This window comes from Pirellulales bacterium (genome assembly GCA_019636335.1).
Classification (GTDB): Bacteria; Planctomycetota; Planctomycetia; order Pirellulales; family JAEUIK01; genus JAHBXR01.
In genome coordinates, this window is sequence record JAHBXR010000007.1 from 173,015 (window position 1) to 230,685 (window position 57,671).

Consider the following 57,671-nt stretch of genomic DNA (forward strand, 5'->3'; position numbering starts at 1 on the left):
ACGTTCGTGAAGTCGGTCAGCGCGAAGAAGGAGCTGTACGAGTAGTCGTTGAGTTGCAGATTCGTGTTGGCGAAGGGATTCGGCGGCAGCGAGTTCAAGTACCACAAAGTCTGCGCCGCGGTGTCCGGATTCGTCGATTGCGAGAACAGGTTCACGCCGACGCCGTAATTCAGGCCGTTCGATACGTTGGGAGTCGTGCCGTCCGGTTTCCGCAGCGCGATCGACATATCGATCAGCGGTTGGAAATTCGGATATAGATCGACGCCCGAGGCCTGCTCGTACGCGCGGGTGAAGAGCGACACGTGTCGCATGATGTAGTTGAGGTAGTGCCCCTGGCCGTCGGTATACCAGCCGTCATCGGTCGTGCTGTAATTGAAATGCACTTGCAGATCGCCGAGCCCCTGATTGAGGAGCGTCTGGCTGCGCAGCAAGACCCCCGCCAAGGCTCGTGTCGCGCCGATCTTGCCTTTCGCGTTGCTGTTGGTGAATCCACTTGCAAGGCTTTGCGTGGTGAGCGCCAACTTGGTGCGAATGGCGTCGCGCGTTGCCTGAGGTAAATCCGCGAGCGGCGCGAGACGGATAAAATCGTAAGCCGATAGATAACTGGTAACGACCTCGGGGCGGGTGATCGTCGTGCCGCCGGGGACGTCCATGAGCAACAGTGCGCCGACGGCCTTGTTCAGATCCGCCACATTGCCCGTCATGGCATAGCGCAGGCCAGCCGATTGAGCGATCGACGAGTCCGTGGCGGCCTGGCTGTAGGTGGTGGGCACCACTCCGCTGGGAGTCTGATTCGCGCGGCCATTGACCGTGTCGCGCCAGAACTGCTGCGTCGCGTTGAGGGGCGAGAGCCAGACAGCCCGAAAATCGTCGAGATCGTTGCCCAGAATGACCGAGACGGTGTCTTTCGTTTCGGGGGGTAGGACCCCCGTCAGCGAGCCAATCGACATTTGCGCTAGTGCCGGCCGCGCATCGTCGAGTGAAAGAAAAAATACCAGGCCGGCCACGCTGGCGGCGAGCGCCGCGCGCCAGAGTAGCGACGCGAATCGAATCACAAGCGGGCTCCTCTTCCCTGCTCCGGCGTGGCTTCCCAGGCACGCCGAACCGAGCCGCGGCGCCACCCTTGTGGGCCGGGCAAAGCAGCCACGATTATAGCCGGCCCCCCCATCTCGTGCAGCGAATTTGCCAGATGTCTCGCGCCGGGACGGTCCGATTTGGCCAGCTTTTGCTACCTTGAATCCGCTCCTCTAAACTTCCAACCGAGGGGTGACGACAACACGGCCCTTGGCGGCCCCAGGGAAGAAGAAGCACTCTTGCTCGACGATCACCCCCCCCAGACCAAGACCGATCCGTCGCAGCATCGGCCGATCGAGGCGCCGCGATTCACGCTGCGCTCCATGCTCTTGGTCGTCGCCTTGTTGAGCGGGTTGTTTGCTCTCTTCAGCGTACTAGGCACGACCTATTCCGTCATTCTGATCTGGTCGATGTTGCTCATCGCCGCGCATGTGGCTGCCAATGCCTGGGGGACGCGCCAGCGACGACTCAACGCCCCCGCAGGCAGCCGAGATGGCGAATCGGAGATCGACCCCCCCTCGGTTGGCCTGGCCACGATCCAGGCGGCATTGGCTCCCGCCACGAGACTGCGCGAACGAATGGGGATCGATCGTTACATGATCGCCGTCACGTGCCTGGGAGCGTTCGCCGGAGGGATCGCCGGCGGAATGATTCTCGAACGCCAGTATTGGCAAACGGCCGGCTTCGAAGCGATCCTTTTTGGCGCCCTCTCTTCCGCGGTGCTCGGAGGCTTCCTGGGCTTCCTGGTGAGCAGCTTTCTACGCGTGGCATTGAAGGCGCTGCACGAGGCCGCCAACGAACCTCGCCATGAGTAAAAGGCCATCGGCTTGCTGGTTAGGATGCTCGTTCCGGTCAAGTCTCGTGCCTCACGCCTGTGGTGAGCCGCCCGTTTAGGAGACTTTGGCGTGCAGGGTGTAAAGCTACCGCTCTGACGGCAAGCGAAACGGGCGCTGTTGTTGGTAGAGCGCCAAACGCGGCTCGATTTCACGGGCAAGTTCGTGATGTCCCCCCTCTTGCGCGGCTTCGAGCGCGCGTTTTGCGAGAGCGGTTGCCCGCTGGAAGTCACCCGACTCGGCGTACGCCGCGGCCAGCACATCGACGCCGCGTGGATCGGCATAGCGCGTCGTCTCGCAGTACGACGTAGCGAGTCGTAAAGCTTCGGCTCCGTCGCGCCACTCCGCGTCGGGTTGGGTGGCCAGTGACCAGGCGAGATCGAGCGCCGCCGGAGAACCTGGTTGCCGGGCGTCGATCCAACGGAATTGCTCATAGGCTTCGGTAAAGTTTTTCTGGCGTAGCAGCACGTGAGCACGATGCCGGCGTGGTGTGAGGTCGAGCGGTGCGAGCTCAATCGCGCGATCGGCTTGCTCGAGTGCTGCCTCGAGCCGCCCCAATTCCATGAGCGCGACCGCGTAGCGATCGTGTACGGTCGCATCGTTGGGTGTTCTACTCAATTCGCGTTCGAACTCGGCGATGACCTCGTCGTCGCGACCGGCGAGGATGAGGAGACGTATGAGTTCGATTTGTGCGGCACGAAGTTGCGGCTCGTAGACGAGCGCCCGGCGCAGCATCTCGATGGCCTTGGCTTGTTCGCCGGTGTCGTGCAGCGCGAGGGCATAGTTGTACCAGCCCACGCCGAACTCTGGTTCGAGTTCGATCGTGCGCTGATAGGCGGTCAGGGCCTCATGATGACGGCCGAGCGTGGCCAGTGCTAGCCCGATGCCGAGATGAGCCTCGGCCAAGTTGGGGTCGAGCTGCGCGGCGTGCTCGTACTGCGCGAGGGCCTCGGCGTGATGTCCCAGCTTGCGCTCGAGATAGCCCAGATCACAGTAGGCCCGGGGACGTTCGGGCGCGATCTCGACCGCGGCAAGATAATTGGCCCGGGCGCCGTTCAGATCGGGAACCGCTTGCCATAGCAGCGTGCGCCCCAGCAGCGTGTGCGAGATGTAGCTTGTGGGGTTCACCCGGATCGAATGGGCAAACAGCGTTTGATCGTCGCGCCAGCGTGAAGCCTGCCAGGCACTGCGTCCCGCGGCCAACAACAGCAGCACAGCGAACGCCCCATACCAGGCGGCCTGCCGGTGCGCTACCAGGAACCAGCTTATCGCGAGCGCCGGGCCCAGCATTGCCAGGTACGCGTAGCGATCGGCCACCGTCGAAATGTCTTGAAAGGAAAAAGGCACCAGTCCCGACACGGGCAACAGTCCCAAAACGAAGATCGCCAACGCTCCCCACCAGGCGCGACGCTCGCGCGTGGCGTAGATGGCCGCCGCCAGTACGACGGGCACGAGCCACGCGAAATAACCCGCGCCACTGGCAAAGATCGCGCTCGGCGAACGTCCGTGATCGATGCCGAGATTCAACGGCCAGATCGTCTTCCAGAGATAAAATGCCAGCGAATCTCCCGCGATGAAGGGACGCTGCCAAAGCGGTGGCGGAACGAAGTGCAGTTCGTCCCCCGACTGCTGCCACCACGTGGCTGCCACGCTTAACAGTGCCAGTCCGAACCAGGGCGCCAACGTCAGCAGGCTCTTCCGCAGAGTCGAACGCAGAAACACGACATCCAGCACCACGGCCATCGCCGGCAGCGACACGGCCGATGGTTTGGCCAGCAGCGCCAGTCCAAACGCCAGGGCGGCGATCGTGTGGCGCAGGATCCTGACGCCGTCGCGACGAGGGACGAACGCCGTGTTGCCGGTTTCCGACCCTGCGTCGATGGCGACGAGATGTTGCCACACGGCAAACCACCCCAGGGCACCGGCGAGCAACCCCTTTGTTTCGGTGACCCAGGCGACCGATTCGGCTAGCAGCGGATGCAGCGCATAGAACAAGGCGCCGAAGAAGGCCGGTAGCTCCGTGCGCACCAGCAGCCGCAAGATCTGCCACATGCTTAAGACACTCAGCACATGGAGCAGCAGATTGCCTGCGTGAAACACACCGGCCGCCAGGTAACGTGGTGTTTGCGGGGTGGCGGGCGTTTCGGCCAGCCAGGCTTCGGCCGACCAGAAGGTATACGTCACCGGTACATAGAGCAAAGCATACGGTTCGCGCCAGAATCGTTGCACCGATTCCCAGGTCACTGGATTCAGGTAGGGATTCTCGGCCACATTGATCGGATCGTCCCAGGTCGAGAAACGATGGCCGAGCGTCTGGCCGTACACCAGCATGATGGCGATGACGAGAAGGGCCAGGCTCCACAGCGGACGCCAACCGGCGTCGAACGGCGCCGATGTCGACTGCGACGCGCGTGCGGGCGGTTGGAGGGCACGCTTCGAACTACGGCCTTTGCGATTCATGGAGCCGACGAATCTATGATGTTTTAGCGCTGATGTGCCGCCGATGCCGCCTCGGCAACGGTGGCGAGCGACTTTCCGGCGAGTTGACCGGCCTTGATCGTGCCCCCTTGCATCACCGCCAGAAAACGTTTGCGCTGTTGCAACAGCGAGATATCGGCCACGACGTCCCCCTCGACGACGAGCAGATCGGCGAGCTTTGCCGGCTCGATGGTTCCCAACTCGTGGCCCCGGCCCAATATCTCGGCGCCGGTCTTCGTGGCACAGGTAATCACTTCCAAGGGCGTGAAACCGACGTAGTCCACAAAGAATTGTAGCTCGCGGGCATAGTCGCCGTGCGGGTTCCAGGCGAAACCGTAGTCGCCCCCCAGGCCGAGCCGACCCCCGGCACGCAGGATGCGCCGGGCACTTTCAGCGCCCCCTTCCAGCGTCTCGCGGTGGCCGTCGACCACGCGCTGCGACATGCCCAAGGCCGGTCCATTTTCGATGCTGGCCAGTTCGAAGTAGAGCGCGGGTACCACCGGTGTATTCCGCTCGAGTAGCAAATCGAGCGCCTCGTCATCCATGAACGTGCCGTGCTCGAGCGTGTCGTAGCCGGCGCGGATCGCGTTCTTGATGCCTTCGGTAGCACGGCAATGTCCCGTCACTTTCAGCCCGTGGTTGTGCGCGGTGGCCACCACGGCATGCATCTCTTCGAAGGTCATGCACAGCGTGTGATGATCGTTCGCGTCGGGCGCGGCAGCGTCGCCGGTGGGGTAGGTCTTCACCCATTCGACGCCATCTTTGACCAGCTTGCGCACGGCGGCGCGTGCTTCATCCGCGCCGTTGATCAGCAGGACGAGTCCTTCCATGCCGATCTTGCGGAAATCGGGGTTCCAGTCCATCAGGCCACCAACTCCGCAGATCTCGCGTCCGCTGGCCGCCAGTCGAGGTCCGATGACGAGATCCTCTTCGAGCGCCTTCTTCAACCAGACGTCGATGTTGAACAGGCTGCCACCGCTACGGGCGGCGGTGTAGCCACATTCGAGCGCTAGCCGCGCGTTTGCCGCGGCTAGCAACGTCACGTATTCCACGGGATACTTGATGTCGAGGTCCTCGAGCGCCGCGACGTTGAAGTACGTGGGATGAAAATGCGCCTCGATCAGCCCGGGCATGATCGTGCCCCCCCGCGCGTCGAGCAGCGTGGCATCGGGAGAAAAGTCGGTAGCCCCTTGAGCGGGACCCGCGTAGATGATGACGCCGTCGCGCACCACCACGGCCGCGTCGGCAACGGGAGCCCGGCCGGTGCCATCGACCAGCGTGCCGTGACGCACGAGCAGCGTTCCCTGGGCAGACTTCATCCTTCGCTCCACTAGCTCATCAATCGAGTACGGCGAGAAACGTGAGCAGATGGTTCGTCACATCCATCGTGCGAGCGGTATGCAGCGAGTGTCCGGCCCCGCCGAAGCGGATGATCGTGCCGTCGGCCAGCAGCCTGCTGGTCTGCGCCGTGTCGGCATCGATAAGCATTCCACCGACCGCTTCGTCGGCCTGGAGCACGAGCGCCGGCGATTTCACCCCGCGGAGCACCTGCTGCCAATCGTACCCAGAGAGCCAGCGTCCGGCGACTATCGGATCGAGCACGGCCGGATCAACCGCAGCCAGACAGGACGCTTGATAACGCAATTGCACGAAGTCGCGAACCTCGCCCAAACGCCACGTGCGGCCCGAGACGGGATCCGAGAGGACGAGCTCCGCCAAGGCACGGGCAAGATCAGCGACACTCTGCCGCCAAGGGAGCAACGTGCGCAACGAGGCAAAGTACCCGAGCAACGAGGACTCGCCAATGCGAGCCCCCATCGTTTCAAAAGGAGGATCTTCGAGCACGATGGCACGTACCAGGTCGGGGCGGGCAGCCGCGGCGCCAGCGGCCACCATTGCTCCGAGCGAGTGCCCGTAGATCACCACCGGCGCCGGCGCATGCCGCTCGAGCAGCTCGACGAGGTCGAGCACATAGTCGGCCACGAAGTAGTCGCCGTCGGCGGTCCTGGCCGAATGGCCATGCCCGCGCTGGTCGATCGCCACGAGCTGCCAGCGCGACGCGAGCGCAGGAAAGAGTGGCAAGAAGGTGGTCCAGCGACGCAAGACGCCGTGGACAAAGACAATCGCCGGCGCACGGCCCCCTGTCCTGTTCGCGACGTTGAGTTCCAACCCACGGACCGTGACGCGTCGTTCGTCAAACATGGAGGCCTTGCTTGCGTAAGGCAACTCGCGTGCCCTGTCGAAGAGTGATGCGGTGCTCGACATCACAACCGACTCGACGAGCAATATCGAGCCGTGCTAGGTGTTCGACGCTTCAACGGCCGGCGCATGCGAGGGCACGTGAGCTGCATGCGGTTGCGCCTTGGGAGCAAAGAAGAGCACCATGAACGCGCCGATGGCCACGAGGATCAGCCCCGAGAGAAACCAGGGACTGACCGATTTCCAAGTACCCGCCCAATAGATCGTCAGGAAGGCATTCACCACCGGCGCGCAGCCGAAGACGAGTGGCATGACGTAGGTCGGTTTGCCCCCGAAGAAGAAGGCGAGAATGATCCCCAACGCACCGAGCGCCCCCGCCGTCCCGGCCAACAGGCTCCAGAACGTGCCGGTGAAGGTCCAGTAGCCTTCGCCACTCTCCCCCATCTGCTCGCCGAAGAACTGCAGCATGGCGATCGGCGCGACCACGGCGATGACGAAGTAGGCCACGCCGACGCAAATCAACGGACGGAGCCGGCTCCCTTTGACGGTCACGTCCGGCCGCATCCCCTCCTGCCCACGGTGCAGCACCGGCCCGTAGACTCCCCAGCAGACAACCGTCAGTCCAATGAACGCGATGACGAGCGCTAAGTCCTTCATGCGAGCAAATCTCCGGCAGGTCGCTAGGCGGATGGGTTGGAGTGAAGTGCCGACAGTGTAGCAAATCGGCCGCCGGGCGGCAGTCCAAGTCGCTGCACTCGGGGGCCTTGCGAGTTTTTCAGTCACCGCGCAAGGCGGGCACCAGTGGCGCCCGCAGCACCGTTCGCACCGCGGCAAATCCGGCCAGCAATCCGGCTATCAGCACGAGCCCCAAGGTCGCGGCCAGTGTGGCGAAGGGGAGGCCTGCCGAACCACCGAGCAGATGAGGGCTGATGGCGACCAGTGCCGCGAAGACGCCGATGGCCAGCCCGAGTACGAGCAAGGTGGCGTTTTCTAGCAGGACCAGCCCGGCCAGACGCCGGCGTCGGAAGCCCGTCGCCCGCAGCAGCGCCAGTTCGCTGCGTCGCTCGAGCACGTTGCGCAGCTCGACCGTGGCCAGTCCGAACGTGCCGAGTAGCAGCCCGAGACCGCCGAGGCTCTGGAACGTCGCCAGGTAGGTGTTCTGCACGGCGAAGAAGCTGGCCAATCGCGCCGCGGGGCGTGTCGCGTCGAAGCCATAATCGCCCAATTCGCCTTCGAGTTGCTTTGCGATCTGCTCCGTTTGCGCCTGGGTGGCGTCGATCAGGAAGAACCGATACCCGCTCACGTTCGGAAAGAGTCGGCGGAAATTCGCTTCGGCCATGAGCACGTCCCCTTGCAGGATGCTGTTCTTGAGCAGCCCCACGACTTCGAGCGTCACGGGACGTCCGGCGTCGTCTTCGATCTCGTAGGTCGAGCCAGGACCACCGTAGAGGTGCAGGCTGTACATGGCCGTGTTTTGATCGAGCACGACGGGCACGATGGGATTTCCCCTTGCGTCCTTGCCCGGCTCGCGCTCGAGTAGCAGCCAAGGGTTGGCCTGCTCTTCCCGCGTGTTCGCGGCCGAGGCTGCCCAGGCAAAGCCGCCGCGCTCGATGAGCGATCGCGGCACGCCGAGCACCTCGGGTTGGCTCGGCTGAAACAGGTTCAAGCAACTGGCATCGTCCCCCACCCGGCGGCGCAGTGCGAACACGTGAGGCGTTGAGCTGTTCGTGGATGTCGACGTTGCGGCAGCCGGCGCTGCACTATTCCACGCAGCGTTCAGATCCTCGTAGATCGGTTGATCGCTCTCGGCTAGCAGGGCAAAGCCGCCGGTTCCCGTGTCGCGCTGGGCCGAGTCGCCCGGGGGATCGAGGCGGAAGGCGCCGATCGCCACGATGAGAAAGCTGGCCGTCGCGACGAGCCCCACGGTGAGTGTGGTACGTCCTGGGTGGCGTCCTCCATTGCGCAGCGCGAGTCGGACTAGCGGTGCCCTGCCGGTTGCGATGAGCGATCGCGCCGAGTCGGTCGCGAGCCAGCTTCGCAGCAAGAGCAACAAGGCGATCAACACCAACATGCCCGAGCCAAAGAAGGCGCCGGCCTGCGCTTCGTTGACCAGGCGGCTGGCCACGGCGGTGAGCAGCGCGGCCAACGCGAGGGCGGAGTATGCGATTCGCCGCGGCCAGCGCGAGGGAGCCTTTCCCGCAATCGGCGTCTCGGCTACCTGCCCCGAAAGCAACTGTCGGGCCGATTGTTTGCCCAGGCGAGCCACAGCCCAGTGCATGCCCGTGGCCGCCAGGAAGACGCCCGCCACGTATCCGGCGATGAGACTCGTCGGCGTGGCGTAAAGTTCGAGGAATGGCGTGCTAACCGCCGCGAGCCACCAGGTGCGCAGCCCGACGAGCATGAGCCACGCATAACCGACCCCCACTAGCACGCCGACCACGGCGGCCAGCGCGGCGACCGATAATCCTTCGCCAGCCAGGAGCAAACGGGCCCGCCGCCAGCGCGTGCCGACCGCGGCCAACACGCCCAACTCGCTGGCCCGCGACTCGACCCCCAGGCGGAACAGCAAGGCGATCAGCATGCCGGCCGAGGCGATGATGAACATGCTGAAGCCGAGAAAGAGGAGGCCAAACGGCGTCGTGCCGGAGGCCGCCATTAGCCCCATCCGTTTCACGGGAATGAAGCGCAGTCCCATCTCGGCAGGGTCGGGACGAATCGCCGCGGCGAGAGCCGCCACCTGCTCTGCCGCGCTCTTGGCACTGTCGTCGGGTACAAAGCGGATGGTCGTCGTATCGCCGAAACGACTGCCCCACAGTCGACGTCCCGTGGCGAGCGAGACAAAGGCCTTAGGCGTCGTGCGGTAGTCGTCCCAATATTGTTCGTCGTCGCTGCGAATGCGGGCCGCATCGAAGGGGAACGGCGGATCCCAATCGCCCATCGAATCGACGTCGGTTACGCCCTCGAGCTTGGGGGTGAAGTCGGGATCGCGCGCTGCGCCTTCCAATTCGACAATGGCCTTGAGTCGCAGCGTCGTCGTTTTCTCGACCACTTCGCCGTGCGTGCTTTCCGGCTCGAAGTAGGTAAGCGAGATCTCGTCCCCCGGTTTCGCCTCGAGATCGTCGGCGGCCCAACGATTCAAGACGATCTCGTCGTCGCCGATGCGGTCGAGCGGCTGACCCTCGCTGGTGAGAAAAGGTCCCAGCGGTGGCATCGTGCGCGGATCGATGGCCGCGATCGTCGAGTAGGGAATCGAGAAATCGCCCCGGCGAATGTCGTTCGCCAGATAGGTGAACGACGATTGCCGACGCTCGGACGGCACTGCTTTCTCGGCGGCGCGGACGAGCGCCGGCTCGAGCATCATGCGATCGCTGGTCAGGTTGAGGTAACCCTGCGGGGTGCGCTCGAGCGTGACGCCGTAGTCGGCCAGCGTCGGCTGCAGCCACGTGCTCAGCGCGGACTCCAACTGGGCGCCGGCCGCGCGGGTCGGATCGTTGCCTGCGACGAAAATGGCATTGATGCGCGTCGGTTCACCAAGGCTGGACGCTAGCGTGTCGAGATCGACGAAAGCGTTGAGGGGCCATTGCTGGTCGGGGCGAATGCCGAAACGCCCCAGGCCTGCGGCCGGCAGAATGGCTGAGACCTTGAGGCGACGATTGCGGATCGTTTCGGTCTTGCGTCCCAGGGGGCTGTCGGCCGGCACGGCGTCGAGGCGCGGCAATCGCACGATCACCTCGTCGCCCACCTGGGCGCCGAGTTCTTTTGCCAACGGTTCGTTCAGGGCGACTTCGCCTGACTTGAGCGTGGGCTGCGGTCCGTTCGGATCGAGCTTCCAGAAACGGGACTCGGTACCAAAAACGTCGACCCCGCTGGCGCGTCGTTTGTCCCCCGGCAACTCGAGCGTGCCCTGCAGCACGATGGCCGGGATCGCCTCGGTGAATGATTGGCCGAATTCAGGCCGAGCGGCCAACTCGGCGGCCAGTTCGCGGCGGAAGAACTGCGGAGCAACGAGAATCGAATCGGTGGCTCCCAGCCGATCGACCACGATATGCCGCAGGCTGCCGCGCATCGAGTCGCCGACGAGCAAGGCACCCGTCAGTACCGCTGTGCCGGCAACCACCCCCAGCGCCACCGCCAGATGCATCCGCCAATGATGCCGCAGGCCGAGCAGGATGAGGTGAATGAGAGACATGAGCGGAGTAGGTGACCAGTGACGAACGGCGGCACGAAGTCCGCACGCTTTCCCAGCGTGGCCTTGCCCTCGCACAGGCTAACAGCCAGTGCTACTTTGCGAAAGGCGTTGGTCTTACGTTGAATTCAGGGTTATCCCGCAGTCGCGGCCGCGGTTTGTTACATTGAGATTCTACGGACAGGGCGATGCTCAAACTCGAGCAGTGGAGTGCGGAAATGCGAGTCTTGGTCACGGGGGCGACGGGATTCATCGGGCAGGAACTCGTCAAACGACTCGATCGGCCCGTCGTGCTCTCGCGTTCGCCCGAATCGGCACGGGCAAAGCTGGGGGATGTGACGGCCATCCGCTGGGACGCCGAAAAAGAGCTCCCCACCGCGGCCGCCTTGGAAGGCGTGGATGCCATCGTGCATCTGGCGGGCGAGCCGGTCGCCGAAGGTCGCTGGAATGCCGAGAAGAAACGACGCATCCGCGAGAGCCGTATTCTCGGCACGCGAAATCTTGTACGTGGGCTAGAGCAACTGACCACGCGGCCCCGGGTACTCGTCTCTGCGTCGGCCGTCGGCTACTACGGTTCGCGTGGCGACGAAGTGCTCGACGAAAATTCGCCGCCGGCCAGCGATTTTCTGGCCGACGTCTGTCGCGATTGGGAGGCCGAATCGCATCGTGCCCGCGACTTGGGAATGCGGGTCGTCAATCCGCGCATCGGCATCGTGCTCGGCAAAGGAGGCGGCGCGATGGCAAAAATGCTGTTCCCCTTCAAGCTCGGGTTGGGCGGGCGCCTGGGAAGCGGAAATCAGTGGATGCCCTGGGTTCACGTCGACGACATCGTCGGCCTGATCCTGTTTGCGATCGAGCACGAGAGTCTGCAAGGGGCCGCCAATGCGACCGGGCCCCATCCGGTTACGAATCGCGAGTTCACGCGCACCCTGGCGCGAGTGCTGCACCGTCCGGCGATCTTTCCCGTGCCGGCGTTTGGCTTGAAGTTGGCCATCGGCGGGTTCGGTGAAATCCTGCTCACCTCGCAGCGAGCCGTGCCGCAAGCGTTGCTCGAGGCGGGTTACGCGTTCAAGTATCCCACGCTAGAAGCGGCCCTGCGCACAAGCGTTTAACGGTTGGTGTACCCTGCCCTGTGTAACGGTTTTCTTCTACGAACCATGTCGAAAACGTATCATCTCCAGCGAGTGCAATTGATTCGCCGGCCGCGCGACGAAGTGTTTGCCTTTTTCTCGGATGCGGCCAATCTGGAGGCGATCACGCCCGAGTTTCTGCGGTTTCAAATCCTCACGCCGCGGCCGATCGAAATGCGTCCCGGTACGTTGATCGACTACCGGCTCAAGCTGGGCGGAATACCTTTCTACTGGCAGACCCGCATCGAGACGTTCGACCCCCCCTACGCCTTCAGCGACTTGCAGGCCAAGGGGCCTTACCGGCGCTGGCACCACTGGCACGAGTTCTACGAGGTGCCACAGGGGACGATTTCGGTCGATCGTGTCGAGTATGAATTGCCATTGGGCTCGCTCGGCCGCATGGCACGCCTGCTGTTCGTCGAGCGCAATCTCGACCAGATCTTCGAGCACCGCCGGCGACGATTGAACGAATTGCTGCCCGGCGTGATCTCGAGCGAGACGCCTGCCGTGGCTTAGTAGCGGCTGGGCGGGTAGGCATTGCCCGCACCGGGAACTTGCGGCTCGGTCGGGGCAGTCGCCGCCGGAGGCATGACTGCCGGCATCGGAGAAGTCATCGGCCCCGCGGCGGTCGGCGGATTGACCGTCGGAGACGTGGTGTAGGGCTCGGGACGACGAGCCACCTCGAATTGAGGCTGTACCTGTGCCTGTCCCTGTTGTTGGCGAACCAGGTAGTGCTCGCCGACCGGCCCGGGGAGCCGCGCCAAGAGGAGGCCGCGTTGCTGGCGTGCTTCCTTCATGTTGGGATCGAGCTGCAGCGCCTGGTCGATCTCCTCGATCCCCCCCCGGATATCCCCCGACTGCCCTAGCAGAAAGCCCACGTTGTAGTGCGCCACGGCCGGGGAATGCACGGCCAGCATGTGCTTGAGCGCCTCGTTCTTGCGCCCCTGGGCGACGAGAACCGAAGCAAGGTTATTGCGATACAGTTCCTTGTCGGGCTGAATCTTCACGGCGATTTCGAGCTGCCTGGCGGCTTCCTCGAAACGGCGATGGCGACCGTAGCACAAACCGAGATCGTTGTGAGCCGACGCCTCCTTGGGGTGTACGTTGACGGCAAAGCGATAGAGCTCGATCGCCTCGTCGGTCTTACCGTAGTGATCCATCAGGCGAGCCAGACCCAGGAGTGCTCCGAGATGCTCGGGATCGTCCTCGAGCACTTGCCGGTAGATCGTTTCGGCCTCGGCCGAGCGGCCGTTCGTGGCCTTGAGACGCGCCGTGGCGACGTTGAGGTCGTTGCTGGCCTTGGCCGGCGTGTTCGACAGCGAGGTCTCGTCGATCGGGCCGGTTTCTTTGATGAAAGCTCCCTTCACGGCGCCCGTGCCGCGAGTCCACGTCGAGGAAACTCCGTCGGTGAAACGCTTCCAGGGGCTCTTCCGTTTCAGGCCGTAGCTCGACGAGCCGGAGGTCGCTCCCGACTTGTTGCCCCCGAACCAGCTTGATTCTCCCGATGTGGTTTGGGCATGGAGCGGCGAGCTCACGGTGCCCAGTAGCACGGCACTCACGAGCGCGATGATCCAAGGCAAGGGCTTGTACACCAGACACCTCCCTGTTCCCGTACGGGCGAATCCCAGTCGCAAACGCACCACGAGAGTAGCGCGCTTCGTTACTAGCATCGGTTGCCCGACCGTAGCGACTGTAGCGGAAAGGAGAGGCTGCGCACTTACGACAGACTTTGCGGCGTCTGTAGGTGACGGCCTGCTGGCGAAATGGCGCTAGCACATCGAACGTGCCAGGCCGTGCCGCGCGGACCGTGCGGCGGCTAATTCGCCTGATCGTCCGACGATTCCTTGGGAATGCGCGGATCGGGCGTGGTGTCGCGGAACTTACGCTCGACCTGGTCGATGTACTCGGCCGACGAGCCGAGGTTCGGCACGCGCGTCGTGGTGATCATCGGTTCCTCGCCCGCCGCCAGGTAGTGCGCCATGGCCGTCTGCACGGCCTCGATGCGGGCGGCGGTGACCGTCGGATCGTCCGATTCGAGCACGAAGACCGTGCGACGCTGGGTCGGCGTGAGTCGCGCGATGTAGCGCAGCTTCAGCTTGCCCGCATCGTTCAGCTCGGAACCCTCGTCGACAAAATACTGATCGCCGAGCGTGTTCTGCGTGCGCCAGCCATTGGCGACGATGATCGACATCGTGCCGCGCACCTGCTCGCGATCGGGATAGACGTAAGGGTAAGGCCACTCGCGGTTCTGCTTATAGCCGTGCCAGACTCGGCTCAAGACGTCCCCCTGGACGGCAGTTGCCGGTCCAAGCGTGGCGCCACAGATCGCTCCGACAAAGGCCAACGTGCAGAGACGCCGCATGATCCGGTCTCCCAAACGTCCGTGTTCGCGTGTGCGGCCATTTCGTGACGAGCTACCATGCTCGCTATCCGAAGTGCCCAGGGCGCTGCCCTCGGCGTGGCTACTCATCTATATCGGCAGCGGGAGCGTTCGGCTACGGTTTCCCTTGCGCACTTTAACCCGCAGTTCCCAAAGGCCCTAGCTTCCCGACATAACCGGGAACATCTCCCGGGTCATCGTGATCGCTGCCGGTCCGACGAGCACCACGAAAATGCCGGGGAAAATGAAGATCACCAGCGGGAAGATGAGCTTCACGGCGGTCTTGGCGGCTCGTTCCTCGGCCAACTGCCGGCGACGGGTCCGCATCGAGTCGCTCTGCACGCGCAGGGCCTGGGCGATGCTCGAGCCGAATTTGTCGGCCTGAATGAGGATCGCCGCCAGGGCGCGGAGGTCGTCGACCCCGGTGCGTACCCCCAGTTCGTGGAGGGCCTCGGCGCGCGAGCGTCCCATCTGCAACTGGAAGTTGCACAGGGCGAACTCTTCGGAGATGACCCGCGCCGTGCTCTTCATCTCTTCACTCACCTTGCGCATCGCCTGGTCGAGTCCCAGGCCCGACTCGACGCACACCACGAGCAAGTCGAGCGCGTCGGGCAACGTGAAAAAGATGCTGTCTTTGCGTTGCTTGGTGATGAACCACAGGACCAGGTCGGGCAGGTAGAAGCAGATGCCGGCAATGATCGTGGAGCCGTAGAGCGAGTCTTGCCCGAACCCGGTCGCGGCCACCATGATGCCGCCACCGAAGAAGAACCCGCCAAGCAGCCCGGCGAACTTGAGTCCCAGGAAGATGCTGGCCGCCGTTTCACTGCGAAAGCCGCCGTTGGCGAGGCGGATTTTGAGCTTGCTCTGTTCCATCTCGTTCTTGGGAACGAGCGGCGCGGCGAAGGCGGGGGCGTTCTTCGCCAGTACCTTGGCCATTTTGTCCGACTTCTTGACGGGCAGATTCTCCTCGCGCTTGCGCAGCGCGGGGTTCTTGTACTCGTCGAGCCGGTCGGACGCGCGCGAGCCCCCGGCCGCCACGATATCGAGAAACCACCAGACGCCCACGGCAAATAGACCGAAGACCGCCAGCGGCACGAGACTTTCGAAGTTGATGAGGTCGGCGAACAGCACGGTTGGCCTCACACCTTGATGTTGACGATCTTGCGAATCACGAGCGCCCCGAGCAATTGCATCACCGCGGCGCCGGCGAGCATCTTCTTGCCCATCGGATCGGTGAAGAGCACCATCACGTATTCGGGGTTCAACTTGTACACGACCGCGAACAGCGCCGGGGGCAGGGCCAGGAGCACGATACCCGACAGGCGGCCTTCGCCGGTGAGCGCCTGCACCTGACCCCAGATCTTGAATCGTTCGCGAACGAGGTAGCCGATCTTGTCGAGGATTTCGGCCAGGTCGCCCCCCGTCTGACGTTGCAGGATGACGGCCGTCGCGAAGAACTTCAGGTCGAGGTTCGGCATGCGGTCGCACATCTGACGCATAGCGTCTTCGAGCGGCACGCCGAACGCATGTTCGTCGGCGCAGCGGCCAAATTCGGTGCCGATCGGCGGGGTCATTTCTTCCTGCACGAGCGCCATGCCGGCCGCGAGACTATGGCCCGCACGCAACGCGCGGGCGATCAATTCCAACGCGTCGGGAAGCTGCGTGGCGAACATCTTCATCCGCTTGCGGCGGCGGAAGAGCAACCACAGCAAAGGGAGCGTCGCGGAAAACATGGCCGCCAGCGGCGTGAAGGCGACCGGGATGCCGACATAGAGCGAGACGCCCCAGCCGGCCAGCGCCATGACGCCCGAGGCAAGACAGAACTGTTTTGGTGTGAGCTTGGTATCGGCCTGCTCGAAGAGCAACTCGACGTTGCCGAAACGGGCCAGCAACTCGTGGAAGAATCCCTTCGTATCGGTCAACGGCTCGTAGAGCAGCGTCGGTTCTTTGTCGCGTTTGCCCTTCTTCGTGCCGGGCGATCCGCTCGACGTGAAGTTCGCCAGCCGGTCTTCAACCTTCTCGTCGGTCGTGTCGCGAAACATGATCGCCACGCCGCCGACGAGGGCCGCCACGCCGATAAAGGCCGCAATGCTGATGAGTAGTACAGGTGTCATGCGATTCTGTCTTGGGACGAAGGCTTGCGAAACGCGGACCACCGCGCGGCGGCGCTAGTCCTCCAGCATCACGCGCTGACGGAACGCGCTGGCCGGCAAACGCACGCCAGCCTGCTCGAGGCGGTCCATGAACGCCGGTCGAATGCCGGTCGAGATGAAGCGGCCATGGGCGCGGCCGTTCTCGTCGATGCCGGTCTGCTCGAACAAGTAGATATCCTGCATCACGATCGTGTCTTGCTCCATGCCGACCACTTCCGAGATGTGCGTGATCTTGCGCGGACCACCCTGCAGGCGGTTGGCCTGAATGATGACGTCCACGGCGCTGGCGATCTGCTGACGCATCGCCTTGAGCGGCAGCTCGAAGCCGGTCATCGTGATCAACGTCTCGAGACGGGCCAACGCGTCGCGCGGCGTATTGGCGTGGACCGTGGTCAGCGAGCCTTCGTGACCCGTGTTCATGGCCTGGAGCATGTCGAGGGTTTCGGCGCCGCGGCATTCGCCGATGATGATGCGTTCGGGACGCATACGCAGGGCGTTGCGCACGAGGTCGGTCGCCGTGATGGCTCCCTTGCCTTCGATGTTCGCCGGGCGCGTTTCGAGCCGCACGACGTGGTCCTGCTGCAATTGCAACTCGGCCGCGTCCTCGATCGTCACGATGCGCTCGTGGTTCGGGATGAAGCTCGACAGCGTGTTCAACAGCGTCGTCTTACCCGAGCCGGTACCCCCCGAGATGATCATGTTCAAGCGGGCCTTGATGCAGCCTTCGAGCAGCATCACCATTTCGGGCGTGAAGGCCTTGTAGTTCAGCAGGTCTTCGAGCTTGAGCGGATTCGAGCCGAAACGGCGAATCGACAGCGCCGCCCCGTCGAGGGCCAGCGGCGGAATAATCGCGTTCACACGGGAGCCGTCGGGCAGACGCGCGTCGACCATCGGGCAGACTTCGTCCACGCGGCGACCCACCCGCGACACGATGCGGTCGATGATCTGCAGCAAGTGGTTGTTATCGCGGAAGACCACGTTGGTCTTCTCCAGCTTGCCCCGACGTTCGACGTACACGCTGCGAGGGCCGTTGACCAGGATATCGCTGATCGTCGAGTCCTTGAGCAGGAACTCGAGCGGGCCGAGACCGAACGTCTCGTCGAGCACTTCTTCGATCAGCCGCTCGCGCTCGTTGCGATTGAGCAGGGTGTCTTCGGTATCGCACAGGTGCTCGATCACCAGGCGGATTTCGCGGCGCAGCGTATCGCCCGCCATCTCACCCACGCGCGTAAGGTCGAGCTTGTCGACCAGCTTCGAGTGGATGCGGCGCTTCAGTTCTTCGAACTCCGCGTTCTGCGCGCGGTCGTTCGTGCGATTCGACGTAACGGTGGGGGCAGGCATGGTGGGAATTCTCTCGCCGTGGCTGGGGGGAGCCGCGCCGTCGGCGCCGCCACCCATCCCGGGCGCGTGCGACGACGAACTCGAACGGAAACGTCCAAAACGCGGAGCGAGGAGTCGCCATCTCCAGATCGCAACGTTCCCCGCGGATATCCGCTCGAAGAAAACATAGCTCACCTATTTACGGCGTTGCGGGCTGGCAAAACTGCACCGATCCTGAGGCGGCAGACGGAGTTTCGTGCGGTAACACAGGTTCCCGCGGGGTAGGGGGCATCGGCTGGCGCGGGTCGAGTGGATCGTGCCGGAGAGTCCAATGGTGACGAGCCTGAAAAGTGTCACGCCCCCCCTGCCCTTGCCGGTACGCATGGCTCGAGATTAGGCTGCAACGCGCGGAGGGTGGGCTGGAAGTACACCCCCCGAGAGCTGCTGAAAAGTGCCCGCTGCCAGGTGGAAAGAATGCGAAGCTGGATGTTGATCGTCGTGACGCTGCTGGTCTGGGGGGGCGGAATCGGGCTCGCGCTGGCGGCCCCGCACGAAGATGCGCACCAGGCGATCGAGCATGCGGCGAAGCCGAACTCCCTCTCGCTGGTCGACCACCGGTTGAGCTGGCCGGACTCCGCCGATGTGTGGCGGGTGGTCAGCCTGCGCGACTACAACACCCGGATCGTGTTGGCCGGCACCATGTTGCTGGGCGTCGTCGGTGGCGTCGTGGGCACGTTTATGCTGCTGCGCAAGCGAGCCCTGGCCGGGGATGTCGTGGGACATGCCTCGCTGCCCGGGATTGCCACGGCTTTCATCGTGATGGAGAGCATCTCGCCCGGCAGCGGCAAGTCGCTTCCCGGGCTGCTGACCGGCGCGCTGATCGCCGGGGCGTGCGGTCTGGCGAGCGTCCTGGCGATTCGACGTCTGACGCGGATCAAGGAAGACGCGGCGCTGGCGATCGTGTTATCGGTCTTCTTCGGCTTTGGCATCGTGCTCTTTACCGTCGTACAGAGCATTCCCTCCGGGGGCGCGGCGGGGCTGCAGGGATTCATCTTTGGCAAAGCCGCTTCGCTCGTGGCGGCGGATGTGAATCTGATCTCGGCGGCCTCGCTGGTGGTGCTCGTGATCTGCACGCTGCTTTTTAAAGAGTTGTCGCTCGTCTGCTTCGACGAGAACTATGCGGCCGCCGAAGGTTGGCCCGTCACGTGGCTCGATCTCGTACTGATGTCGCTCGTGGCGGCGGTCTCGGTCATTGGTTTGCAAAGCGTGGGCCTGCTGCTCGTGGTGGCCATGCTGATCATTCCCCCCTCGGCGGCGAGGTTCTGGACCGACGATTTGCGCCGCATGACCCTCGTCGCGGCGCTCTTGGGGGGAGCTAGTGCGGCGGTGGGCGCTCTGGGCAGTGCTTTGTTTCCCCGGTTGGCCGCGGGGGCGGTCATCGTCCTGGCCGGCGCGTTGGCGTTTGGGATCAGCCTGCTGTTTGGCACGAAGCGAGGATTTCTGCACCGCCTGCTGGCCGACCGCCGCTTGCGTCAAGAAGTCGCCGAGCAACACCTGTTGCGCGGCTGCTACGAGTTGCTCGAGGCGATTCAGCCTGTGGCCACGGCCGCGGATCTGGCGGATAGGCCGATCTCGATGATGCAATTGCTCGACTTGCGCTCGTGGAACTTCCGGCGGCTTCAGCAGGTGATCGCCCGGGCCGAACGCGAAGGATTGGTCGAGCTTCGTAGTCGAGACGTCGTGACACTGACCCGTGCCGGCGCGGTCGAGGCGCAACGCGTGGTGCGCAATCACCGACTGTGGGAACTGTACCTGATTAACTACGCCGATGTCGCACCGAGCCGGGTCGATCGTAGCGCTGATCGAATCGAACACGTGCTCGAGCCCGAGGTGATGCGCAAGCTCGAAGAGACGTTGCGCACGAAATATCCGCGGCTGAGCGATGTTCCCCCCAGTCCGCATGCGATGGGCTGAAATACAACTGGCGATGGCACGCCCTGCCGCGCGAGTCTAAAGTGGGGGCAGAATATCGGGGCGGATCTGATAGGCATCGGCCAGCGCATTGGTCGAATTGAAGAGTGCCACGACCGAGAGCAGCTCGCCCAATGCCTCGTCGTCGAGACCGAGCTTCTTGACCGCCGCCGTGTGCGAATTGATGCAGTAGGCGCAGCCGTTCGTGGCGGAGACCGCCAGGGCGATCATCTCCTTGGTCAAGGGGTCGAGCCGCCCGGGACCCATGATCCGCTTCAATCGCTGCCAGGTCTCTTCGAGCAAAGGAGGATAGTTGGCCAGCGTCTTCCACATGTTCGGGATAAAGTCGATCTTCTTGGTGGCCATGATGTCGTCGAAGATCTCCCGCACGCGTCCGGTGGACTCGGCGTATTCGACAGGGCGAACCGTGGCGACACGATCGGTGGGGTTCTGTTGCGACATGTTGAGTTTGGCTCCGTCGTGACTTCCTGAGAATTAGTTGCCACCGCCAGCGTTGGACGAGCTTGGGGCATCGACCGCGGGCAATTCGACGCACACGAGTTCGCTGTCGTCGCGCGCGAATACAGCCCGCTCGGTGTAGGCCGGATGCGCCCAGGTCGGGCCGATGATGTTCGTCCGCGATTCCTCCACGTAGCCAGCGGGCCGGAGGCGGAATAATACGAGCTCGCCATTGGCATTCAGTGCGATGGCGCGGTCTTCATCCCCCAACCAGACGAGGCTCGCCTGAGGATTGCGGTCGCGCGGCGTGAGCTGATTGCCGTCATCCCACAACTTGCGCCCACTGGCGAGTTCAAAGCAAGTCAGCCCCAGTGTCTTGTCGAGCGAATAGACGTATCCCTGTCGATAAAGGGGCTGCGACATCAGTCCGCGCAGCTCGCGCTCGTTCTCCCAAGCCAACTCAACGTTGCCCGGCTCTTGGCCCAAGCGGATAGCCTTCGAGCCCTCCCAGTAACCGCTGACGAAGACGAGGTCTTCGGCAAAGATAGGCGTGGCGATCGACACTCCGTAAGTCACCTTGTAGGGAATGCTCCACAACATCTTGCCATCGCGCGGTTGCACGCCGATGACGTGCTCGGGCGTCCAGCAGATCAATTGTGGCTGGCCGGCGCGTTCGATGAGAATCGGTGTCGCGTAACCGGCGGGATCGGTCGAGGCACGCCACACCTCCTGCCCCGTGGCACGATCGAGAGCGACAAGGCAACCATCGGGTCGTACCCCTGGTTGCAGGATCACCAGGTTCTCGAATACCACGGGGGAAGCGGCCAGTCCCCATTCGGGCAGTTGCGCCGCGTAATCGCGGACGAAATCCTTGCTCCAGATGACTTCGCCCGTCCGCACGTCGAGGCAATAGGCGTGCCCCACCGCGCCGAGCGTGTAGACCCGATCTTCGAAGATGGTGGGGGCAGCACGTGGGCCGTTGCCGTAGTCGAGATCGCCGTAGGCGACCGGGTACGCGTGTTGCCACACGGGCTCGCCATTGTCGGCACGGTAGGCAAGCACGCGCTCGGCCTCGCCCGGCTTCCGCTGACGATCCATCGTGTAGACGAGTCCGTCGCTGGCCACCACGCCGGCGTAGCCGCCTCCGATCGGTTGGCGCCAGCGCCGCTTCAGGCCATCCGCAGGCCACTGGGCGGGTAGTTTTGGCGCCTGCCAGGTGCCGTCGCCGCGCGGCCCTCGCCACCGCGGCCAATCTTCGGCGGGCGCCAGTTTAGTCATGCTCACCAGTAGCAGGGCCCCAGCGAGCGAAGCCAGGAATCGGTACATGCGAATGCCAAGCATGGATGTTGAATATGGAAGGTGGGACAGAGTCGCGCCAGTGTACCCCGGGAACTTCGAGCACGAAATGTAGCAAGTCACATGATCGATAGCGCACGCATGTTCGTGGACTGGTAAGTGTCCAGCGTCTTGGGGGCCCTCACGACTCGAAAGATACAGCGCCGTGGATGGGTTGATTCGATCCGGCGTGCTGACGGCACTGAAGGCATTGCGCGCTTTGGAGAAACGCCGATCGCTGCCAGCACGTCATTCGATATCGGCGAGGTGTTTTCAGGCAGGATCGCCCTCTCTTGGAATGGCTCCGCAGCTCAGCGATTGGCGCAAAGTGTAAAATTCTTGTGACACGCGTCGCCGAGTCGGATGTACCCGCGCGGATTTACGAAAGGCCGCGACGCAACATCGAATCTGCCAGTCTTGTCGCGCGACGAATGCCGGTGGCGCTGCCACGGGAACTCGGACGGCAAGGCTCGTAGAGCGCGGATCGTGGCGCCACGCGGTCCGCGCCCGTTTTCTGAACAGGCGAGCCTCACCGCCACGGGTGCGCGAGCACCGATGATCGCCGACAACGCACGATCGTCGGGGAGAAAGTTCCACCGGTTTGCTGACCGCGCGCCGAAGCGGTAGCGGTCGGCGCAGCGATCGAGGGAGGTAGCCATGTTTTCCGCATCGATAGTTCGACTTCTGTTGGGTGTAGGGCTTCTCGGAGTTTTAATTCTACCCTGCGCCGTTTCAGCAAACGATGCTCCTGCCCAGACTCCGCAAGTGCAGGCAGCTTCTTCCTTCCGTGCCAGTAATGCGATCGGCATGCCGGTGCGCAGTCCGCTCGGCGAGAATCTCGGCAAGGTCGAGGATCTGATGTTCGACGTGCGGAGCGGACGCATCACCTATGCGATCTTGTCGCACGGTGGGTTCCTGGGCTTTGGAAGCAAGCTGTTTCCGGTGCCTTGGCGTGAGATGAATCTGCGCTTCGACGAGACGACGAACTACTTCGTCCTCGATGCGACGCCGCAGTTCCTCGAACGGGTGCCCAGCTTCGATCGAGAACATTGGCCCGATCGAGAAGCGGGCTGGCAAGAGCTCGTCGAGGGGTTGTTCCCGGTTCATCAGGGCATCGTCAAATCCGCCGGCGATAAAAAACTGGTGATGACGTTCGCCGGGGGCGAGGCCGAGCACACGCATACCGTGGCGAACGATGCGCAGATCATGCGCGACGGCAAGCCCGCGACGCTCGACGATTTGCGAGCGGGCGATCGCATCAAGGTAACCAGCGAAGAGCAGGCCGGCATCCGCGTGGTGACCAAGATCGAGGCCCAGTCCGAGTTTTTCCATGGATATCCGCTCGAGGAGAAGCAGATTCCCTAGACCGCGCAACCGAAGCACCCACGCCGGGCGCACGACAGGGGAGTTGTCGGGCTGAAGCGACCCGACCGACTTCCCTGCCGGCGTGGGAGTTGTTCATGCCTGTGCTGCGAAGGAGCCCCGGCGCAGCGCCCGACAATCGACGGCCCGACGTCTCCGCGGGCCTTCTTTGAGCCAGGGGCGCGTAGGGATCGAAGTTTTCTGACAGGAAGGGGGGCCGTCCTGTCTACGACGAACAGCAGATTCTCTTAACAAGGAGTGTGTATGCCTCTCCCCCTCGCGACCTGCGATGAACGCGTCGTGCGCCGCTACCCGCGCCATATCGCCACGCTCGACGGAGTGGAACTAACCGTCACGCCCATGGTGCCTTCGGACTGGAAAAGCCTGGAACAGTTCGTCCACGCCGCGCCCGATTCGGAGCGGCAATTCTTCCGTCGTGACCTGCCCGACAGCGAACGTGTCGAGCGCTGGTGCGCCGAGCTCGACTACCATCACGTGATGCCCATTCTCGCTTGGGACGCCGATCGCATCGTGGCCGACGCTACGTTGTTGCTCGATCCCGATCTGTGGACGGGGCACGTGGGCAAGCTGCGCTTGAGCGTGCATCCCGACTATCGGGGACGCGGCGTGGCGAGCGCCATGTTGAACGAGGTGACCGCCCTCGCCCGCGAGTTGGGGCTGCACAAGCTGGTCCACGAATGTGGCAGCCCGCAAACGCCGCTGATCGAGTTCCTGCGCCGCGCCGGGTTCGAAGAAGTGGTGCGTCTAACGGGCTTCGTCCGCAACCGCGACGGCGAATTGCACGATATGGTGATGCTGGTGTGCGATGTGTAGGGCGACAATCCTGAAGGGCGTTTCACCCGATCGGAGCCTGCCAGCGTGACACAGCACTTGGCCCCAGATTAGACTTAAGGTGCCTCTGGTTGTTGCTACTTGGTCCGCTGTTAACGCTATGCGGCGCGTCACCGATGGCGGTGTTCCATCGCTGAGGTCTGTGGCAGCTTGTTCGCTGCTGGGCGGACTTCGATTCTAGTGATTCCGAGACGAACCGGCATTACGTTTTGGTCAGCGCAAGTCTGTTCGAACGAGTTCAAGGTTTGCTAGGCGACAGCACCGGCGATTCGAACGACCTGTATCAACTTCTAGCCGATCTCGCTCCAGAAGACTGGGAAGATGCCTCCAACTACGAGCAGACTTGACCATGAAGGTGCGGCGGGGCGACATGGTCTTGCTTGGTCATCTCTACTCGAGTGGCGTTGGTGCTAAGGTGAGACCTGCGCTCATCGTACACGGGGATCACGACAATAACCGATCGCAGAAGGACTATCAATGCGGTGGGAGTGTCCTTCTATTGCCGATATCAGAACTTGTATCATTTCGAGCCGGCCGGATCGGTCGAGCGATCGACTATTGGCCCCCGGTCTCTCGGTCTGCCTTGTCGTTTTCAGGATCCGCCCCATCTTCATCCAGGCTCGGCTTTTCCCCCACCGGCACGGCCATGTCGAACCAGCCGATCATCATCTCTTCCCACGTCTGATCGCCCCAACGGACGGCCTTCGTAGGGTCGGGGTTCGCCGGATTGTTTTCCGAGTTGTCGTAGTGTGCCGTGCAGAAAAGCTTCGACTTCGGCGGTAACTGCAGTGGCTCGGCCAGGATGAAGTGGTTCTGCCAGTTGAAGTCGTAACGTGGGACATCGAGCACGATTTCGCTCGAGCCGTCGGGCTGAACGACTTCATAGCGGAACGATTTGCCGCGCACGTGCATGTGCGGGAAGAACGAGAGGATCGTCGCCCCGTCGCGGAATTTCTTCGACGAGTTGATCTTGTGGTTGTCCGCGCCGGGTGGGATCTGGAACAGGTTGTTCGCACACGCCACCGTGGCCACCTGATATTGCACCTTGGTCGGATCGTCGACGAACACCAGGCCGATGCTGCTGCGGTCGTCGAGTTGTTCTCCGCAGGGCGTGTAGTGCATCTGGAAGACGAGCTTCGAGCCAGCCGGGATGCGCTTGGCCATGTTGTCGGGATAGACGAAGGGACGCGTTCCCGGAGCAAAGCCCGCCAGGAAATGGAAGCCACGCGGATCGCCTGATCCACTCGCGCCGGCCGGCGGACGCACGAAGACGATAATGTGATGCACCACGCGGCGATTGCCCGGCATGCACTCGGCCACGCGGATCCATTTGTCCTCGGCGAACCCCGGATCGACCGTGAAATACTGATAGTCGACCACCCCCTCGGCCGGCACGGTGTACGCGTCGTCGCTCATGTAGACGATCTGGTCGGGCTCCTTCGGCAACAGCCAGCCGTCGACATACTGCTGCGGCTCGGGCAGGTCGGCGCGATCTCCTTCGGGAGCGCCGGCGGCCGCCCACTCGTAGATCATCTGTTGTTCGTCGTCGGTCAGACGAATATCGTTCGAGAAGTGCCCATACTTCGGATCGGCGTGCCAGGGAGGCATGCGCTGCTCGCGCACTACTTCGGCGATCATGTCGGCCCAACCGACGGCGTCGCTGTAGTCGGTCAGCGAGAAGGGAGCCACTTGTCCCGGTCGATGGCACTCGACGCAGTGTTGCTGGAAGATGCGGGCAATTTGATTCGAGTAGGTTACTGTCGCGCCAGGTTTCACATCACGCACGCGCCCGATCAGGCAGCCGGCCGCTTCGACGTGCGGCACGCTGATCGCTTTACCGGCCAGTGCCTCGTCGAGGGCCACGGCCAGATCGCGCCGCGTAGGTTCGTTCTTCTGATATCCCACGCCGAACTGATCGTCGATCCGCCCCGCGTAACGCACCTGGCGATCGGCATCGAGCAGAAAGACCTCGGGCGTGCGCTCGGCCTGGAACTGATCGGCGACGACGTTGCCCGTGTCTTTGAGCAGTGGGAAGTTGAGCTTGGCGTCTCGAGCATAGTGGTTCATTTCGGTGACGGCATCCTGGCGATTCGAGTCGATGCCGAGGAAGGCGACCCCCTGCGGTCCATATTCCTCGGCCAGGGCCGCCAGGCGCGGGGCATAGAGCTTGGCCAACGGACATTCCGTGCCCAGGAAGGCGACGACCACCAGCTTCTTGTCGGCCAGGGCGTCGAGCGAATGTTCCGTGCCGCGGAAATCGCTCAGGGTGAAATTCTCGATCGGACGTCCCAGCCGGCTTTCGGCCTCGGCCGCGAAGGACGTACCGCCGAAGGTCGAGGCCAGGGCAAATACCACCACGAGCGCGCGCGGGGTTCGCATCGTTCGAGCCCTTTTCCTAGTCGGCTGCTCAAGGGGCGACGCCGGAGAACCCGGCGGAATGGACACCCCTGCTTACCGCCTACCTATACTACCGAAACCGCGTCCTGGTTTCACGCTCCATCGGCGCGGCCTCACGCGGGTGGGTCGAACCATCCCGTTCAGCTACTTGGGCAACTCTTTCAGGGCGGCGATGACCTGCTCGTCGTGGCCGTCGACCTGGACCCGTTTCCAGACCTTGGCGACCACCCCCTCGGCATCGATCAGATAGGTCGAGCGCTGGACACCCATCGATTTCTTGCCATACATGTTCTTTTCGCGCCACGCGCCGTACTTCTCGGCCACTTTGTGATCGGTGTCGGCCAGCAGCGAAAAGTTCAGCTTGTACTTGCTGCGGAACTTGCCGTGGCTCTCCAGGTCGTCGGTGCTGACGCCCAGCACGGTGGCCCCCAGCTTGGCGAGCTCGGTCTTGCGGTCGCGGAACGCGCACGCCTCTTTCGTGCAGCCCGGCGTGTCGTCGCGGGGATAGAAGTAGAGCACCACCGGCTTGCCCTTAAGGGCCGAGAGCTTGATCTTGCCGCCATCGTCGCTGGGCAGGGTGAAATCGGGAGCTTTCTTGCCGGCTTCGATCCAATCGCTCATGGGAGAAATGTCCAGGTTGGCTTTGAGGATAGGGCAGTTTCTACGGTGCAACCGGCCAAAGGCCGATCGGTCCGGCATTATAGCGGCGGCGTTTTGTGGGGCGAGCGGCCTGGGCGAACCTGATTGCTGCCGGACGGGTCGGTTCTGTATACAATAGAGGTGGATTCCTGCCCTGCTTCGAGCGGTCGTCAAGCCGAAGCCGCCGATCGGGAAGTCCCCCCACGCGTCACTGCCCCTCCCGTTCGCAGGGGAAGAAGCCATGCGGACAGCAATCAGACCCGTTTTGAAAGGATGCCTGTGGCCACATCCGAAGTCGGCCGTACGCAAAACTCCGCCGCCAGTTCTTCGCCCGCCAGTCTCGAATTAGCGTTGGCTGCCGCACGCGCGGCCCAGGATAGTCGAGGCCGCGAGGTCGTGGTGCTCGATATGCGTGAGTTGACGCCGATCTTCGATTACTTTGTCGTGGCCACCGGTACCAGTCAGCGGCAGCTTCGCGCGATGAGCGACGACATCGACCACGCGTTGGCCGCGCAGTTCAACGAACACCAGATGCGGACCGAAGGGTACACGAATACCCGCTGGATCCTGCTCGACTACGGCGATGTGGTCGTCCATCTCTTCGACGCCGACACGCGCAAGTATTACGCCCTGGAAGAGCTCTGGGGCGGGGCCAAGCGCGTGCCGTTCGACGGCGGCGATCCTGCCACCGTGCAGTTGAAGCCGCGCTAGGCTGCTCAATCTCTCCCTCTCCGCCGGCCAACGCCCCGCCCGTTGTTACACCCGCCTGGCCGGCGTCTTGCTCCGCCAGATCGCGGCCGTCGCCGGGGCTGGTTTGCGCTGGACGGGTCTTTCGCTACGATAGCCCCCTGGGCGTGACACGAGGGCATGCCCGCCGCATGGCAGTCAAGGACAGGATCTCTTTCCCCATGACGACCGAAACCACGCCCGTGTTGAACGAACGCAAAGCCGAGATTCGCGCCCAGGCCCACGCCAACCGCCGCGATCAAGAAAACAAGGACGAGCTGAGCCGCACGATCTGCCAGCGGTTCGTCGCGCTGCCCGAGTACGCTCGGGCCAAGACCGTGATGTACTACGTCGACGTGCGTACCGAAGTCCGCACGCGACATTTTCTGCCCGAGGCACTCGCCGGCGACAAACGCATCATCGTGCCCTACTGTGTCGAAGACATCCTGCAGCTTTTCCTGCTCGAGAGCATGGATGAGCTCGAGACCGGCATGTACAAGATTCTCGAGCCCCGCCCGGAACTGCGCGGGCTGCCCGAGAAGCAGGTCTCGGTCGAGGAGCTCGATCTGGTCATGGTGCCGGGCGTGGCGTTCGATCGCGAAGGTGGTCGCACGGGACACGGCAAGGGCTACTACGACAAGCTGCTCGAGACGGCTCGTCCCGATACGCCGCTCGTGGGCATCGCCTTCGAGTGCCAGTTGTTCCCGCAGATTCCCATGCAGTCGCACGACATCTTCATGGACAAGGTAATCACCGAGTTGGCGGTGTACGAAGGCCGCGGTCGAGGACGCTGATTCGATCCGCGCGGTCCAAAACCGAGCGCGACCGGCGAACGCCCGCTTTCCATCAGCACCGACGACGGCCGTCCCAGGACGTGGCAGGTAGCAAGACAACATGGATGATTCTCGCCGCGCGATTGTTGACGATACCTATGCCGAAGCCTTTCGCAGTCTGTACGCGGAATTTCTCATCACGGCCCGCGACCGGACGTGGCTCGACCATTCGATCGCGGCGGTGACGGGCCACGCGTCGAGCACGATCATGTGCGATTGCGAGGCGGGGCTCGATCGTTATGTCGGGCCCGGCGGCGATGGATCGCTCGAGACTCCCGACGGTCGCCCCGGCGCCGTCGTGCAACTGCACGTGCCGCGGTTTCGCAAAGACCGGGTCGAGGCGCTCGAGCGATCGCTCCTCACGCGCATCTGTCAGAACGTGCTCACCTGCCCTACCACTGCCTGCTTCAACCTGCTCGATTCGGATCCCTACTACAAGCTCGGCCGCAAGCTCGCCTTTTTTGGCGATGGCTATCAGTTCCGCGATGTGCGCTTCGGCCGTCGCGTGTGGGTCGTGCCGATCCTCAGTGGCGAATTCACGATCGATCGGCGCTTCGGCTTTGCCGATGGTCTGATGGGGGGCAACCTGTGGTACCTGGGGCGCGACGTCGACGCGGCCCTGCTGGCTGCCGAACGAGGACGCGACGCCGCGGCCAAGGTAGCGGGAGTAGTCATGCCCTTTCCGGGCGGGATCGCCAGCAGCGGATCAAAGGCTGGCAGCAGCTATTCGTTCTCCGTCGCCAGCACCTACGAAAAGTTCTGTCCCACGCTGCGCGAGAAGCTGGGAGCGGAATCGGGCGTGCCCGCGGGGGTACACTCGATCATGGAGATCATCCTCAACGGCCGCGATCTGGCGACGATCGTGCGGGCCACCCAGGCCGCCATCGAGGCGAGCGTCGATACTCCCGGCCTGGTGCGCATTTCGGCCGGCAATTACGGCGGCCGGTTGGGCAAGAGCTTTATCTATCTTGACCCGGCCAGGCAGCCCGCCTGAGTCTCTCCCACTTCGCTGACATGACAGCATTGAAGCGGGCCTCGCTCAGCCGATGATCGACCTTGCCGCATCGCGGCGATTTCCTTATCGTTCGCCCCCGATCCATTCCCCGGGGCAAGCACGTCGCCGATTGCCGCGTTCGCGGTCGCTTTCGTGCAATGTTCGTGATGAAATTCGAGGTCGGCATGCACTTTCGCAAGCGAGCCGTCTGGCTGACTGCGCTGGCACTGGTCAGTTGGTCGGGCTGCGCCATGCCGCACCACGTGCCACGCGTCGAAGACGGCACGCGCCAATCGAAGAGCGGCCGAGCCCCGACCACCGACGCCGAGGTGCTCGCCGCGGGTGGTTCCGTTGCCGACACCGCCGCTATCGAGAAGCAACGCCGCGCGGGCAGCAATATCGCCCCCCCTGCCGAATCGATCAGCGCGCAAAACCTGCCGCCCCAAGACATGGCGGCAATCATGGCCGAATTGCAAACGCTCGGCGCCATCGATCCGGCCATGCAGAATCAGCTCATGGAGGATCTCAAGAACACCGATCCGGCGCTCTGGCCTGGGCTGGTGCAATCGTTCCGAGCGACGCTCGCCTACCAGCGCCGCGCCGCAGGCGTCGCCACGCCGACCGCGCAGGGGGCCGTGCCGGCCGAAGCCCTCGCGACGATGCCGCGCGACGTACCGCCGCCGCGTATCCTGCCGGCGCAAGGCGTGGCCGCAGCGCATCCACTCGATCCTGCCAGCCAGCAAACCGTGAATGCCTTGGCGCAGACGACGCCGGGAGTCGATCGACTTCCACCCACCAATACCACCCTGCTGCCCACGAGCGAAGTGGTTCAGGCCTCTGCCACGGCGCCGGCCGGTGAAGCGACGAATGCCGTCGTGCCGGCGGTGGCCACCATGCCTGTGAACGAGCCAGAGCAGGTGCAGCCTGCGACCCTGGTGACTCCAGTGGCGGCCTCGACCGCGGCCGCTGCAACTCCTGCCGCCGCGATTCCCGTCGACTGGCAGTCGCAACTGACGACCGCGATTCAAGCGGCCGAGAGCGCACCGTCGGTTTCACCCGAGGACGACGTGCGCCGCGATGCCTACCTGCGGCTGATGTACCTGGTGGCCGGCCGGCGCGACGACGCCATGAAGCCCATCGCCGGCGCCACACCCGCCGAACAGAACTTCTGGTCGCAGGAATTGTTTGGCCTGGCGACGTATCTCGATCGCGCGAGCACGCCCGACGCGACGGCCCGCGCTGCCGCGGCGCTGCTGGCCTTGAACGAGGCCTCGGGGCATTTGGCCGAATCGAGTCCCATTGCGGTGCGTAATCTCTGCTTCTGCATCGACGTGAAGAGCTACGGCGTGTACGAGAAGTTCGCCAGCGAGGAGTTCCAGCCAGGCCAGACGGTGGTGCTGTACGCCGAGGTAGAGAACTTCAAGAGCGAGCCCTCGGCCGAGGGCTTTCACACGGCCCTGAAAAGCCGCTATCTGATCCTCGATCCGCAAGGTCAGCGCGTCGACGAGCACGAGTTCCCCCTCACCGAGGAACATTGCCGCAATCGTCGCCGCGACTTCTTCATGACCTACTACCTGAAGATGCCCGAGCGCATCTACGATGGCCAGTACACGCTGCAACTGACGATCGAGGATACGCTGGGGAAGAAGGTCGGCCAGTCCTCGACCACCTTCAAGGTGAAGGCGAACTAGTTCGGCGGGCGATTTTGTGACGTGGGCCGAGCGGCATCTGTACTCGTCGCATGCGGCGGCCTATCCTTAATGGGAGGGAGGCCAGCCGGGCGAACGTCCCTTTTCGGCAGTCCACTCTCATTCAACAAGGGAGGCGACCATGCCCCCGCGCGTCGGCGAGCAATCCGTGAACACGGCCGAGCAGGCGATGGAGTTATTGAAGCGGCTCTCGCTCGATGAGCGAAAGAAACTACTCAACCAGCTTGCACAACAGTTCGCCACGACGGACGAAGAGCTTGCGATCTGCGACGCACAAGGAGAAGTCGTCGGTTACCTGGTTCCCGCCGACCTGCGTCTCAGGCTGACTACGGTGGAATTCAGAAGAGAACTTCAGAAAAGCAGCGACAATCCCGGGACTGTCCGTCCGCTGCGCGAGGTGATCGAAGAATTGGAAGCGAGATTCAGCGAGCACTAGCGTGGCCAAACCGGGGCAGCGGTTCCAAGTCATCACCGTCCAAGACGCCGAGGCCATGCTGGCCGCGATTTGGACGGAAGCTGCTGCGCAAAGTGCAGGCACCGAGATCTCACGCGCCGCCAATCGGATTGACGCGGAGCTTGCTCGAGATCCCTACCAGGGATACTTCATTGGCGATCCGAATCAGTGGGCGGTATGCGAAGGTCCGCTCGTTGCCTGCTATGAGATTCTGGCGGACGACTTGACCGTGCTCATTCATCGCTTCGAGCGATCCCGAAAGCTGCAGCAATAGACTCATCGGATTCTCATGCCCACCTACGATGCCATCGTGCTCGGAACTGGCGGAGTCGGCAGTGCGGCGCTCTTCGAACTGGCCCGGCGCGGCCAGCGCGTGCTGGGGCTCGATCGCTTTCCAACCGCTCACGACCGGGGGAGCTCGCACGGTTCGACCCGCTTGATCCGGCAGGCGTACTTCGAGCATTCCGACTACGTGCCGCTGGTCTTGCGAGCTTATGAACGCTGGGCCGAGCTCGCGGCCCGGCGCGGACAAACGCTCTTGCATGAGACGGGGCTGCTGCAGATCGGCCCGGCCCGGGGCGTCGTCCTCTCGGGCGTGCGTGCGAGTGCCCGCCGGCATGGTCTCTTCATCGATGAGCTTTCACCCGCCGAGCTACGCGCGCGATTCCCTCAATTTAACGCTCCCACGCCGCTCTCCGGCATCTTCGAGCGTCGCGCCGGATGTCTGCTGGTCGAGGAATGCGTGCGAGCCCATCTGGAGGAGGCGATCCGTCTCGGGGCCGAGCATCGTACCGGGGTGTCCGCGCGCGCCTGGCGCCGGCAAGGTTCGGGCGTCGTCGTCGACACGGACGCCGGCCCGTTCGAGGCGGCTCGGCTGGTGATTGCCGCCGGACCCTGGACCTCGCAGGTACTCGCGGACTTGGGCCTGCCGCTAGTCGTGCGGCGCAAGAGCGTCTTCTGGTACGAGGCGCCCCCCGAGCATTTCACGCGCGCGGCAGGATTCCCGGCCTTCCTGGTCGAGGACGAGGCAGGGATCTTCTACGGCTTTCCGAGCTTCGATGCCGACGGGCTGAAGGTGGCCGAGCATACCGGCGGGCATCGCGTCGTCGATCCACTGATGGTAAATCGAGAGATCGACGCGGACGAAGAACAGCGCGTGCGCATGTTCCTCCAACGTTACCTGCCGGCGGTAAGCGACACACGCACCCGGCACTCGGTCTGCATGTATACGCTCTCGCCCGACGAGCACTTTATCATCGATCGGCACCCCGCCTGCGAGGCCGTCTTCTTTTGTGCCGGCCTGTCGGGGCACGGATTCAAGTTCACCTCGGTCTTGGGCGAGGCGTTGGCCGATCTGGCAGTCGACGGGCACACGTCGCTCCCCATCGAGTTCCTCTCGCTGGCGAGACTGCGAGCAGTGCGACCGAATAGTTAACCGCCCAGCCCACCCAGCGTTTGCAAATCGCATTGGTCAATCGGCCAAAGGCAAATCCAGGTGCTACCGATCCGGTAGGTGGTCGCACGCTTCGTGCCAAGCTTGGTGGTAACGATCGGCAGTCAGTTTGCCACTCGTTTGCCGTCGCGCCACTCTTCGTCGCGGATCACCTGGCCGTCGGCCGACCATTCCATGACTCGGCCGTGCGCGCGTCCCTCGACGTTCGTCAGTTCCATCTTCTTCTGGCCGTTTTCGTACCAGTACGTAAACAGCCCATGCTTGCGGCCGTGCTGCCAGTGGCCGATCGAGCGCTGCCGGCCGTTTTCGTACCACACTTCGACCGGCCCGTGATGGATCTCCTCGCCACGCCAGTCGCTGACGACCGATCGGCGGATGTGAAGAGAACCGTCAGGCCAACGTTCTTCGACGAGGTGTGCCGGTTCGGTCGTCGAGCGTCCACAGCCGGCGAGAACCGCTGTCAGGAGCATCAGCAGGAAGCAACAGCGTTCGCGCATCGCTTGTTCTCAGAGACGATCGTTGACGAACTGACCAATTTCGGCGATCGCCCGTCGGGTCCCGTCGAGCAGCGGGAATAAGTGCCAGACGTGGATCATCTCTTCGTAGATCGTACACCGCACGTCGAGGCCGGCCTTTTCGGCTCGTGCAGCGATCCGCGTCGAATCGTCGAAGAGCATTTCGCACGTTCCGACCTGAATCAACAGCGGCGGCAGGCCGGCTAGATCGGCATAGAGTGGCGACGCCAGGGGCGTACGAGGATCGGCCCCTGCCAAATACATCGAGGCCATCTGAAGCAACGGGTCGCGCAAGATCATCGGGTCGACCGCCCCCCTCGTCGTCATCGATTCGCCGCGGCATTCGAGGTCGACCCAGGGGGAAAGCAGCACTCCGGCCCCCGGCAAGGAGATGCCCGAGTCACGCAGCGCCACGAGCGTGGCGAGCGTCAGTCCGCCACCGGCCGAATCCCCCGCGATGGCGATCCGACGTGGCTCGACGCCCGACTCCAAGAGGCCGCGATACGCCGCCACGGCGTCGTCGACGGCGGCGGGAAAGGGATGTTCCGGCGCAAGACGATAATCGACGGCAAACGCACGCGCCGCGCATGCCGTGGCCAAGCGTAGTACCAGCTCGCGATATCCCGCCACCGAGCCGATCACGTAGGCGCCACCGTGCAGGTAGAGCAGGATGCGGCCCGGGATCGTGTTGTCGGAGCCGATCCACTCGCCGGCCACTCCCCCTAGTAACGCCGCTTCGTGCGCGATGAGCTTGTTGTGTCGTACCTCGGACATCATCTGGTCGAAGTTCGCGCGAAAGAACGCCAGATCCGGATGGGGTGGTATCGGCCGCGAACGCAACATCCGGATGACGGCAGCGAGCTTGGGGTCGGGCATTGCAGATGATTCTCCGTGGAACGAGCACTGGTTGTACCATTCGAGTTCTCGCTGCACAGGCTGGCTGCTTGTCTCACTTCTCGATTGCCGTCTCGAGAGAATGACAACTCGATCCGGCCTTTTTCTTGACACGCCACACCGCAGGGTTTCATAGTAGGGGCGAAATCTGGCATCAACGATAGTTCCGCGGGCACATACCAACCCCTCCTTCTCCCGCATCAACTGCCAACTGCCAACTGCCAACTGCCCACTGCCCACTGCCCACTGACCACTGACCACTGACCACTGACCACTGACCACTGACCACTGACCACTGACCACTGACCACTGACCACTGACCACTGCCCACTGACCACTGACCACTGACCACTGACCACTGACCACTGACCACTGACCACTGACCACTGAAAGGCACGCCATGCAGCCGCTCGATCGACGCCGATTCTTGCAGCAATCGACCCAAGCCGGCCTGGGACTCGCCGCGGCTGGGGCGATCTGGACGGCGCCCCGCCCAGTGCGGGCCGTTTCGGCGAACGAGAAGCTGGTGCTGGCGGTCGTGGGGCTCAAGGGACGCGGTAGCGTGCTAGCCCCCGATTTTGCCGCGCGGCCCGATTGCGAGGTGGCCTACATCGCCGATGTCGATACGCAATGGCATGCGCCGCGGGGCCAGGCGGTCGAAAGTGCGCAGGGTAAAGCCCCCCGGGCCGTGCAAGATTTCCGCCGCGCGCTCGACGACAAATCGGTCGATGCCGTCGTGATTGCCACCCCCGATCACTGGCACGCCTTGGCCACGATTTGGGCCTGCCAGGCGGGCAAGCACGTGTACGTCGAGAAACCGGCCAGCCACAGTCCCTGGGAAGGGCGTAAGATGGTCGAGGCCGCGCGCAAGTACGATCGAGTCGTGCAGCTCGGCACTCAGAATCGCAGCGCCCCCTACAACAAGAGCGCCAAGCAATACATCGACTCGGGCAAGCTCGGCAAGATTCAACTCGTCCGCGTCTACAACCAGAAGGGCTGGGGCAACGTGCCGGCGGTGCCCAACAGCGAGGCCGCCTCAACGCTCGACTATGACATGTGGACCGGACCCGCGCCACAGGCAGCTTACAACACGGTCGAGCACGGCACGTGGAATCACTTCTGGAAGTTTTCGGGGGGCGACATCATCAACGACGGCGTCCATCAGATGGATCTGGCGCGGTGGATGATCGGCCGCGACTATCCGAAGTCGGTCTATGCCGTCGGGGGACGCTACGAGCCGGGGGCCCTCGATACGCCCGACACGCAGGTCGCCACGTACGATTACGGCGATCTGCTGCTCACCTTCGAGCTGACGCTGAACACGCCCTACATGATCAAGAGCGATGCCGAGCTGCGCGACAGCGACGATTTTCCGCACTGGCCGCAGAACGCCGAACGGATCGAGATCTACGGTAGCGAAGGTCTGATGGTGCTGGGGCGTCACGGCTGCGGTTGGCAAGTCTTTACCCGACCGCACCAGCGCAAGCCCGTCGTCGTGGCAGCGGACAATGGTCCCTTCCCCGACCCCGAGCACAAGCAGGACTTCTGCGACGCGATTCGCGAGCATCGTCGGCCGAGCGCCGATATCGAAGAAGGACACAAGAGCACGCTCTTGTGCCAATACGCCAACATCAGTTATCGCCTGGGGGGCGAAAAGCTGCTGATCGATCCGGCTACCGAAACGTGCGTCGACAACGATCGGGCCAATGCGCTGCTCAAACGCGAGTACCGGGCGCCGTACGTCGTGCCCGAGCAGGTCTAAGTATTAAGTATGCAGAACTTGCCCGTTCGACGTGCGAATGCGAGACGCCACGATCTAGCGCCAACGCTTGGAATGCACGCTGTGCGCCAAGCATTTTAGCGACTGGGCCGCCGTCCACGTCCGCCACGCCGTCCCCGACCGCCGCGTGGTGCGCCGCCATTGGGGTTCTTCACGCGGGAGTCCAGATTGGCCGAGATAATGTGATCGAGCGCCTCGGCCCAGGAGGTGATGTTGCGATGGTTGGGACGACCGAGATCGGCGTGGTCGTCTCCCTCATCGGCATCGGGGTCGCCATACGATTCCACTTCATTGCGATCATCGTCTTCTTCTTCTTCTTCTTCTTCTTCTTCGTCCGGCTCTTCACGACGGGCGGCCGGCGCTTTCTCGCGAGAGTCTTCCGACTCCTCACGACGATCGCGACCACGCCGGCCACGTCCGCGACGACGGCGGCGCCGCTTGCGCGGTGCTTCGTCTTCGTCACTAGTGCCCTCGCTGTCGAGCGTATCATGCTCGGCCGCCTCATCCTCATCGACGATCTGCGGCGTCACGTAACCGAATTCGTCGATCTCGGTGGTGGCAGCGACCTCATCGACGTCCAGATCGAACTCGTCGACCTCTTCGTCGAAATAGTTTTCGACGGGCAGATCGGCTGCGGGCGCCGGCGAAGTGGCTCCCTCGCCACGGCGACGACGGCGGCGACGGCGACGGCGACGTCCCCCTGAACCCTCTTCGCCCGAGCGTTCTTCAATCGAACGTTCTTCGCGGGAACGATCGTCGGGGCGAGCTTCGCCGCGTGGACTCTCGCCACGCGCGGCGCCACGGCGAGACCCCTCGCCACGGCCTTCACCACGCGAGCCTTCGCCACGGTCGCTCTCTCCGCGTGAACCTTCGCCCTGCGAACGCTCTTCGCGGGGGCGATCCTCGCGAGATCGATCGCCGCGACCGCGACGACCTTCGCCACGCCCGCCGCGCGAACGGCCGCGTTCGCCCGAACGTTCCGATCGCGCTTCACGCGGACGCTCCTCGCGCGCGGGGCGCGCAGGGGCTTCTTCATCGAGCCCCGAACCAAACGCGGACGACTCCTCTGCGGCTTCCGCCTCGCGGTGGCGATCGCTGCGGTGCGATTCGTCGCGATCCGTCGGCTCCGGACGCGCGGGAGGCGTCGGTTCGGCAGCGCGAGGTTCGCTGGCTGGTTCGGCGGGCAACTCCGTGGGAGCCAATCCCAACTCCCCCGCCAAACTTCCCCAGTCCGACGTCGGACGTGCCGGTGCAGGCCGAGGCACGGGCTCTTTCTTGGCAACGGGTCGTGGGGGGGCCGGCGCGGGTGGGGTGGGGCGATCGAGTTCCGGCGTGGCTTCGGCTCCCAGGTCCGACGCCAGTGAGGCCCAGTGATCCTGCTTGTTTTCGTCTGTCATGCGTGTGCTTCGTCCCGACAAAGTACGGTTGGCGATCCGCGGCCACTTACTTCGGAGGCCAGCGGTCCAGCGACAAGACGAGTCAGTATAGAGATTACCTCTGAGGTTGTGAAGTTGTGGCCTAGATTTAACTTACGGCCGCGCGGCGCCACCCGGCCGTGGCTCGAGTGAGCCCCTTCCGTCCGATGGCAGCGTAGAATGGAAGGCACCTCTCGCCAGGGCCGGTTCCGGCCGTAACTCGAAGACCCGATGGCCTTATGGCGTTGCGTGCGCCCCCTCGGAGAACTCGAACATGAACGCGCATGCCAGCCTCCCCCTCGCCGGTCCGCGCGACGCGACGCCCGATTTCGTCGAAGAAGTCGAGCTCACTGGCCACATCATCGACAGCTTTCTGCTTCCCAAGGTACTCGATCTGATCACCGCGCAGGGCGGATCGTTCCGCCTGAAGCAGATCGACGTCGGCCAGTTGCGCAACGATCCGAGCCACGCGCTGATCGAAGTGCAGGCCGACAATCCGCGGCATCTGGCCGATATCCTGCACGTGATCGCCGATCACGGGGCGGTTCCCACGCATGCGCACGATGTGCGGCTGGTCGAGGCCGACCTCGACGGTTGCTTCCCCGAGGGCTTCTATAGCACCACCAACCAGAAGACCTACGTCCGTCTCGCGGGAGATTGGATCGAGGTGGCCGATCAGGAGATGGACTGCGGTATCGCCGTCGATGCCCAGCGCCGCGCCGCCTGGTGCGTGCCGATGGTCGAAGTGCGACGGGGCCTCCACTTCGTCGTGGGGCATGGTGGCATCCGCGTCGTTCCCCCCGCTCGGGCTCACGAGCGCCAACTCTTCGAATTCATGGGTAGCGCCGTCTCGACCGAGAAGCCCAAGGGGGTCGCCATCCGCGAGATCGCCCACGAGCTGCGTCGCCATCGTCGGCCGCAGGGCAAGATTCTCGTCGTCGGGGGGCCGGCCATCGTTCACACGGGCAGTGGCGGGCATCTCTGCCAATTGATTCGTCATGGCTACGTCGATGTCTTGTTCGCCGGCAATGCACTGGCCACGCACGATATCGAGCAGGCCATGTTCGGTACGAGCCTGGGGGTGAGTCTCGATCGGGGCGAATCGGCCGATCGGGGACACGAGCATCACCTGCGGGCGATCAATCGCATTCGCCGCGCGGGAGGCATTCGCGAGGCCGTCGAGACCGGTCAACTGACCTCCGGCATCATGCACGACTGCGTCCGGCATGGCGTAGATTACCTGCTGGCGGGCAGCATTCGCGACGATGGCCCTCTGCCCGAGGTGATTACCGATACCCTCGTCGCGCAGCGCGAGATGCGGGCCAAGATCCGCGACGTCACGTTCTGCCTGATGATCGCCACCACGCTCCACTCGATCGCCGTGGGCAATCTGCTGCCGGCATGGGTCAAAGTGGTCTGCGTCGATATCAATCCCTCGACGGTCATCAAGCTGGGGGATCGCGGTTCGTTCCAGACCGTGGGGCTGGTGACCGACGTCGAGCCCTTCCTGCGCGAACTGCTGGCCGAGCTTCAACTGTCGACGGCCCCGGCCTAAAGCAGAAGGGAGACAGCCATGTCGATTCCACGGATTCTGATGTGCCCTCCCGATTACTTCGGGATCGAGTACGAGATCAACCCCTGGATGAGCCGCGAGCGGCCGAGCGATCACACCCTCGCCACGCGCCAGTGGTACGACCTGCGTGCCATGCTCGCATCGTGCGGCGCCACGATCGAACTGCTCGCCCCCGTGCCGGGCCTGCCCGATCTCGTCTTTACCGCCAACGCGGCCATGATCTATGAGGATCAGGCCATCCTGTCGCGCTTCCGGCACGACGAGCGGCAACGCGAAGTGCCGCACAACGAAGTGTGGTTCGCCGAGCATGGATTTCGCCTGCGCGAGGTGCCCGACGACGTCTACTTCGAAGGCGCCGGCGACGCCCTCTTCTGTAGCGATAGCCTCTTTGCCGGCTATCGCATTCGCAGCGATGCACGGGGCCATCAGCAGATCGGCACGCTGTTGGGTTGCCGCGTGATCCCGCTCGAGCTGGTCGATCCCTACTACTATCACCTCGATACCTGCTTCTGCCCCCTTGCTCCGGGGCAGGCGATCTATTTCCCCGGCGCGTTCGACGAGTACGGCCGCCGGGCGCTGGGCGAGCTGGTCGACGAGTTGATCGAAGTCGAAGAGTCCGAAGCGCGACGTTTCGCCTGCAATGCCGTCGTCGTGGGGCGGCACGTGGTGACCAATATCGATTGTCCGCGGCTGCACGCCGCGCTGCGGCTGCGCGGTTTTACGCCTCTGGCGACGCCGCTCGACGAGTTCGTCAAGTCGGGCGGAAGCGCCAAGTGCCTCACGCTGCGTCTGGACGGCGAAGAGGCGGCTGCGTGGAAGCACACCACCGCGCGATCCGCCGATTCGCGGTAGTGGTCGACCAGCCTGCATCCGCCTTTTTTTCCCATCTGCGTGAATCTGCGTCCATCGGTGGATGTATTTCGGCAGTTCTTGGTGCTTGCAGCGTTGACGTCGGCCGGCTTGTATACTGCCGGCCATGATGTCCAAAGATTCTTACGAAGTACGGCCGCCCGACGAACGTCCCGTCCCGAGGCGTGACCCTTCGCCGAAGCCGCCTCTCGAACGCGAAGTGAAAGTCGCGCGCGCGAAACAGTCCCTCCTGCCCGAGCGGCTGGCGAGCCTCGATGTCTATCGCGGCTTCGTCATGTTCCTGATGCTGGGCGAGGTCTTGAGCTTTGGCGCGGTGGCCGCGGCCCTCCCCGAGAACCCCATGTGGAGCTTTCTCGAATACCACCAGTCGCACGTCGAATGGGTCGGCTGCTCGCTGCACGACTTGATTCAGCCCTCCTTCTCGTTCATCGTCGGCGTGGCGCTCCCCTTCTCGATCGCCGCACGCACGGCCAAGGGGCAAACCCCGGGGCAGATGACGTGGCACGCCTTCCGCCGGGCCTTGATTCTCGTTTTGCTCGGCGTGTTTCTCCGCTCGACCTATGCCGACCAGACACGCTGGACCTTCGAGGACACGCTCACGCAGATTGGCCTGGGCTATGGCTTTCTCTTCGTGCTGGGATTTCGCGCCGTGTGGATGCAGGTGCTGGCGTTCGGCCTGATCTTGGTTGGCTATTGGGGGGCGTTCGCCCTCTATCCGCTGCCGGGGCCCGACTTCGACTGGAGCCAGACCGGCGTCTCGCCTGACTGGGCCGAAAACGCCACTGGCTTTGCCGCGCACTGGAACAAGAACACCAATCTCGCCTGGGCGTTCGATCGCTGGTTCTTGAACCTCTTTCCGCGCGCGAAGCCATTCGAGTTCAATGGTGGCGGCTACTCGACGCTGAGCTTCATTCCCACGCTGGCGACGATGATCCTCGGGCTAATTGCCGGCGAGGTGCTGCGCTTCGACTGGCTACGCTGGCAGAAGGTGCTCGGCTTCGTGCTCGTCGGTGCTGTCTGCCTGGCGGCCGGCTGGGCCTCGAACGAGTACGGCCTCTGCCCCTCGGTGAAGCGCATCTGGACGCCGAGTTGGGTGCTTGAAAGTGGCGGCTGGTGCCTGCTGCTTCTAGCCGGCTTCTACACGGTCGTCGACTGGATCGGTTTCAAAGCCTGGGCCTTCCCGCTCACCGTGATCGGCATGAACTCGATCGTGGCCTACTGCCTGGCCAAGTTCGAAGGTTTTGTGAGCAGCAGCCTGCACACTCACTTCGGCCACACCCCATTCGAGATCCTGGGCACGCCCTACGTGCCACTCCTGCACGGAGCGGCCGTACTGCTCTGCTTCTGGCTGATTCTCTACTGGATGTACCGGCAGAGGATCTTTGTGAGGATTTGACCGATTAAAACCCACGTGCGGTACGGATGTCGTTGAAGTCGCACAGATGATAATCGATGCGTGCGAAGTCGAGGACGCGGCAGAGTCCGCGTAGGGCGACGCCCATGCCGTCGGGGCCGCTGAAGCCGCCGAACTGGCCGCCCCCCTTGAGGTGCGGTTCCAAATCGAGAAACACGCCCGGGATGCCGCGGCGGCGCAGACGCTTCTCGAGCGCCGGCAGCATCTCGCGGAAGTCGCTCAGGATCAACTGGTAGGCGCTGTCCCCCTGATCGGCCGGTACGAAGTGCTTGATGGCGTCCTCGTCGACGTGCCCCAGTTTGCCGTTCGTCGGGTGCGGGTGGTGGTAGTCCTTCACGTGCATCCAGCCGATGCCCGGCTTCATCAGCAGGTATTGCTGGTAAACCTCGGCCGGACCATAGCCCTGGCAGGCGAGATTGCCCCCGTCGAACACCAGTTCCATCGCCGGATGGTTCACCTGGCGATGAATCTCGGCCAGCAGCTCGCCATTCTGACCGACCAGGTTCGCCTCGACCTCGAGGCCGAACGTCAGGTCCGAGCGATGACAGGCTTCGGCGATCTGGCCGAGCTGATCGACCACCTGCGGCAGGTGCTCGCGCGGGTTCGTGCCGCGGGGATGGTAGAACGAGAAACCGCGGATCAACTTCGTCTCGAACGCATGCGCGATCTCGCACACGCGGGACACCTCGTTGGCCAGATACTTCTTGAACGGGATGTACGCGTTCGAGGTACCATCGTCGACGTCGAGCAGCTTGACCTTGCCGATGGGGGAGCCGATCGAAGAGACGCTCAGCTCGTACTCGTCTTCGAGATGGCGGACCGTGTGGATCTCGGACTTGGTCAACTGCATCACGTTCTTGATGCCGTTGCCGGCGTCGATGAAGCGGATGCTGTAATACTCGAGCCCCAGCGCGGCCATCGCGGCAAACTGTTGGACGGCGGTCTTCTGCAGCGCGGTCTCGTCGGCGAAACCGGAAAGAATGACCCTCGGCTGGTCGCTCATGTGTCGAAATCCTTGCGTGGCGGCGAAGTTGAGTTGCTTCCTTGGCATCGAGCCGAGGCAGCGAAGGGTGCTTATTCTCGGCCTGTGACTGGCGGCGTGCAAGGGGCCGTGCGACCTGTTCACGCGATGGCCGCGCGTGAGTTCAGCCGCAGCATGGGGCATCGCGCAAGGATTCCCGCGCGCGGTGGCAATCGCCGCACTGCCTCGCTACCATTGACCCGATGCCAGACTCAAACACTGCTACGCCAGCCCCGCGACGATCGACGGCCGTGCATCAATTGCGCGCCGGCATGGTCGGCCTGGGGATGATCTTCGACGAGACCTACCGACCCTTTTTCGAGCAGACGCACCGCGCCGGTCTCTACGATCCCGCGTTCGGCCTGGTCGAGGTGCCGCTGGTGGCCGTGGCCAGCAAGACCGGGCACCGCGCGGAGGACTATCGCCGCTCGGCGGGGGACCGCATCGCGCCCTTTACAAGCGTCACCGAGCCCGCTTCGATCGGCAAGCTGCTCTCGAGCGAGGTCGATTTCGTCTGCGTGGCGACGCCCGACGACCGCCATTTTGCCGCCTCGAAGGCCGTGCTCGAGGCGGGCAAGCACCTGCTGGTCGAAAAGCCCTCGGTCCTGACGCTGGCCGAGCTGGACGAGTTGCAATCGATCGCCGAGCGAAACAACGTGCTGGCCAAGGTGGTCTATCACAAGCTGCTCGACCCCGACCACAAGAAGCTCCGCACGCTGGTGGCCGATGGACTTCTCCAGCACGTGAACAACGGTTACTGCACGTTGCTCGAGCCGAAATCGATCTCCGGCAGCCAGTTTGCCGAATGGATCGTGGGTCGCAATCCCGGCACCTACGTGGCGGTACACTACATCAAGCTGATCGATTTTACGTTTGGTGGACGCTTGAAGTCGGTCTCGTGTACCGGTCAGCGCGGCCTGGTCGGTCCGGCCGATGGCCCGACGTGGGATTCAACGCAGTTGCGCATGATCTACGCCTACGACGATGGGCGCGAGGCGGCCTTCGACATCCACACCAGTTGGGTCACGCCCGACAATTTTCCCGGCTATGTCGAGCAGGAAGTGCAGTTCCGTTTCGACAACGGGGTGTGGAACGGTCACAGCCGCAAGCGGGGCATCGAGTGTACGATCGAAGGGCGCACGCCGCACGAGATCAAGACGACGATCAACAACCACTACAACGGCCGTTTCCTCGAGCCGTGGGGCGAACGCTCGCAGCGCGGCTACGGCATCGAGGTGCTCGAACGCTTCGTCCGCGAGGTGGCGCACGTCGAATTCGGCGGCCCGGCGAGCGAGCGGCCCACTCGCTTAGCAGCGGCCCGCGAGCTGTCCTACAACGATCTGGCGTCCGACCGGCAGACAGTGGCCACGGTCGAGGCGATGGAAGCCATCCTCGCCAGTCACGTCGCGGGCAGGCCAAACGCCATCGTCGAAGTGAACCACAAGGCGGGTGGCCTCGTCCTCTTCGAGCCAGGTTCCGCCGAAGGAAAAGTTCTCTACTCCGGCCGCGTTTGACCGCGAAGGCGCGAAGGAAGAAGGGTTGGCTAATGCATTGTCAAAGCCAGAAGCTCGGGAACCTACATTCCAACCCGAAGCGTCAGCGAGGGAGCGCTATGCTCGACGTTTTTTGCAGGAATTCCCTCGCTAACGCTTCGGGTTGGGATTCAATTGCACCCGAAAATCAAGGTTTGACACAGCACTAGTCTGCACCAAGAAGCGGATCTTCCGGTCTTCCTTGTTGCTCGATTGAATTGAAGTCTAGATTCCCGCCATCGTAAACTCAGAAAACTCTATCCTTTGTCCCTTCGCGCTCTTTGCGCCTTCGCGGTAATAACACTCCTTCCGAAATCTCTCAGCGATAAGCAGAAACCGAGCAGCAAGCATGAGCAACGTCGCGGCGAATTCGGCGGTCAAGGTGATCGAGCATCCGGGCGAAGATCGGTCGAACGAGATTCGTCGTCGGCTCGCGGCGGCCGAGCCCGCGAGCTTGCGAACCTTCACGCCCAGCCTGGCGGTCCTCGCCCGCAGCGCCGGCTGTTATCACTGGACGCCCGAGGGACGCAAGCTGGCCGATTTCACCTCGGGCGTGCTGGTGACGAACCTGGGGCACAATCCGACTCGCTGGTGGCGGCGCGTGCTCGATTATCTCGGTTCGACAAGCGCCCCGACCGATGGCGAGTTCTTCCAGGCCGTCACGCTCAGTGCCTACAACGCCTTGACCGAGCTCGAGGTGCAGGCCTCCGAGCGATTGCTCGCGAATTTGAAGAGCCAGCCGGGCGGCGCTCGCTGCGAACAGGTTATGTGGGCCGCCAGCGGGAGCGAGGCGATTCAAAAAGCCCTCTGGGCCGCGCTCGATCGCCGGCCGGGGCAGGATCGCATGCTCGCCACCCGGGCAGGCTTTCACGGCAAGAAGGGGCTGGCCGGCGCGGTGACCGGAACCGAGAACGATCCCGATCGCGATCCCCGCGTGCGGTTCATCAGCTTTCCCACGACCGATTGCGGCAGCGTCGCGCGGCGCAAGAAGCCGCTCGATCTGGCGCCGTACGAGGCAGAGTTGAACGCGGCGCACGCGGAACTGGGGGATCGGATCTGCGCTTTGATTACCGAGCCCTATCTCGGCGGCGGCGGCTCCTATCACCCGCAGAAGGAATACATCCAACTCCTCGCACGCTTTTGCCGGCAGCACGACATCATCTTCATCCTCGACGAAGTGCAGGCCAACTTCGGCCGCACCGGCTCGATGTTCGCCTTCACGGAATATGGCGTCGAGCCCGATGTTGTCGTGTTGGGCAAGGGGCTGGGCAATGGCGTGCCGGTGAGCGCCGCCGTCGGCCGCGCCGACCTCTTCGCCAACATGCACTACGGTGAAGCCTCGGACACGTGGAGCGCCAATCCGCTCGCCTCGGCGGCGGTGTTGGCCACGCTCGACGAGTTCGAATCGACCGGCGTGCTCGCGCACCTGCGCGAGTTGTCGCGCGTGATCGAAACGGGACTCTGCCGTCTCGAAGAACTCGACGCCGTCGAGGCCGTGCGCGGCGAAGGGGTCGTCTGGGGCGTCGAGTGCGCCGGCGTGGGGAGCCGATCCGCCAACGAAGTGGCGCTGGCTTGCGTCGAGGCCTGCTACCGGGGCGACGCCACCGGGCGGGCGATCCACCTGCTCGGCCCCCTGGCAGGCAAGGTGCTACGCGTGAGCCCGCCCTTGGTGATGGATCTCGACGAGGCGCGACTCTATCTCGATGTGATGTACGACATCATCTCGGACGTCGGCCGCAGGCTCGCCTAGCTACCTTCGGCCGACATCCAATCCAGGGCAAGTGACACAGGCCGGCGGCCTGTGCCACTTGTCTTCCTGGTAGAGTCGGCCGGACCCGTGTGCGGACTTACCTCGCCGCCTCGTGCGTCGCGGTAATGGTGGTCGAAATGCCACCGCGCGGGGTAAAGGCCGCCACCAGCTTCATCCGCCGCGGGCTGATGGCCGCCACCAGATCATCGAGGATGCGATTCGTGGCGTGCTCGTAGAAGATGCCCTCGTTGCGGAATTGCTGCAGGTACATCTTCAAGCTCTTCAGCTCGACGCACTTCGCCGCCGGTGAATACGTGATCGTCAGCGTGCCGAAGTCAGGCTGCCCCGTCTTGGGGCAAACCGAAGTGAACTCGGGGCAGACGATCTCGATCGTGTAGTCACGCTGCGGGTATTGATTCTCGAACGTTTCGAGTAGGGCTCGGAATTCGGCCATCGCAAGGGCTCCTTTCGGCGAAAAACCGATTCTGGCATGATGGCCTGTAGTTCACCAGCCCCAACGCGATCGGGTCCGAATCATGGCACGTCCCGCGGTCGTTTTACTCTCCGGCGGACTCGATTCCGCCACCACCGCGGCCATGGCGCGGGCCGAGGGATTTGAACTGACAGCCCTCACGGTCGAATACGGTCAACGCCACCATTGCGAAGTGGCCGCCGCCGAGCGTGTGGCCCAGACGCTCGGCGTGCGCCGCCACGTGGTCGAGCGAGTGGACCTCTCCGGCATGGGGGGCAGTGCCCTCTTATCGACAGCGGACGTCCCCAAAGGACGCAGCGCCGACGACATGGAGCATGGTATCCCGGTAACTTATGTTCCGGCGCGCAATACGGTGCTGCTGGCACTCGCCCTGGGCCTGGCCGAGGTAACCGGCGCGGCCGATCTTTTCGTGGGAGTCAACGCGGTCGATTACAGTGGATATCCCGACTGCCGTCCCGAGTTCATCGCGGCCTTCGAACGGCTCGCGAACCTGGCAACCAAGGCCGGCGTCGAAGGAACGTTGGAGTTCAAGGTTCATGCCCCCCTCATCCGCCTGACCAAGGCCGAGATCATTCGGCGCGGCACGGCGCTGGGGCTCGACTACGGACTCACGCACAGTTGCTACGATCCCACGCCCGCGGGCTTGAGCTGCGGGCAGTGCGATTCGTGCCTGATTCGCCGACGAGGTTTCGCCGACGCGGGACTCGTCGATCCCCTGCCCTACGCGAATTGAAGCGCCCCGTGAAGATTGCCGAGATCTATGCCTCCGTGCAGGGCGAAGGGTTCCTGACCGGAACGCCGAGCATCTTCGTGCGCACGAGCGGCTGCAATCTGCGCTGCACGTTTTGCGACACGCCCTACACCTCGTGGACGCCCGAGGGGGAAGAGCTTTCGCTGGACGACATCCTGGCCCGTGTCGAACCGCTGACCGAGCAGCACGCGGTCATCACGGGGGGGGAGCCGATGCTTTACGCCGAGTTGGTTTCTCTGGCAGCCGAATTGCGCCGGCGCGGCAAGCACATCACAATCGAGACGGCGGGCACGCTCGACTTGCCGATCGAGTGCGACCTGATGTCGATCAGTCCAAAACTCTCGAACTCGACCCCCACCGCCGAGCGCGACGCACGCTGGCACGTTCGCCACGAGCACTCGCGGCACGTGCCCGAGGTGATTCGCCGCCTGACGCGCGACTATGCCTACCAGTTGAAATTCGTGATCGATCGGCCGGAAGATTGCGACGAGGTGGAGCGGTATCTCGAGGAGTTTCCCGCGGTCGATCGTCGCCGCGTGCTGCTCATGCCGCAGGGAGTCGACCTGCCCCAACTGCACGCACGCCAGCTATGGCTAGAGCCCTATGCCGAACGGCACGGCTACACCTACTGCCCCCGGCGCCACATCGAGTGGTACGGCTTCGTGCGGGGGAAGTAGAAAGGCACATGTCTCTATGAGGGCCCATCGCAACCCGAAACGTGAGCGAGGCAAACGCTGTAAGTTGGAATAGCGGGGCGTACATCTGCCCACTGACCACTGACCCAAAGCGAACCCCTTGGACCGATTCTGTGTCGCATGGCATCATGGGGAATCTTCGTGTGCGTCTTGCGTGGGAACATGCCGCGCCCGCACGGATCGCAAGCGGGTAAGTCGCGGACCAGGACGGTGGTATGAGTACCTATCTACGCAGTTGGTGGCGTGCCGAGGGTGGGGGGCGCGAGGTGGTGGTGCTGGCGCTGCCGCTGGTGATCTCCACCTCTTCGTGGACGTTGATGCTGTTCATCGATCGGGTGTTCCTCAGTTGGTACAACCCCGATGCGCTGGCGGCCTCGATGCCCTCGTCGATGCTGGCCTTCACGCTGACCTGCTTCTTTCTCGGGATCGCCTCGTATGTGAACACCTTCGTCGCGCAGTATTTCGGCGCGGGGCATGCGGAGCGGATCGGCGTCTCGGTCTGGCAAGGCATTCTCGTCGGCGCGGCGACGTTTCCACTCATTGCGCTGCTCGTGCCATTCGCACCGCAGATCTTCGCGCTGGTGGGCCACGAGACCGCTATCCAGCGGATGGAAGTCTCCTTCTTTTCGATCGTGCTCTGGGGCATGGGGGCGAGCGTCATGTCGGCTGCCCTCTCGGGCTTCTTCACCGGACGAGGACGCACGCGCACGGTGATGGTCGTCGACATCGTCATGGCACTCATCAATATCGTGCTGGACTATATCTTCATCTTCGGCAGGTTCGGCTTTCCCGAGATGGGCATCGCCGGCGCGGCCATTGCCACGACGATCGCCTATTGGTTTCAGTTCACCGCCTTCGGCCTGCTGTTTCTCTTGCCGGCGAATCGGCGCGAATTCGGTACCTGGAGCGGTGCCCGTTTCGATCGTGAGCTGTTCGGCCGGTTACTGAAGTTCGGTTTTCCGAGCGGCTTCCAGATGTTGATCGACGTGATCGCCTTCACCTTCTTCATCATGCTGGTGGGACGCTTGGGGCATCTCGAGTTGATCGTGGCGAACGTGGCTTTCAACATCAATATGCTGGCCTTCGTGCCCATGCTTGGTGCAGGGATTGCCGTGACGACGCTCGTGGGCCAGCGCCTGGGAGAGAATCGTCCCGATTTGGCCGCCCGTTCCGCCTGGTCGGCAGCCGCATTATCGACCGGCTATATGGCGACCATCAGCATGGTTTACCTGCTCGCACCCGAGGGACTGCTCTATCTGCACGGGGCGAGCATGGATCCCGATGAGTTCACTCGACTAACGGAAATCGCCAAGGTGCTCTTGCGCTTCGTGGCCCTCTACTGCATGTTCGATACCCTGGCGGTCATCTTCATGGGGGCGCTCAAAGGGGCGGGCGACACGCGGTTCATTCTCTACGTCTCGACCGTACTGGCAGTGTCGATGAGCATCGCTTCGTACATCGGCATCGAAGTCCTGGGGCTGGGGCTCTTCGGCGCCTGGTCGATCATCACCGTGGCCATCATGAGCGTGGGCATCGTCTATACGGCCCGCTTCATCCAGGGCAAGTGGCGCTCGATGCGGGTGATCGAGTCCGAGTACACGCACGGGGTCTTGCCCGAGACCGTCGCCGAGGCCGCCCCAGTCGAGGTCTGATCGGCCAGCCAGCTTGCTCTTCTGATGTCGCGATGGTGCCGGCTATACCGATGCCGGCAGGGGGAAGCGGCGGCCAGCGACCCGCCTGGGAGTGGTTCGCGCAAACCCTGGCAGTGTCTGTCACGTAGGGCTAGAATGAGCCGGAGAGGGGGCGGCTGCGTGCTTTGGGGAAGCGTGTGGCCGATTGGCCTTGTGAGGCTTCCTGCCTGCCCCTTGCTCGCCGCTGGCGACCCACTCCTGATTCGTTCCTCGATCGCATTTCGCCCTGACGATGGGGCGGGAGGCCACCCTGACAGCCCGTCCTTACAAAATCGGCAGCGCCGCCATCGTGATGCTGGTCGTGCTGCGCATCTGCATTGGCTGGCATTTCCTTTACGAGGGAGTGTGGAAATACACGCATCCCGACTTCTCGTCGGCCAGCTTTTTGAAACAAGCCAAGGGGCCCCTTGCCGAGCAGTATTATGCCCTCGTGCCCGACGTGAACGGCCAGGCCAAGCTCGACCGCGAGCTCGTGCTGGCCGATCTCGACGCTCGGCAGGCCGAGATTGTCGCCTTCTACTCGTTCGATGATGGCCAGCAGAAAGCGGCCGCCCGCATCGCGAACCTGCGCAAGGCGCAGGTGGCCGACTGGTTCAATGCGAACAAAGAGCCGCTGCAAAAGCATGCCGATAGCTGGGAACGATTAAACCAGACCAAGGCCACCGCGGCGGCCCAGGATATCCCCTATCAGCAAAAGCGGGCTTGGGACAAACAGACCGAGCTGCGGGCCGAGGCCGATGGCTGGGGCAAGCAGATCGGGGCGATCTTCCACGGACTCGACGATGATCTGGTTGACTTGGCCTCGGTGGAGCAGCTCAAGCGTGGCGCGCCCCAGTCGATCGCCAACCCGATGGCCGGCATGGACAAGTTCATGACCTACAGCATTCTCGCCATCGGGTTCTGCCTGGTGGTGGGGCTGTTTACCCGGGCAGCCGCCATTGGTGGTGCGGTCTTCCTGCTGACGATCGTGCTGGCTCAGCCCGCCTGGCCCACGATCTATCCGCCGGCGCCCGCTCCGGTGGGGCATGCCATGATCATCAACAAAGAATTCATCGAAATGGTCGCGCTCGTGCTCTTGGCCTGCACCGCCGTGGGACAATGGGGTGGGCTCGACTTCTTCATCCATCAACTGTTCGTACGGCCGTTCTTCGGCAAGCGAGGTGCCTGATGCAATTGACACCTGAAGAAAGAGAAGTCGGCAAGTCGAACTTCTACAATGTTATCGGCGACGAGCTCACGCGACGCGAGTTCCTCGAACGCAGCATTGCGGCGGGCATGGTCTCCGGGGCAGGGTTGGGCGCGTTCTACTTCGGCTACCAGGCCATCAACGATCCGGTGCGCATCGGCATCATCGGCACGGGGGATGAAGGGGGCGTGCTGATCGGCGCCCTGACGCCCGATTACGTGCAGTGCGTGGCCATCGCCGATATTCGCCCCTACAACGTCCACCGTGCGTTCCACGGCGATACGTCGAGCGACGCCATCAAGGCGATTCGCACCGGACTGATGACCAAGTACGGCTGGTCGACCGAGGATGAAGCGCGCAAGAACGTCAAGGTCTATCAGGACTACAAGGATCTGCTCGCCGATCCGCAGATCGAGGGGGTGATCATCGCCCTCCCCTTGCACCTGCACGCCCCCGTCGCCATCGAGGCCATGAAGGCGGGCAAGCATGTGCTGACCGAAAAGCTCATGGGGCACAGCGTTCACGAGTGCAAGGAGATGAGCCGCACGGCGGCGGCCACCGACAAGCTGCTCGCCACCGGACACCAGCGCCATTACAGCATCCTGTATGACAATGCCGTGCAGACGATTCGTCTCGGTCTGCTGGGGGACCTGCACTTCATCCGCGCCCAGTGGCACCGTGGCAATCTGCCGGGCCGCGATAGCTGGTCGCCGCCGATGATCGCTGAGTTGGAAAAGGATCTCGCCGCTTTCGAAAAACGGCTGGCTGGCGCGAAGAGTGGCGAAGACTACGACGCCGTCCGCGCTCGCAAGCAGCAAATCGAGTTGCAACTGCTCGATCGCGCGATTGCCCCCGAGGCCTCGAAGTACGGCTACGAAGACACCACCCTGTCGAGCGGCTATCAGCGTTCAGCCTTCGAGGAACTGCTGCGCTGGCGTCTCTGGAACCGCACCGGTGGGGGGCTGATGGCCGAGTTGGGCAGCCACCAGCTCGACGCGGCGAGCATCTTCATCAGCGCCATGCGCGAAGATGGCAAGAAGGTGATGCCGCTCAATGTCTCGGCCGTGGGGGGGCGCTACATCTTCCCGCACGACCGCGATTCGGAAGACCACGTCTATTGCACGTACGAGTTCCCCGCGCCGCAGTACGACGAGAAAGATCCCGAGCGATTGAACAAGCGGGTCGTGGTCACCTACTCGTCGATCAACGGCAACGGCTTCGGCGGTTATGGCGAGGTCGTGATGGGGACCAAGGGGACCCTGATTCTCGAACGCGAGCAGGAGGCCCTGCTGTTCCAGGATTCGAACACGTCGACGAACATCAAGGTTGCCAAAGGCAAGGACGGCCCGAAGCTCGACACGACGCAGAGCGGGCCGCCGGCGGGCGCCTCGGCCGGCAAGAAGGCGCTCGATGGCCCGATCAGCCGCGGCTACACCGAGGAGATCGAGCATTGGGCCTGGTGCATCCGCAACCGCGCGCCCGAAAATCAGCCCAAGTGCCATCCCAAGGTGGCCCTGGCCGATGCGGTGATCGCGCTCACGTCGAACATCGCCATCCGCGAACGCCGCCCGGTGGAGTTCAAGGAGGAGTGGTTCGACATCAACTCGGACGAAACGCCGGAAGGCGTCAAGCCGAGCGTGCCGGTGCCCGCCTAGCCACTCTGTCCGCGATTGGCGTCCTCTGCTATTGGATGATCGACGGATTCTCGAACGCTATCCTGGCGAAGAGGTCCATCCCCATTACTCGGCGGCATTCCAGTTCGCGCAACTCGTGCGCACTGGGGCTTCTCGTGTCAACGGTTTTGCCGTGGAACTCTCGGCCTCTGGTTGGTTGTCGTGGGAGGCCGGGTCGGGTATTTTCGACGGTTGAGACAATTCTCAACTGCCCGCCCCGCCTGGAGTTCCCATGAGTGTGAGTAACGCGACCTTGCCGGCCGATTTGCAGGCCAAGGTTCGTGCGGCCCGCGAGAAGCTCGACGCCGAGACGTACGAGATCGTGCAGTGGCACTTTCACCCCTCGACCGGCTGCCCCTTCTGGCTCGAAAAGGCCAAGAGCCTCAAGTTCGATCCGCTGAAGGAGGTCAAGTCGTTCGACGATCTGAAGAAGTTCGATCTGTTCGAGGACGAGTGGCTGCGTGGCGGTCCGGTGCGGCGCTGGGTGCCCCAGGCGTTCGCCGATCGGCCGATCTACGTCTTCGAAACGGGGGGCACCACGGGCGTGCCGAAGTCGCGGGTGGCGGTCGATGATTTCCGCACCGACTACGAACTGTTCAGCGCGACGCTCCCCGACGAGCATTTTCCCAAGGGGGCGAACTGGCTGATGCTCGGCCCCTCGGGTCCCCGCCGTTTGCGGCTGGCGGTGGAACATCTGGCCCAGTTCCGCGGCGGTATCTGCTTCTGCGTGGATCTCGATCCGCGCTGGGTCATCAAGCTCATCAAGAAGGGCTGGATGGAACACCTCGAGGCGTACAAGGAACACGTCATCGATCAGGCGATCACGATTCTGGGCGCCGGGCACGATATTCGCTGCATGTTCACCACGCCCAAGCTGCTCGAATCGCTCGCCATGGCGCTCGAGAAACGTGGCTCGAGCATCAAAGAGAGTGGCATCACCGGCATCTTCTCGGGGGGCACCGAGTTCACCCCGCAGTGGACGCGCTTCGCCACGGAGGAACTGCTCGACGGCGTCTACATGACCCCGACGTACGGCAACACGCTGATGGGACTGGCCTGCTCGAAGCCGGTCACGGCGGCCGACGGATTCAAGATTTCTTACTATGCCCCGCAGCCACGCGCCGTGGTCGAGGTGGTCGATTTCGACGATGCCACGCGCACCGTGGGCTACGGCGAAACGGGGCGCGTGAAGTTGACCACCCTGACCAAGGAATTCTTCGTGCCGGGCTTCCTCGAGCGCGACGAGGGGGAACGCGAGTTGCCGTACGAGAAGTACCCCTGGGACGGCGTGAGCGGCGTCCGGCCGTTCCATGTACTGGCCGAGGCAACCACCGTCGGCGTGTATTAAAGAAACAAAGCAGCCTAAATCTGGAATTCAAAATGGCACAGGCCGCCGGCCTGTGCCACTTGCGGGCCGAAAACCACGACATGAGTGGGAGTACCACGGTGCTGAATATCCCCGTCATTCGTTGGGGAAAACCCTACGAGTCGCTCGAGAACGACACGGTCAACCACTTCCTCACCGGCGAGCCGATCGCCAAAGTGGGGCAAGCCAACGGTGGGCTCGTGCAGCGCGATATGCGCAAGGCGCAACAGGCGCGCGACGCCTTGCGTCAGTTCCGCTGCGAAGAACTGATCGAACGCATGAAGAAGGCGGCCGATCTGTATCTCAACGGCACGCTGCCACTGGGCGATGGCCAGCAAAGCCCGCAGGAGTTCGCGCGGCAACAATCGGCCAGCACCGGGTTGCCCGAGCACATGTGCGCCGCGAACATGCAGAAGAATCATTTCGTGCTGTCGAACATGGATCGCATGCTCGACGCCCTGACGCGAGGACTCGACCTGTCGATCCTGACGCGCGGTTACGGAGTCGAGCAGCGTGGCGTCGTGGTGAGCTATCAGGCGCAGGCGCCGGTCCTCGGGTTAGTGCTGCCGTCGAATTCGCCCGGCGTGCATACGCTGTGGCTGCCCGTGATCCCGATGCAGGTTGGCCTGGTGCTCAAGCCGGGACCGCAAGAGCCGTGGACCCCCTACCGCATGTTCGCCGCGTTCACCGAGGCGGGCATTCCGGCTGAGGCGATCTCGATCTATCCCGGCGGCGCCGACGTCGGCGCCGCCGTGCTCGCCAGTTGCACGCGGTCGATGATCTTCGGCGGCACCGCCACGGTCGATCGTTACAAGGGCGACCCCCGCGTGCAGGTACACGGTCCCGGCTTCAGCAAGATCTTGATTGGCGAAGACGTGGTCGATCGCTGGGAAGAGTTCATCGACCTGATGGCCGACAGCGTCTATCTGAACAGCGGACGCGGCTGCATCAATTGCTCGAGCATCTGGGCTCCGCGCCACGCGAAGGAGATCGCCGCGGCGCTGGCCAAGCGGATCGGCCCGGTCGAGGCGTTGCCCCCCGAAGACCCAAAGGCCGGCCTCGCAGCATTTACCATTCCCGGAGCCGGTCCGGCCATCTGGAAGGCGATCGAGGCCGATCTGCGCGAAGAGGGGGTCGAGCACATGACCGCTCCCTACGGCGAACGGCTCGTCGAGCGCGAACGAGCCTCCTACCTGCGTCCCACGGTGGCATACGCCAAGAGTCCCTCGGCGGCGATCGTGTCGAAGGAATACATGTTCCCCTTCGTCACCGTGGTCGAGTGCCCGCAGGACAAGATGCTCGAGTCGATTGGCCCCACGCTCGTCGGCACGGCGATTACCGAAGATCCGGCCTTCGCGCAAGCACTGACCGACGCCACGCACATCGATCGCTTGAACATCGGGCCGATTCCGACGATCAAGCTCGATTGGCTCCAGCCGCACGAAGGCAACATTGTCGAATTCCTGTTTCGCGCCCGTGCGTACCAGGTGCCGCCGAAGAAGGTCGAGGCCCTCGTCGCGGCGAAGTAGAGAACGTCGTCGATTATCGGAAATCACCTAGAATAGTGGCACAGGCTGCCAGCCTGTGCGAGCCTATAAGTTGACGCTCCGCTACGAACTGCGCGATCCCGCCCGCACTCCCCTGCCCCGCTCCATCCCCCGGCACGTCGCATGATCCCGTTCGACTTCGAGCTCCGTACGCGGATCGTCTTCGGACCCGCGCGCGTCGATTCGTTGGGAGATCTCGCTCGCGAATTGGGCGCCACTCGGGTGCTGCTCGTCACCGATCCCGGCATCATGGCGGCCGGACATGCCCCGCGTGGCATCGATGCGTTGCGCAGGGCGGGCCTCGACGTGCAGGTGTTCGACCAGGTGGTCGAGAATCCGACGACCGACACGGTGGATGTGGCCACCGCTGTCGCACGGGCATATCGGCCCGATCTGATCGTTGGCCTGGGGGGGGGCAGCTCGATGGATACCGCCAAGGGGACGAACTTCCTTTATTCCTGCGGCGGCCGCATGCAGGACTATTGGGGCGTCGGCAAGGCCACCGGGCCGATGTTGCCGATGATCGCCGTGCCGACGACGGCCGGCACGGGGAGCGAGTCGCAATCGTTCGCCCTCATCTCCGATGCCACGACCCACGTCAAAATGGCCTGTGGCGACCGCCGGGCAACGTGTCGCGTGGCGATTCTCGATCCGACGCTCACCGTCACGCAACCGCCGCGCGTGACCGCCGACACGGGCATCGACGCGCTTTCGCACGCGCTCGAAACGTACGTCACGCGCCGGCGCACGCCCATTTCGCAGGCCCTCAGCCGCGAGGCGTGGTTATTGCTCGAAGCCAACTTTGTCCGCGTGCTTGATGAACCGGACAATCTCGACGCCCGCGGCGCCATGCAATGGGGGGCCTGCCTGGCGGGGCTGGCGATCGAGAACTCGATGCTCGGCGCGGCGCACGCGCTGGCGAATCCGTTGACGGCGCGGCATGGCGTCGTCCACGGTCAGGCCGTGGCCCTCATGTTGCCGCACGTGATTCGCTTCAACGCGGCGGTCGTGCAGGATTCGTACCGCGAGTTGCTCGAGTGTACTCCCGCGACCAACGGCGCCCCGTTGCCGCGTCAGGGAGCCGATGGGTTGGCCGAGTTCGTCACGCGACTGGCCTCGCAAGCCGAGATTCCCACGCGACTTTCCGACTGGGGTATCCCGGCCGAAGAGCTTCCCGAGTTGGCCGCCGATGCCGCTCGGCAGTGGACCGGCCAATTCAATCCGCGTACGGTAGATGAAGCGAACCTGCTGGAACTTTACCGCGCCGCCTACTGAGATCCTCATGTGCCGCCATCGCCCAACCGCCGCCCGGCTGACCGTGTGGTTGTGCCTTGCGCTGGGGTTCGTCGGTTGCGCGCAGCAGGAACACCCGGCCCCGGCGAAGTCGGGCCCGAGCGCCGCGCCAGCGGCCGACACCGTGGCGCCCCCCCCCGGCAACGCGCCCGTCAGGCCGGTTCCTGCGGCGGACGTCCCGCCCGAATCCGCCCCTCCCGAGAACCCGGACGCCGCAGCCGATCCGTTGCCAGCGACCGGCGAAGCACTCGTCGCCGCTGCCGGCGCGAAGCCCTCGGCGAACGCGGAAGCTGACGATGGGGCCGCGCCCGCCACGGCATGGCCTTTGTTCCGCGGCGATAGTCGCTCGACGGGCGTCTCGTCGGACGATCTGTCGGGCGATCTCGAGTTGCTCTGGAAACTTGAGATCCCGGACGCCTCGTTCGAGGCGACGGCGACGATTGTCGATGGCGTGGTTTACGTCGGTTCGCTCGATGGCCACCTCTACGCGTTCGATCTCGCCACGGGCGAGGAAAAGTGGCGCTTTCCCACCGAGCTAGGCTTTTACGCGGCTGCTTCGTATCGCGAGGGACGCCTTTACGTCGGAGACGCGGATGGCGCGTTCTACTGCGTGAACGCCGCCGATGGCAGCAAGTTGTGGATGGTGCAGGCGCGGGCCGAAATCGACGGGGCCGCCAACTTTCACGCCGACCATGTGTTGTTCGGCTCGCAAGACGCCACGCTCTATTGCCTCGACGCCGTCACCGGCGCCGAGATCTGGAAGCATACGATCGACGACCAGATTCGCTGCTCGCCAACGATCATCGACGACCGCGCGTTTGTCGCCGGTTGCGATGGCCATCTGCACGTCATCGACCTGACCACCGGCCAGGCGGTGTCGAAGGTTCCGATCGACGCGCAGACAGGCTGCACGCCGGCCGCCAGCGGCGATCGGGTCTATTTTGGCACCGAGGGGGGCATGTTCTTCTGCATCGATTGGCGCAAGGGCGAAGTCGTGTGGAAGTATCACGACGCGGGGCATAGTTTGCCGATTCGTTCGTCGGCGGCGCTGGCGGATGACATCGTCGTGGTCGGCAGCCGCGACAAACGCGTACACGCCTTCGACCCGCAGCGCGGCGAGCCGAAGTGGAAGTTCGCTTCCAAGGGACGCATCGATGGTTCGCCGGTGATTGCCGGCCAGCGAGCCTATATCGGCAGCGCCGATGGACGCATTTACGGCCTCGATTTGAAGTCGGGCGAGGTGACCTGGGAGTACGAAGCCGGGGGCGGATTCAT

Annotated in this window: 48 protein-coding genes (2 of these 48 running past the window's edge); 28 read left to right on the forward strand and 20 right to left on the reverse strand. The window is 63.6% G+C overall.

Annotated features, from left to right (window positions below):
* Window positions 1-1,055, reverse strand: partial view of a heparinase II/III family protein gene (locus KF708_09425; GenBank protein ID MBX3412896.1) — the start only. 1,393 nt of this gene lie to the left of the window's left edge; the window shows 1,055 of its 2,448 coding nt (coding positions 1-1,055); it begins with the start codon at window positions 1,053-1,055; the stop codon falls past the left edge of the window.
* Window positions 1,056-1,313: 258 nt separating this feature from the next.
* Here KF708_09425 and KF708_09430 point away from each other — a divergent pair, with 258 nt between their 5' ends.
* Complete coding sequence (locus KF708_09430) at window positions 1,314-1,889, forward strand: hypothetical protein (protein MBX3412897.1); 576 nt, start codon at window positions 1,314-1,316, stop codon at window positions 1,887-1,889.
* A 105-nt stretch (window positions 1,890-1,994) separates the two neighbouring features.
* Here the strand turns inward: KF708_09430 and KF708_09435 are convergent, their stop codons facing one another.
* From KF708_09435 to KF708_09455, 5 genes are all read right to left on the reverse strand, one after another.
* Window positions 1,995-4,367, reverse strand: a complete 2,373-nt coding sequence (locus tag KF708_09435; GenBank protein ID MBX3412898.1) for a tetratricopeptide repeat protein — start codon at window positions 4,365-4,367, stop codon at window positions 1,995-1,997.
* A gap of 23 nt (window positions 4,368-4,390) precedes the next feature.
* Window positions 4,391-5,704, reverse strand: coding sequence for an amidohydrolase family protein (locus tag KF708_09440; GenBank protein ID MBX3412899.1), 1,314 nt, complete (start codon window positions 5,702-5,704; stop codon window positions 4,391-4,393).
* Window positions 5,705-5,723: 19 nt separating this feature from the next.
* Window positions 5,724-6,587 (reverse strand): alpha/beta hydrolase, encoded by an 864-nt coding sequence (locus tag KF708_09445; protein MBX3412900.1) that lies wholly within the window; start codon window positions 6,585-6,587, stop codon window positions 5,724-5,726.
* A gap of 96 nt (window positions 6,588-6,683) precedes the next feature.
* Entirely contained in the window at window positions 6,684-7,241 is a 558-nt protein-coding gene (locus tag KF708_09450) for a hypothetical protein (GenBank protein ID MBX3412901.1), read from the reverse strand.
* Between the two features lie 118 nt (window positions 7,242-7,359).
* Window positions 7,360-10,773 (reverse strand): ABC transporter permease, encoded by a 3,414-nt coding sequence (locus tag KF708_09455; protein ID MBX3412902.1) that lies wholly within the window; start codon window positions 10,771-10,773, stop codon window positions 7,360-7,362.
* Window positions 10,774-10,988: 215 nt separating this feature from the next.
* Here KF708_09455 and KF708_09460 point away from each other — a divergent pair, with 215 nt between their 5' ends.
* Both KF708_09460 and KF708_09465 read left to right on the forward strand, forming a co-directional pair.
* Window positions 10,989-11,882, forward strand: coding sequence for a TIGR01777 family oxidoreductase (locus KF708_09460; GenBank protein ID MBX3412903.1), 894 nt, complete (start codon window positions 10,989-10,991; stop codon window positions 11,880-11,882).
* 45 nt (window positions 11,883-11,927) lie between these two features.
* Window positions 11,928-12,416: an SRPBCC family protein gene (locus tag KF708_09465; GenBank protein ID MBX3412904.1), complete on the forward strand. Its 489-nt coding sequence runs from the start codon at window positions 11,928-11,930 to the stop codon at window positions 12,414-12,416.
* Here KF708_09465 and KF708_09470 read toward each other — a convergent pair.
* From KF708_09470 to KF708_09490, 5 genes are all read right to left on the reverse strand, one after another.
* The gene (locus tag KF708_09470; GenBank protein ID MBX3412905.1) at window positions 12,413-13,492 is read right to left on the reverse strand and encodes a tetratricopeptide repeat protein; all 1,080 of its coding nucleotides are present in this window, start codon (window positions 13,490-13,492) and stop codon (window positions 12,413-12,415) included. The genes KF708_09465 and KF708_09470 overlap by 4 nt on opposite strands.
* 224 nt (window positions 13,493-13,716) lie before the next feature.
* Window positions 13,717-14,262 (reverse strand): hypothetical protein, encoded by a 546-nt coding sequence (locus KF708_09475; GenBank protein MBX3412906.1) that lies wholly within the window; start codon window positions 14,260-14,262, stop codon window positions 13,717-13,719.
* 177 nt (window positions 14,263-14,439) lie between these two features.
* A complete protein-coding gene (locus KF708_09480; GenBank protein MBX3412907.1) occupies window positions 14,440-15,375 on the reverse strand; it encodes a type II secretion system F family protein in 936 nt (311 codons plus the stop codon).
* Window positions 15,376-15,419: 44 nt separating this feature from the next.
* The gene (locus tag KF708_09485; protein ID MBX3412908.1) at window positions 15,420-16,394 is read right to left on the reverse strand and encodes a type II secretion system F family protein; all 975 of its coding nucleotides are present in this window, start codon (window positions 16,392-16,394) and stop codon (window positions 15,420-15,422) included.
* A 54-nt stretch (window positions 16,395-16,448) separates the two neighbouring features.
* Window positions 16,449-17,774: a CpaF family protein gene (locus KF708_09490; protein MBX3412909.1), complete on the reverse strand. Its 1,326-nt coding sequence runs from the start codon at window positions 17,772-17,774 to the stop codon at window positions 16,449-16,451.
* A gap of 453 nt (window positions 17,775-18,227) precedes the next feature.
* Between KF708_09490 and KF708_09495 the strand changes: the two genes are divergently transcribed.
* The gene (locus KF708_09495; GenBank protein MBX3412910.1) at window positions 18,228-19,727 is read left to right on the forward strand and encodes a metal ABC transporter permease; all 1,500 of its coding nucleotides are present in this window, start codon (window positions 18,228-18,230) and stop codon (window positions 19,725-19,727) included.
* A 36-nt stretch (window positions 19,728-19,763) separates the two neighbouring features.
* On the opposite strand, the gene KF708_09500 is transcribed toward KF708_09495, so the two are convergent.
* Both KF708_09500 and KF708_09505 read right to left on the reverse strand, forming a co-directional pair.
* Window positions 19,764-20,186, reverse strand: a complete 423-nt coding sequence (locus KF708_09500) for a carboxymuconolactone decarboxylase family protein (protein ID MBX3412911.1) — start codon at window positions 20,184-20,186, stop codon at window positions 19,764-19,766.
* A 33-nt stretch (window positions 20,187-20,219) separates the two neighbouring features.
* Window positions 20,220-21,509 carry a PQQ-binding-like beta-propeller repeat protein gene (locus KF708_09505; protein MBX3412912.1) on the reverse strand — a complete coding sequence of 430 codons (1,290 nt, stop codon included), beginning with the start codon at window positions 21,507-21,509 and terminating at the stop codon, window positions 20,220-20,222.
* Between the two features lie 816 nt (window positions 21,510-22,325).
* Here KF708_09505 and KF708_09510 point away from each other — a divergent pair.
* Complete coding sequence (locus KF708_09510) at window positions 22,326-22,883, forward strand: PRC-barrel domain-containing protein (protein MBX3412913.1); 558 nt, start codon at window positions 22,326-22,328, stop codon at window positions 22,881-22,883.
* A gap of 261 nt (window positions 22,884-23,144) precedes the next feature.
* The gene (locus tag KF708_09515; GenBank protein MBX3412914.1) at window positions 23,145-23,714 is read left to right on the forward strand and encodes a GNAT family N-acetyltransferase; all 570 of its coding nucleotides are present in this window, start codon (window positions 23,145-23,147) and stop codon (window positions 23,712-23,714) included.
* 573 nt (window positions 23,715-24,287) lie between these two features.
* Here KF708_09515 and KF708_09520 read toward each other — a convergent pair.
* Window positions 24,288-26,111, reverse strand: a complete 1,824-nt coding sequence (locus tag KF708_09520) for a redoxin domain-containing protein (GenBank protein ID MBX3412915.1) — start codon at window positions 26,109-26,111, stop codon at window positions 24,288-24,290.
* 162 nt (window positions 26,112-26,273) lie between these two features.
* The gene (gene bcp / locus KF708_09525) at window positions 26,274-26,750 is read right to left on the reverse strand and encodes a thioredoxin-dependent thiol peroxidase (GenBank protein ID MBX3412916.1); all 477 of its coding nucleotides are present in this window, start codon (window positions 26,748-26,750) and stop codon (window positions 26,274-26,276) included.
* 291 nt (window positions 26,751-27,041) lie between these two features.
* Here bcp and rsfS point away from each other — a divergent pair, with 291 nt between their 5' ends.
* From rsfS to solA, 7 genes are all read left to right on the forward strand, one after another.
* Window positions 27,042-27,479 (forward strand): ribosome silencing factor, encoded by a 438-nt coding sequence (rsfS, locus tag KF708_09530; protein MBX3412917.1) that lies wholly within the window; start codon window positions 27,042-27,044, stop codon window positions 27,477-27,479.
* Window positions 27,480-27,676: 197 nt separating this feature from the next.
* Window positions 27,677-28,288 carry a 5-formyltetrahydrofolate cyclo-ligase gene (locus tag KF708_09535; protein MBX3412918.1) on the forward strand — a complete coding sequence of 204 codons (612 nt, stop codon included), beginning with the start codon at window positions 27,677-27,679 and terminating at the stop codon, window positions 28,286-28,288.
* A gap of 100 nt (window positions 28,289-28,388) precedes the next feature.
* Window positions 28,389-29,321 carry a formylmethanofuran--tetrahydromethanopterin N-formyltransferase gene (gene fhcD / locus KF708_09540; GenBank protein ID MBX3412919.1) on the forward strand — a complete coding sequence of 311 codons (933 nt, stop codon included), beginning with the start codon at window positions 28,389-28,391 and terminating at the stop codon, window positions 29,319-29,321.
* Between the two features lie 167 nt (window positions 29,322-29,488).
* Complete coding sequence (locus tag KF708_09545) at window positions 29,489-31,012, forward strand: hypothetical protein (GenBank protein ID MBX3412920.1); 1,524 nt, start codon at window positions 29,489-29,491, stop codon at window positions 31,010-31,012.
* A 139-nt stretch (window positions 31,013-31,151) separates the two neighbouring features.
* Window positions 31,152-31,466 (forward strand): hypothetical protein, encoded by a 315-nt coding sequence (locus KF708_09550; protein ID MBX3412921.1) that lies wholly within the window; start codon window positions 31,152-31,154, stop codon window positions 31,464-31,466.
* 1 nt (window position 31,467) lies between these two features.
* Entirely contained in the window at window positions 31,468-31,758 is a 291-nt protein-coding gene (locus tag KF708_09555; GenBank protein MBX3412922.1) for a hypothetical protein, read from the forward strand.
* Window positions 31,759-31,773: 15 nt separating this feature from the next.
* On the forward strand, window positions 31,774-32,919 hold the full coding sequence (gene solA / locus KF708_09560) for an N-methyl-L-tryptophan oxidase (GenBank protein ID MBX3412923.1): 1,146 nt from the start codon (window positions 31,774-31,776) through the stop codon (window positions 32,917-32,919).
* Window positions 32,920-33,041: 122 nt separating this feature from the next.
* On the opposite strand, the gene KF708_09565 is transcribed toward solA, so the two are convergent.
* Both KF708_09565 and KF708_09570 read right to left on the reverse strand, forming a co-directional pair.
* Window positions 33,042-33,434 carry a hypothetical protein gene (locus KF708_09565; protein ID MBX3412924.1) on the reverse strand — a complete coding sequence of 131 codons (393 nt, stop codon included), beginning with the start codon at window positions 33,432-33,434 and terminating at the stop codon, window positions 33,042-33,044.
* A gap of 9 nt (window positions 33,435-33,443) precedes the next feature.
* Window positions 33,444-34,328, reverse strand: a complete 885-nt coding sequence (locus KF708_09570; protein ID MBX3412925.1) for an alpha/beta hydrolase — start codon at window positions 34,326-34,328, stop codon at window positions 33,444-33,446.
* A 418-nt stretch (window positions 34,329-34,746) separates the two neighbouring features.
* On the opposite strand from KF708_09570, the gene KF708_09575 reads away from it, so the two are divergent.
* The gene (locus KF708_09575; GenBank protein ID MBX3412926.1) at window positions 34,747-36,108 is read left to right on the forward strand and encodes a Gfo/Idh/MocA family oxidoreductase; all 1,362 of its coding nucleotides are present in this window, start codon (window positions 34,747-34,749) and stop codon (window positions 36,106-36,108) included.
* Window positions 36,109-36,203: 95 nt separating this feature from the next.
* Here the strand turns inward: KF708_09575 and KF708_09580 are convergent, their stop codons facing one another.
* A complete protein-coding gene (locus KF708_09580; GenBank protein ID MBX3412927.1) occupies window positions 36,204-37,523 on the reverse strand; it encodes a hypothetical protein in 1,320 nt (439 codons plus the stop codon).
* A gap of 292 nt (window positions 37,524-37,815) precedes the next feature.
* Between KF708_09580 and KF708_09585 the strand changes: the two genes are divergently transcribed.
* The 3 genes from KF708_09585 (at window position 37,816) to KF708_09595 (ending at window position 41,380) form a co-directional block, all read left to right on the forward strand.
* Window positions 37,816-39,096, forward strand: coding sequence for a TIGR00300 family protein (locus tag KF708_09585; protein MBX3412928.1), 1,281 nt, complete (start codon window positions 37,816-37,818; stop codon window positions 39,094-39,096).
* A gap of 18 nt (window positions 39,097-39,114) precedes the next feature.
* Window positions 39,115-39,966: an amidinotransferase gene (locus KF708_09590; GenBank protein ID MBX3412929.1), complete on the forward strand. Its 852-nt coding sequence runs from the start codon at window positions 39,115-39,117 to the stop codon at window positions 39,964-39,966.
* A gap of 217 nt (window positions 39,967-40,183) precedes the next feature.
* A complete protein-coding gene (locus KF708_09595; protein ID MBX3412930.1) occupies window positions 40,184-41,380 on the forward strand; it encodes a DUF5009 domain-containing protein in 1,197 nt (398 codons plus the stop codon).
* A 4-nt stretch (window positions 41,381-41,384) separates the two neighbouring features.
* Here KF708_09595 and KF708_09600 read toward each other — a convergent pair whose 3' ends face one another.
* Window positions 41,385-42,401: a sugar phosphate isomerase/epimerase gene (locus KF708_09600; GenBank protein MBX3412931.1), complete on the reverse strand. Its 1,017-nt coding sequence runs from the start codon at window positions 42,399-42,401 to the stop codon at window positions 41,385-41,387.
* A gap of 269 nt (window positions 42,402-42,670) precedes the next feature.
* Here KF708_09600 and KF708_09605 point away from each other — a divergent pair, with 269 nt between their 5' ends.
* On the forward strand, window positions 42,671-43,933 hold the full coding sequence (locus KF708_09605; protein MBX3412932.1) for a Gfo/Idh/MocA family oxidoreductase: 1,263 nt from the start codon (window positions 42,671-42,673) through the stop codon (window positions 43,931-43,933).
* Window positions 43,934-44,300: 367 nt separating this feature from the next.
* Entirely contained in the window at window positions 44,301-45,701 is a 1,401-nt protein-coding gene (locus tag KF708_09610) for an aminotransferase class III-fold pyridoxal phosphate-dependent enzyme (GenBank protein ID MBX3412933.1), read from the forward strand.
* Between the two features lie 97 nt (window positions 45,702-45,798).
* On the opposite strand, the gene queF is transcribed toward KF708_09610, so the two are convergent.
* Window positions 45,799-46,155 carry a preQ(1) synthase gene (gene queF, locus KF708_09615; GenBank protein MBX3412934.1) on the reverse strand — a complete coding sequence of 119 codons (357 nt, stop codon included), beginning with the start codon at window positions 46,153-46,155 and terminating at the stop codon, window positions 45,799-45,801.
* 82 nt (window positions 46,156-46,237) lie between these two features.
* On the opposite strand from queF, the gene queC reads away from it, so the two are divergent.
* From queC to KF708_09660, 9 genes are all read left to right on the forward strand, one after another.
* Window positions 46,238-46,927, forward strand: coding sequence for a 7-cyano-7-deazaguanine synthase QueC (gene queC / locus KF708_09620; GenBank protein MBX3412935.1), 690 nt, complete (start codon window positions 46,238-46,240; stop codon window positions 46,925-46,927).
* A gap of 8 nt (window positions 46,928-46,935) precedes the next feature.
* The gene (locus tag KF708_09625) at window positions 46,936-47,622 is read left to right on the forward strand and encodes a 7-carboxy-7-deazaguanine synthase QueE (GenBank protein MBX3412936.1); all 687 of its coding nucleotides are present in this window, start codon (window positions 46,936-46,938) and stop codon (window positions 47,620-47,622) included.
* Between the two features lie 233 nt (window positions 47,623-47,855).
* Window positions 47,856-49,292: an MATE family efflux transporter gene (locus tag KF708_09630; GenBank protein MBX3412937.1), complete on the forward strand. Its 1,437-nt coding sequence runs from the start codon at window positions 47,856-47,858 to the stop codon at window positions 49,290-49,292.
* 271 nt (window positions 49,293-49,563) lie between these two features.
* A complete protein-coding gene (locus KF708_09635; GenBank protein MBX3412938.1) occupies window positions 49,564-50,499 on the forward strand; it encodes a hypothetical protein in 936 nt (311 codons plus the stop codon).
* Entirely contained in the window at window positions 50,499-52,172 is a 1,674-nt protein-coding gene (locus KF708_09640) for a Gfo/Idh/MocA family oxidoreductase (GenBank protein ID MBX3412939.1), read from the forward strand. Before KF708_09635 ends, KF708_09640 begins: the two co-directional genes overlap by 1 nt.
* 250 nt (window positions 52,173-52,422) lie before the next feature.
* Entirely contained in the window at window positions 52,423-53,538 is a 1,116-nt protein-coding gene (locus KF708_09645; GenBank protein MBX3412940.1) for a hypothetical protein, read from the forward strand.
* 98 nt (window positions 53,539-53,636) lie between these two features.
* Entirely contained in the window at window positions 53,637-55,085 is a 1,449-nt protein-coding gene (locus KF708_09650; GenBank protein ID MBX3412941.1) for an aldehyde dehydrogenase, read from the forward strand.
* A 141-nt stretch (window positions 55,086-55,226) separates the two neighbouring features.
* Window positions 55,227-56,378, forward strand: coding sequence for an iron-containing alcohol dehydrogenase (locus tag KF708_09655; protein ID MBX3412942.1), 1,152 nt, complete (start codon window positions 55,227-55,229; stop codon window positions 56,376-56,378).
* 7 nt (window positions 56,379-56,385) lie between these two features.
* Window positions 56,386-57,671, forward strand: the 5' portion of a protein-coding gene (locus tag KF708_09660) for a PQQ-binding-like beta-propeller repeat protein (GenBank protein ID MBX3412943.1). It continues 100 nt past the right edge of the window; 1,286 of the gene's 1,386 nt are visible here — the first part of the coding sequence; the start codon lies at window positions 56,386-56,388; its stop codon lies off the right edge, out of view.

Coding starts and splice junctions, on each gene's coding strand:
- KF708_09435 (MBX3412898.1), bottom strand. CDS start 4,367: ATGAATCGCAAAGGCCGTAGTTCGAAGCGTGCCCTCCAACCGCCCGCA.
- KF708_09440 (MBX3412899.1), bottom strand. CDS start 5,704: ATGAAGTCTGCCCAGGGAACGCTGCTCGTGCGTCACGGCACGCTGGTC.
- KF708_09445 (MBX3412900.1), bottom strand. CDS start 6,587: ATGTTTGACGAACGACGCGTCACGGTCCGTGGGTTGGAACTCAACGTC.
- KF708_09450 (MBX3412901.1), bottom strand. CDS start 7,241: ATGAAGGACTTAGCGCTCGTCATCGCGTTCATTGGACTGACGGTTGTC.
- KF708_09455 (MBX3412902.1), bottom strand. CDS start 10,773: ATGTCTCTCATTCACCTCATCCTGCTCGGCCTGCGGCATCATTGGCGG.
- KF708_09460 (MBX3412903.1), top strand. CDS start 10,989: ATGCGAGTCTTGGTCACGGGGGCGACGGGATTCATCGGGCAGGAACTC.
- KF708_09465 (MBX3412904.1), top strand. CDS start 11,928: ATGTCGAAAACGTATCATCTCCAGCGAGTGCAATTGATTCGCCGGCCG.
- KF708_09475 (MBX3412906.1), bottom strand. CDS start 14,262: ATGCGGCGTCTCTGCACGTTGGCCTTTGTCGGAGCGATCTGTGGCGCC.
- KF708_09485 (MBX3412908.1), bottom strand. CDS start 16,394: ATGACACCTGTACTACTCATCAGCATTGCGGCCTTTATCGGCGTGGCG.
- KF708_09490 (MBX3412909.1), bottom strand. CDS start 17,774: ATGCCTGCCCCCACCGTTACGTCGAATCGCACGAACGACCGCGCGCAG.
- KF708_09495 (MBX3412910.1), top strand. CDS start 18,228: ATGCGAAGCTGGATGTTGATCGTCGTGACGCTGCTGGTCTGGGGGGGC.
- KF708_09500 (MBX3412911.1), bottom strand. CDS start 20,186: ATGTCGCAACAGAACCCCACCGATCGTGTCGCCACGGTTCGCCCTGTC.
- KF708_09505 (MBX3412912.1), bottom strand. CDS start 21,509: ATGTACCGATTCCTGGCTTCGCTCGCTGGGGCCCTGCTACTGGTGAGC.
- KF708_09510 (MBX3412913.1), top strand. CDS start 22,326: ATGCCGGTGCGCAGTCCGCTCGGCGAGAATCTCGGCAAGGTCGAGGAT.
- KF708_09515 (MBX3412914.1), top strand. CDS start 23,145: ATGCCTCTCCCCCTCGCGACCTGCGATGAACGCGTCGTGCGCCGCTAC.
- KF708_09520 (MBX3412915.1), bottom strand. CDS start 26,111: ATGCGAACCCCGCGCGCGCTCGTGGTGGTATTTGCCCTGGCCTCGACC.
- bcp (MBX3412916.1), bottom strand. CDS start 26,750: ATGAGCGATTGGATCGAAGCCGGCAAGAAAGCTCCCGATTTCACCCTG.
- rsfS (MBX3412917.1), top strand. CDS start 27,042: ATGCCTGTGGCCACATCCGAAGTCGGCCGTACGCAAAACTCCGCCGCC.
- KF708_09535 (MBX3412918.1), top strand. CDS start 27,677: ATGACGACCGAAACCACGCCCGTGTTGAACGAACGCAAAGCCGAGATT.
- fhcD (MBX3412919.1), top strand. CDS start 28,389: ATGGATGATTCTCGCCGCGCGATTGTTGACGATACCTATGCCGAAGCC.
- KF708_09545 (MBX3412920.1), top strand. CDS start 29,489: ATGAAATTCGAGGTCGGCATGCACTTTCGCAAGCGAGCCGTCTGGCTG.
- KF708_09550 (MBX3412921.1), top strand. CDS start 31,152: ATGCCCCCGCGCGTCGGCGAGCAATCCGTGAACACGGCCGAGCAGGCG.
- solA (MBX3412923.1), top strand. CDS start 31,774: ATGCCCACCTACGATGCCATCGTGCTCGGAACTGGCGGAGTCGGCAGT.
- KF708_09565 (MBX3412924.1), bottom strand. CDS start 33,434: ATGCGCGAACGCTGTTGCTTCCTGCTGATGCTCCTGACAGCGGTTCTC.
- KF708_09570 (MBX3412925.1), bottom strand. CDS start 34,328: ATGCCCGACCCCAAGCTCGCTGCCGTCATCCGGATGTTGCGTTCGCGG.
- KF708_09575 (MBX3412926.1), top strand. CDS start 34,747: ATGCAGCCGCTCGATCGACGCCGATTCTTGCAGCAATCGACCCAAGCC.
- KF708_09580 (MBX3412927.1), bottom strand. CDS start 37,523: ATGACAGACGAAAACAAGCAGGATCACTGGGCCTCACTGGCGTCGGAC.
- KF708_09585 (MBX3412928.1), top strand. CDS start 37,816: ATGAACGCGCATGCCAGCCTCCCCCTCGCCGGTCCGCGCGACGCGACG.
- KF708_09590 (MBX3412929.1), top strand. CDS start 39,115: ATGTCGATTCCACGGATTCTGATGTGCCCTCCCGATTACTTCGGGATC.
- KF708_09600 (MBX3412931.1), bottom strand. CDS start 42,401: ATGAGCGACCAGCCGAGGGTCATTCTTTCCGGTTTCGCCGACGAGACC.
- KF708_09610 (MBX3412933.1), top strand. CDS start 44,301: ATGAGCAACGTCGCGGCGAATTCGGCGGTCAAGGTGATCGAGCATCCG.
- queF (MBX3412934.1), bottom strand. CDS start 46,155: ATGGCCGAATTCCGAGCCCTACTCGAAACGTTCGAGAATCAATACCCG.
- queC (MBX3412935.1), top strand. CDS start 46,238: ATGGCACGTCCCGCGGTCGTTTTACTCTCCGGCGGACTCGATTCCGCC.
- KF708_09630 (MBX3412937.1), top strand. CDS start 47,856: ATGAGTACCTATCTACGCAGTTGGTGGCGTGCCGAGGGTGGGGGGCGC.
- KF708_09635 (MBX3412938.1), top strand. CDS start 49,564: ATGGGGCGGGAGGCCACCCTGACAGCCCGTCCTTACAAAATCGGCAGC.
- KF708_09640 (MBX3412939.1), top strand. CDS start 50,499: ATGCAATTGACACCTGAAGAAAGAGAAGTCGGCAAGTCGAACTTCTAC.
- KF708_09645 (MBX3412940.1), top strand. CDS start 52,423: ATGAGTGTGAGTAACGCGACCTTGCCGGCCGATTTGCAGGCCAAGGTT.
- KF708_09655 (MBX3412942.1), top strand. CDS start 55,227: ATGATCCCGTTCGACTTCGAGCTCCGTACGCGGATCGTCTTCGGACCC.